Origin of the sequence: Winogradskyella rapida, from assembly GCF_042675845.1 — a bacterium.
Lineage (GTDB): Bacteria > Bacteroidota > Bacteroidia > Flavobacteriales > Flavobacteriaceae > Winogradskyella > Winogradskyella rapida.
On record NZ_JBHTKM010000063.1, the window covers coordinates 989,105 to 1,046,775 of the forward strand.

Here is a 57,671-nt window from a genome sequence, read left to right on the forward strand (position 1 = left end):
GCCTGCATCAATATCTGATTGAGTAATTGTATAGTTGGCTGAATACAACCAAACTTCATCGACATCTAAGATGTTATCATTATTGTCGTCTCCTGAGGCTAAAGTGAGTTCTCCTCCTAACATGGTATCTGTAAGAACAACATCTGTTATCGTGGCTTGCCCTTCGTTGGTCACTGTAAAACTGTAGGTTATGGTTTCTCCTAAGTTTGCATAACCATCACTATTTTCATCATTAAAAACTCCCGTTTTTATCACTGCGATGCCTGATTCTAATGGCAAGATGAGATCGGTAATATCATCTTCTAAAACAGTATCATCATCTGAAAGGTCTTCTAAAGTGGAACCATCTATTGAACTTGTTCCAGTTACTACAGCTTGATTACTTACGATACCTGCATCAATATCTGATTGCGTAATTGTATAGTTGGCTGAGTACAACCAAACTTCATCGACATCTAAGATGTTATCATTATTCTCGTCTCCTGAGGCTAAGGTGAGTTCTCCGCCTAACATGGTATCTGTTAATGTCACATCTGTAATACTCGTAGTTCCTTCGTTGGTGACTGTAAAACTGTAGGTGATTGTTTCGCCTACATTAGCATAACCGTCGTTATTTTCGTCATTAAAATCGGCTATTTTAATCACGGCAACTTCTGCAGACTGCGGCAAGTCTATTACCGTAAAATCATCTTCAAAAACAGAGTCGTCATCCGAAAGGTCACTTTCTTCTGTTCCATCATCGACATTAACGGATGTAATGCTTGCCTGGTTACTAACTGAACCTGTATCGACATCGGCTTGTGTAAGCGTGTAGCTCGCAGAATACAACCAAACTTCATCGACATCCAATTCATTATCACCATCTGTATCACCAGAAACCAAAGTTAATTCGCCACCCAGCATAGTATCCGTTAACACCACATCGGATAAATCTACGCTACCTTCATTTGTTACAGTAAAGTCATAAGTCAAAGTTTCTCCGACTTCAGCAAATCCATCGGCATTTTCATCATTAAATTCTACTGTTTTAATTACAGCAATGTTGGCCGTATCACACAAATTTGAATTTGTTGCATCGATATACCCACCATAGACTTCTATGGAATTTATAACACTAGCAAGTGAGCCTACCGTAATTTGAATTTCATCAAAACTTAAAGTCGTATTAAAAGCCACAACATATAAGCCATCTGTAGTTAATGGCGTTATATTAATTAGACCTAAAGCTTCTAAATTCAATAAATTACTTGCTGTTTTTTGCTCGCGTTGCAGTCCGTTTAAATAGGTGGTTAAGGTTATTGAATTTAACAGATCGACTTCTAATAAATCGTTTGTATCTCTAATAACGAACCCTGCTCTTGTTCCTGCAGGATATTCTAAAAGCACATCTTGTACAGAAAGCGACGCACTTCCGGCAACACCTGCTACAATATTGATTAATGCAAAGTCACTCCCCTCTTGCGTCAATACATTTTGAGAATTATCAACCTCACAAGCTACGCAGGCCAAACCATCGGTTCCTGTTCTGAAAGAATTAATAATTACAGAATCATTGGGATTGGCTAATACATAAGGATCTTCACAATCTATCGTTCCTGCACAGAAAGCTTCTAAAACCACATTATAAATTCGTGTACTTCCTAAATTCACAGACACGAGTTGCGAGAGGCTTATTTGAACCTCATCAAATGGCGCAGACGCTACAAATCCAACTCTTATAGCTTCATTACCGGTCAATAACAAACCTGAATTTACAGGTACAAGCTCGGTGGCACCTGTATGAGATTCTACCAAGGCTCCATTGTTATAGGTTGATATGGTAATGGCATCTAACAACTGAGTATTTAATAAACTTGCATTTTCAATATCGAATCCGGCATATGTCATTGCTGGGTATTCCGTTAATTCGTCTTTTACGGCTAAGGCTGCCGTTGCTGCAACTCCTGCCAACAAATCTATTGTGGCATAATTTCCTGCATTAGAATCGAACAGGTTATCTGTATTATTAACACTGCCAACCCCGAGTAATCCTCCCGTACCGGTATGTTCATCTACAATTCTCATTGGAAAATCTGGTTTGGTTAAGGCCGTTGGCGTATTACATACTAAATCTGGCCCTTCACAAAATCGGTTTGTTACCGCATGATAGACACGCGTAGAGGACAAAACATCTAATAAACTGGCTATTGAAATTTCTATAGCATCATAATCCATAGTGGTATAAAACCCTATATAATATTTATCACTCCCTAATAAAGTACTATTTACAACGGCTAAGGCTGAACTTGTTTTAGATTCTTGCTCTACACCATCTAAATATGTTCTAATAACAATTGCTTCTAGTAAATCTGCTTGAAGAATAGAACTGTTCTCTATGAGTAGCCCTGCATAACCACCAGCGGTAAAAAATTCTCCTGCTGTGGCGTCGGTTACTCTAAGCGTATGGGTTGTACCAAGTCCTACTCCTGTAGTGATTGTGGCATAGGTAGATTCATCTCCATCGATTAAATGGGCGTCATTGTAAACCCCACAACCTAACACGCAAGTCCCTGAAGTATTTGTATTCACTGTGAGATCCGTAAAGCCAGAACTCGTAATTGGCACAGGATTCACGGTATTACAAGGCACCTCATATTGAACCCCATCGGTATTTACAATAAAGGCCTCCGTAGCTTCACAACCTAGCGCATCTGTAACCGTAACCGTGTAGGTTCCTGGTGACAATCCTGAAATGGAATTTGTGGTTTCTCCCCCCGGACTCCATTCAAACGTATAAGGCGGTGTACCTCCTGATACCACTACTGATAAGCTACCGTCTGCAATGCCGAGTGTGGTTTCATTAATTACTGTACCCTCAATCTGAATGGTAGTATCTACATAACTTCCGTAAACTTCAATACTATTAATAACGGCAGCTAAAGCACTTACTGAAAGTTTAATTTCATCATAATCGAAGCTAGTTTCAAAACCTACCAATAAGAAACCATCCGTTGTTACTGGTGTAATATTTATAAGTCCTAATGCTTCTAAAGCAAGTAAGTTACTGGCTGTTTTAGATTCTAATAATGTCCCGTCTAAATAAGTACTTAACGTAAGAGAATTTAATAAATCAACTTGTAATAAATCATTGGTATCTCTAATAATAAATCCAGCCGTACTCCCTGAAGGAAACGTACTTAAGACATTTTCTACTGCTATTGAAGCGGTATTAGCTACACCGGCCACGACATTAATCATGGCAAAATCAGAATTGCTTTCACTAATTACATGATTAGCATTATCAACCTCACACCCTACACAAGCTAATCCTTCTACACCAGTGTTCGTATTATTAATAATTACAGGCTGCGATGGATTACTCAGAACCGTTGCAGAACTACAGGCAAGCTCTCCTTCACAAAAAGACTTTAAAACTAATCCGTAGACCCTTGTGCTACCTAAGTCGACAGAAAGCGTCTGACTTATAGATATTTGTACTTCATCAAAAGGTAAACTGGTTACAAACCCCACCTGAGAACGCTCAGATCCTGTTAGCAAAAGCGCACTATCTACTGCTATTAACTCAGAACTTCCTGTTTGACTTTCTTGTAGTGATCCATTTAAATAGGTTGAAATGGTGACACCATTAAGTAAATCTAAATTAAGAACAGATGTATTTTCAATATCAAAACCTGCATAAGTATGCTCAGGATATGTTGTAAATTCATCTTTAATAGAGAGACTACCCGTTGCTAACACCCCTAAGGTAAAGTCTATACTGGCGTAAGAGTTAGCATTAGAGTCTACGGCTGCTGTAGCATCGATAACACTTCCTACACCTAATACGCCACCGAATCCTGTGTGTTCCTCCACTATTCTAGCCGGAAAATCAGGTTTTGTTAACGTTGTTGGTGTATTACAAACCAAGTCTGGTCCGGCACAAAAGCTATTGGTTACGGCATGATAAATTTTAGTCGAAGAAAGTACCCCTGCTAAACTGGACAATGAAATTTGAATGGCATCAAAATCTTCAGTAGTATAAAAACCAACATAAAACTGATTAGACCCCAACAAGCTCGTATCAATAACCGCTAAGGTATTACTCGATTTTGATTCTTGCTCTACCCCATCTAAAAAGGTCTTGACAACAATATTATCGAGCAAATCTACTTGCAAAACCGTGCTATTTTCTAATAGAAATCCGGCATAATTCCCACTGCTATAAAATTCATCTGTTGTTGTATCTTCAACTTTAATAGTGTGTGTTACCCCTAGACCCACTGCCGTCGTTACTGTGGCATAATTAGCATCATTACTATCTACCAAAGCATTTTCGTTACTTATACCACAACCTAGAATACATAAACCAGAAGTATTACTACTTACTGCTATATCCGTATAATTTGTAGCCGATATAGGTACGGGCTTGTCCGTATTACAGGGGACGCTTACCGAACTAAAGTAAGGTTGGGCCTCTTTATTTAAAGTATGAAACTCTGAATGTTCGGGTTCTGACCTTGTAACAGACAATAAACTTAACATCAAAACGATGAGAAATAACATTGATTTAAAACGTACAATAAAGCTTTTCAGAATGTGGAATTGGAAAGTAGGTCTATCCATAATGATAATTTTAGAAGATTAATATTATCAGATGATATTCTAACAAGCAAGGGGGAGAGAGGAGTTGCTCTTGTGAAACTCAGCAGTAGATGAATACAATTCTCGGTTTTTAGAAAGGCTATTTTACTACTGTAAAATGAGTAATTGTATGGGGTTTACAATTTAATGTTTGGGACATAAATCACAAAATAATCAGGGGCAACCGGTTAAATTATGTTAAAATAACACCATAAAATAAACTTAATGTATTAATAATTAAATTCACTATTGATTTTACATGAAATTAACATAATTTATAGTAATTCAATAAATTCGTAAGTTTTTTCGACAAAATACCGGATTTTTTAACATTTAAGTACCTGATTATAAGCTTTTAGACCTCGTTTCTTTTAAAAGTCGAAAATTTATGTAAATTTTCAGGCTTTTAAGATTTTTTAAAATGCCCCACTCGGTTCTATTTTTATTGTTGTTAATAATAGTATCTTCGCAGTCATTTTTAAGTTTATTATGAGTTTTATAGAAGAGATTAACAGACGCAGAACATTTGGAATTATTTCGCACCCCGATGCGGGAAAAACAACCCTAACAGAAAAGTTACTTTTATTTGGTGGTGCTATCCAAGAAGCAGGAGCCGTAAAAAGTAATAAGATTAAGAAAGGGGCTACGAGTGACTTTATGGAAATTGAACGTCAGCGTGGAATTTCTGTAGCCACTTCTGTTTTAGCTTTTGAATATAATGGTATAAAAATAAATATTTTAGATACCCCTGGTCACAAAGATTTTGCTGAAGATACCTTTAGAACTTTAACAGCCGTTGATAGTGTTATTGTGGTTATTGATGTTGCTAAAGGGGTTGAGGAGCAAACGGAAAAACTCGTTGAAGTTTGTAGAATGCGTAACATCCCAATGATTGTTTTTATCAATAAAATGGATAGAGAGGGAAAAGACGCTTTTGATCTTTTAGATGAAATAGAACAAAAATTAGGCTTAAAAGTGGTCCCATTAAGTTTTCCAATTGGTATGGGTTATGACTTTAAAGGGATTTATAATATTTGGGAAAAGAATGTCAATTTATTTTCTGGAGATAGCCGAAAAGATATTGAGGAAACCATTGAAATTTCAGATTTATCATCTTCTGAATTGGATACCTTAGTGGGCGAAAATGCCGCTAACACCTTAAGAGATGAAATTGAATTGGTAGAAGGCATCTACCCTAGTTTTAACAAAGAAGACTATCTTGATGGAACGCAACAACCGGTATTCTTTGGTTCTGCTTTAAATAATTTTGGGGTCCGTGAGTTATTAGATTGTTTTGTGGATATTGCACCAAAACCGAGACCTAAACATAGTGAAGAACGTTTGGTACAACCTGATGAGAAGGAATTTAGTGGCTTTGTCTTTAAAATTCACGCCAACATGGATCCGAACCACAGAAATAGACTTGCGTTTATTAAAATTGTATCCGGAGAGTTTAAACGAAACACGGCCTACCTTCATGTTAGAAATAAAAAGAAATTAAAATTCTCTAGTCCAAATGCTTTCTTTGCTGAAAAGAAGGAGATTGTAGACATCTCTTACCCTGGAGATATCGTTGGATTACAAGATACAGGAAGTTTTAAAATTGGAGATACTTTAACCGAAGGCGAAGTGCTTCATTATAAAGGTGTACCGAGTTTTTCACCTGAGCATTTTAGATATATTAATAATGCTGATCCTATGAAGTCTAAACAACTTTACAAGGGTATAGATCAATTAATGGATGAAGGGGTAGCACAACTCTTTACACTAGATTTAAACGGCCGAAAAGTTATAGGTACCGTTGGAGCTTTACAATATGAAGTTATCCAATACCGTTTAGAGCATGAATATGGTGCTAAATGTACTTACGAAAACTTAAATGTTCAAAAAGCATGTTGGGTACAAACTGACAATCCTAAAAGTGAAGAATTTCAAGATTTCTTACGTGTAAAACAACGTTTCTTAGCGCGAGATAAACAAAACCAATTGGTATTTTTAGCCGATTCTATGTTTACACTTCAAATGACACAACAGAAGTATCCGAGTATTACTTTTCATATGACTTCTGAATTTGATTAAGCCCTTATCTTGTCTTATAATAATAAGACCTTACTTCAATCAATTCATAAAAAAAACCTTAGAAAATTAATTCTAAGGTTTTTTTTATTCCTTTAAGACCTACTTCACATTAAGATTTAAGTCCCTTAACCTATTTCATTTCGTAAACCGGTCTCATTACGCTTGCCCTGTTGGTCCAAAATTAAGTGGTATAGGTGCTTGCTCATAATCTTTTATTTCGCCATGAGCGTTCTCAAAACGCGTTACATTTTCGCCTAAAGCTTTTAATAAACGCTTGGCATGTTGCGGCGTTAAGATAATACGCGACTTAACTTTACTCTTAGGGGTTCCTGGCATAATGCTCACAAAGTCTACAACAAATTCTGAGACCGAATGATTAATGATTGCCAAGTTAGAATAGGTTCCTTCTGCAACCTTTTCGTCTAGTTCTATATTTATTTGTCCTTTTTTAGGATTTGGATTATTGGTATCGTCTGCCATAATAAAACGTATTTATGATTTCTAGTATTTACTTTATAATTAAAAAAGCCTTCTTGTAAAAATACAAGAAGGCTTTTAATTCAATTGTTATTTTGAAACAAAATTCACGAATTAGTTAAAATTCATTTCTTCTTTTGCTTTCATCATTTCATTAAATTCTTCTCTAGAACCTACGATGATATTATCGTATTCTCTAACACCTGTTCCTGCTGGAATTCTATGTCCAACAATTACATTTTCTTTAAGTCCTTCAAGAGAATCTACTTTACCGTTAACGGCCGCTTCATTAAGTACTTTCGTTGTTTCCTGGAACGATGCCGCAGAGATAAACGATTTAGTTTGTAATGAGGCTCTTGTAATACCTTGTAAGATTGGCGTTGCAGTAGCCGGACTTGCGTCTCTAGCTGTTACAAGGTTCTTATCTTCGCGACGTAAACTAGAGTTTTCGTCTCTTAGATCTCTTACTGTTACAATCTGACCTGATTTTAAATTATCAGAATCACCTGCGTCTTCAACTACTTTCATTCCGAAAATTTTATCATTTTCTTCAATGAAATCAGACTTATGCACCAATTGGTTTTCTAAGAAAATGGTATCACCAGAATCAATAATTCTAACTTTACGCATCATTTGTCGTACAACCACCTCGAAGTGCTTATCATTAATCTTCACCCCTTGTAAACGATATACTTCTTGTACTTCATTTACTAAATACTGTTGTACCGCTGAAGGGCCTTTAATGTTAAGAATATCGTTTGGTGTTATAGAACCATCTGATAAAGGCATACCTGCTTTTACGTAATCATTTTCTTGTACAAGAATCTGATTCGATAATTTTACTAAGTATTTCTTAACTTCACCAAGCTTAGACTCAATAATAATTTCACGGTTACCACGCTTAATCTTACCGAAAGAAACAACACCATCAATCTCACTTACTACAGCTGGATTAGAAGGGTTACGTGCTTCAAACAATTCTGTTACACGAGGAAGACCACCGGTAATATCACCCGCCTTAGCAGATTTACGAGGTATCTTAACCAAAATCTTACCGATATCAATAGCATCACCATCATCAATCATAATGTGGGCTCCTACTGGTAAATTGTAAGAACGAATTGTTTCTCCTTTAGAATCTTCAATTAATAACGTTGGTATTAATTTCTTGTTTCTAGATTCTGAAATAACCTTTTCTTGGAAACCTGTTTGTTCATCAATTTCAACTTGATAAGTTACCCCTTGTTCGATGTTTTCATACTTCACATTACCTGCAAATTCTGAAATAATAACACCGTTATATGGATCCCAAGAACAAACAACATCACCTTTCTTAAGTTTATCACCTGGCTTCACATAAATAAATGAACCATAAGGGATATTACTTGTACTTAATACGATACCTGTTTTAGCATCGATTAATTTTAATTCTGAAGTTCTAGAGATGACAACATCAACATCTTTTCCTTCATTATCTTTAGACTTAACCGTTTTAAGATCTTCGATTTCAGCAATACCGTCAAACTTAACCGTTAACTTGTTATCTTCAGAAATGTTACCTGCAATACCTCCAACGTGGAACGTACGTAAGGTTAACTGTGTTCCTGGCTCACCAATTGATTGTGCCGCAACAACACCAACAGCTTCACCTCTTTGTACTAATTTACCAGTAGCAAGGTTACGTCCGTAACATTTAACACAGATTCCTTTCTTAGCTTCACAAGATAAAGGTGAACGAACTTCAATAGAATCTAAAGGAGAATCTCCAATTTTCTTAGCAATGATATCATCGATATGACCACCAGACTCTACTAATAACTCTTCAGTTAATGGGTGGTAAACATCATTTAATGACGTTCTACCCACAATTCTATTCTCTAAGCTTTCAACAATCTCTTCGTTTTTCTTAAGTGCAGAAACCTCAATACCTCTAAGTGTACCACAGTCTTCTTCATAAACAATAACGTCTTGAGAAACATCAACTAAACGACGTGTTAAGTAACCTGCATCGGCCGTTTTAAGAGCCGTATCCGCAAGACCTTTACGTGCACCGTGCGTAGAGATAAAGTATTCTAAAATTGAAAGACCTTCCTTAAAGTTAGAAAGAATCGGGTTTTCAATAATTTCTCCACCACCAGCGGTTGATTTTTTAGGTTTCGCCATTAATCCACGCATACCTGTTAACTGACGAATCTGTTCTTTAGAACCCCTTGCCCCAGAATCAAGCATCATAAATACCGAGTTGAATCCTTGTTTGTCTTCACGAATACGCTTCATAGACAATTCAGTCAATTCGGCATTCGTAGACGTCCAAATATCAATAACTTGGTTATAACGTTCGTTGTTGGTAATAAGACCCATATTATAGTTCCCCATAATACCATCAACTTGTTTGTTTGCTGAATCAATCATTCCTTGCTTTTCAGCTGGAATAATAATATCACCTAAACTGAATGATAATCCACCTTGGAAGGCAAATTTGTATCCTAACGTTTTAATTTCATCTAAGAAATCAGCTGTTTCAGGTACACTTGTTTTCTTAAGAATACCGTGAATAATTTCTCTTAATGATTTCTTAGTTAAGACTTCATTGATATATCCTGCTGCTGCTGGTACTTTTTCGTTGAAAAGTACACGACCAACAGTCGTTTCAATAATCTGAGTTGTTAATTCTCCCTCTTCATTAAAGTCTTGCGTTCTTACTTTAATACCTGCATTTAAGTCAACACGCTTTTCATTATAAGCAATATTTACTTCTTCTGGAGAGTAGAACGTTAAACCTTGTCCTTTTACAGTATACTCTTCATCCGTTTTTCTAAGCTTAGTCATATAATATAAACCAAGTACCATATCCTGAGAAGGTACAGTTACTGGAGAACCATTTGCAGGGTTCAGAATATTATGTGAGGCTAACATTAAAAGTTGCGCTTCTAAAATCGCTTCAGGTCCTAATGGCAAGTGAACCGCCATCTGATCCCCATCGAAATCGGCGTTAAATGCCGTACACACTAATGGGTGTAATTGAATCGCTTTACCTTCAATAAGCTTAGGTTGGAATGCTTGGATACCTAAACGGTGTAAGGTAGGAGCACGGTTTAATAATACAGGATGTCCTTTAAGAACATTCTCTAAGATATCCCATACTACAGGCTCTTTTCTATCTATAATCTTCTTAGCAGACTTAACTGTTTTTACAATTCCTCTTTCAATTAATTTTCTAATTACAAAAGGTTTGTAAAGCTCAGCAGCCATATCTTTAGGAAGACCACATTCAAATAATTTTAATTCTGGTCCTACAACAATTACCGAACGTGCTGAATAATCCACACGCTTACCAAGTAAGTTTTGACGGAAACGTCCTTGCTTACCTTTAAGGGAATCTGATAATGATTTTAATGGTCTGTTAGAATCTGTTTTTACTGCAGATGATTTACGTGTGTTATCAAATAATGAATCTACTGATTCTTGTAACATACGTTTTTCATTACGTAAAATCACTTCTGGTGCTTTTATCTCAACTAATCTTTTAAGACGGTTGTTACGGATAATTACACGACGGTATAAATCATTTAAATCAGAGGTTGCAAAACGACCACCATCTAAAGGCACTAAAGGTCTTAATTCTGGTGGAATTACAGGTACAGCCTTCATGATCATCCATTCCGGTCTGTTTTCTCTGTTTAAGTTTGAATCTCTAAACGCTTCAACAACTTGTAAACGTTTTAAAGCTTCAGTTTTACGTTGCTTAGATGTTTCATTATTAGCTTTGTGTCTTAAATCGTAAGATAACTGATCTAAGTCAATACGCGCTAATAAATCAATCAGACACTCTGCACCCATCTTAGCGATGAATTTGTTAGGGTCTGAATCATCTAAGTATTGGTTTTCTTGAGGAATAGACTCTAAAATGTTTAGATACTCTTCTTCGGTTAAGAAATCCATTTTTTGTACTGGCTCACCTTCTGCATTCATAGCAATACCTGGTTGAATAACCACGTAACGCTCGTAATAGATAATCATATCTAATTTCTTAGACGGTAATCCAAGAAGGTAACCAATTTTATTAGGTAAAGAACGGAAGTACCAAATATGCGCTACAGGTACCACTAAGTTAATGTGCCCTACACGATCTCTACGGACTTTCTTTTCTGTTACTTCTACACCACAACGGTCACAAACAATTCCTTTGTAACGTATTCTTTTATATTTACCACAAGCACATTCAAAATCCTTTACAGGACCAAAAATACGCTCACAGAACAAACCATCTCTCTCTGGTTTGTGTGTTCGATAATTAATAGTTTCTGGCTTCAATACCTCACCGCGAGACGCTCCTAAAACAGACTCAGGTGATGCTAAACCGATAGAAATTTTGTTAAATTTCTGTACTGTATTCTTATCTTGTTTTCTTGCCATGTTATTTTTGTTGTTTGGTATGGGCAACCCTAAAGTTGCCCGTACACTGTTTTTTTCGATTGTTCTCTAGGCCATAAAACTATTGCCCTTAAGGAAAAATTCTTTTAAAATTATTCCTCCAATCTAATATCTAATCCTAAACCTTTCAATTCGTGCATAAGTACGTTGAATGATTCTGGAAGTCCCGGTTCTGGCATAGGCTCACCCTTAACGATCGCTTCGTAAGTTTTAGCTCTACCAATAACGTCATCTGATTTTACAGTTAAGATCTCACGTAGGGTGCTTGATGCGCCATAAGCCTCAAGTGCCCATACCTCCATCTCACCAAAACGCTGACCACCAAACTGTGCTTTACCACCTAATGGTTGTTGTGTAATTAATGAGTATGGCCCAATAGAACGTGCGTGCATCTTATCATCAATCATGTGTCCTAGTTTAATCATATAGATCACACCAACAGTTGCTGGTTGATCAAAACGATCTCCTGTTCCACCATCATAAAGATAGGTATGACCAAATCTTGGAATACCAGCTTCATCTGTGTATGCGTTAATCTGATCTAATGTTGCACCATCGAAAATTGGCGTTGCATATTTCTTTCCTAAATCTTTACCAGCCCAACCTAATACAGTTTCATAGATTTGACCGATGTTCATACGTGACGGTACCCCTAATGGGTTTAAGACAATATCAACAGGTGTTCCATCTTCTAAGAATGGCATATCTTCTTGACGTACAATACGTGCAACAATACCTTTGTTACCGTGACGTCCTGCCATCTTATCACCTACTTTAAGCTTACGTTTCTTAGCAATGTAAATCTTCGCTAATTTGATAATTCCTGCTGGTAATTCATCTCCTACAGAAATTGTAAACTTCTCACGTCTTAAAGATCCTTGTAAATCATTCTCCTTAATTTTGTAATTATGGATAAGATCTGCAACAAGCTCGTTAGTATGATCGTCAGTAGTCCATTTTCCTGATGTTAAGTGTGTATAATCATCTACAGCATTTAACATTTTTAAGGTATACTTTTTACCTTTTGGAATAATTTCCTCACCTAAATCATTATAGATACCTTGAGCCGTTTTACCGTTAACAATATTGAATAACTTGTCTACAAGTACATTTTTAAGATCATCGAATCTGTTATCATAAACATCTTCTAACTTTTCGATATCTTCTTTATCTTGTGCTCTCTTACGCTTATCTTTTACCGCTCTAGCAAATAATTTCTTAGCGATAACCACCCCATGAAGTGATGGTGAAGCTTTTAATGAAGCATCTTTAACATCTCCTGCTTTATCACCGAAGATGGCTCTTAATAATTTTTCTTCTGGTGTTGGATCTGATTCTCCTTTCGGTGTAATCTTACCAATTAAGATATCTCCTGGTTTGATTTCAGCACCGATGCGAATCATACCATTTTCATCTAAATCTTTAGTGGCTTCTTCAGAAACATTAGGGATATCATTAGTTAACTCTTCGTTACCTAATTTTGTATCTCTTACTTCTAAAGAATATTCATCAATATGAATTGATGTAAAGACATCTTCTCTAACTACTTTTTCAGAAATTACAATCGCATCCTCAAAGTTATACCCTTTCCAAGGCATAAAGGCTACTTTCATATTTCTACCAAGTGCTAATTCACCATTTTCAGTTGCATAACCCTCACAAAGTACTTGTCCTTTTGCTACTTTATCACCTTTTTCTACAATAGGTTTTAAGTTAATAGACGTTCCTTGGTTGGTTTTTCTGAATTTTACTAATGGATAAGTTTTAGTATCACTATCAAAACTAACCATAGCAGCTTCTTCGCTACGCTCGTAACGAATTGTAATTTTTTGAGCATCTACATACTCTACAGTACCATCACCTTCAGCATTAATTAAAACACGAGAATCTGAAGCCACTTGACGTTCTAAACCGGTACCAACAATTGGAGACTCAGGACGTAATAAAGGAACGGCCTGACGCATCATGTTAGATCCCATTAACGCACGGTTGGCATCATCATGTTCTAAGAAAGGAATTAAAGATGCAGAAATTGACGCAATTTGGTTAGGCGCAACATCTGTATAATTCACATTCACAGGATCAATCACTGGGAAATCACCTTCTTGACGTGAAATAATTTTATCTGCTAAAATCTTTCCATCCTCATCGACATTGATAGTTGCTTGCGCAATTAACATATCTTCTTCCTCTTCAGCACTTAGGTATGTTGGTGTATTTTTAATATCTACAACCCCATCTTCTACTTTACGGTATGGTGTTTCAATGAATCCCATTGCATTTACTTTCGCAAATACAGATAAAGAAGAAATTAATCCAATGTTTGGACCTTCAGGAGTTTCAATAGGACATAAACGTCCGTAGTGCGTATAGTGAACATCACGTACCTCGAATCCTGCTCTTTCTCTTGATAAACCACCTGGTCCTAATGCTGAAAGACGACGCTTATGCGTAATCTCTGCAAGAGGATTCGTTTGATCCATAAATTGAGATAACTGGTTGGTTCCGAAGAACGAATTAATTACAGACGATAACGTCTTAGCATTAATTAAATCTATAGGTGTAAAGACTTCGTTATCACGAACGTTCATACGCTCACGGATGGTACGAGCCATACGTGCTAAACCAACACCAAACTGAGATGATAATTGCTCTCCTACAGTACGTACACGACGGTTAGATAAGTGATCAATATCATCAATCTCTGCTTTAGAGTTGATAAGCTCAATTAAATATTTTATGATCGTTATGATATCTTCTTTGGTAAGCACTTGCTTATCCATTCCGATATCTAACTGTAATTTCTTGTTCATTCTGTAACGTCCAACTTCACCTAAAGAGTAACGTTGATCCGAGAAGAATAATTTGTCTATAATACCACGTGCAGTTTCCTCATCTGGCGGCTCAGCATTACGTAATTGACGGTAGATATGCTCAACAGCTTCTTTTTCAGAGTTTGTTGGATCCTTTTGCAAGGTATTATGAATAATAGCGTAATCTCCTTGTTGTGCGCTTTCTTTATGTAAAAGAATTGTTTTTACTTCGGCCTCAAGAATTTCTTCTATATTATCTTTATCGATAATGGTATCACGGTCTAATACAATTTCGTTACGTTCAATAGAAACTACTTCACCAGTATCTTCATCAACGAAATCTTCATGCCATGTGTTAAGTACACGTGCCGCAAGTTTACGACCGATAACTTTCTTTAATCCAGATTTTGACACTTTTACTTCTTCAGCAAGGTCAAAAATCTCTAAAATATCTTTATCACGTTCAAACCCAATAGCACGGAAAAGGGTTGTAACAGGTAATTTTTTCTTTCTATCAATATAAGCATACATTACTTGATTGATATCCGTGGCAAATTCAATCCAAGATCCTTTAAAAGGAATTACTCTTGCTGAATATAATTTTGTTCCATTAGCATGGAAAGACTGGCTAAAGAATACACCAGGTGATCTATGCAATTGAGAAACGACAACACGCTCTGCACCATTAATACAAAATGTCCCACTAGGAGTCATATAAGGGATGGTTCCTAAATAGACATCTTGAACGATTGTTTCGAAATCCTCGTGTTCTGGATCTGTACAATACAATTTCAATCTTGCTTTTAAAGGCACACTATAGGTTAATCCTCTTTCAATACATTCTTCTATTGAGTATCTAGGTGGATCGATAAAGTAATCTAAAAATTCTAGTACGAATTGATTACGAGTATCTGTTATGGGGAAGTTCTCCATGAAGGTATTGTACAAACCTTCAGTACCTCTTTCTTCTGACTTTGTTTCTAATTGGAAAAAATCCTGGAAGGATTTAATTTGAATATCCAAAAAGTCTGGGTAATCTGTCCTATTTACAATAGAAGAGAAATTAATTCTTTCAGCCTTTTTTGCTAACATTGATGAACGAGATTTTTATTAAATAAAAACTAAAAAATGTATATAACGTTTATATACACAAAAGGGTTTAGGTCTTAGAGTTTACCTCTAGACCTAAACCATATATTGTAGATAAGATAAGCTTACTTAAGCTCAACTTCAGCTCCTGCCTCTTCTAATTGAGATTTTAAAGCTTCAGCTTCGTCTTTTGTAATTCCTTCTTTGATAGCGCTTGGTGCATCATCAACTAATCCTTTTGCTTCTTTTAAACCTAAACCAGTTAATTCTTTAACTAATTTTACAACTGCTAATTTAGAAGCACCTGCTGCTTTTAAGATTACATCAAATTCAGTTTGCTCTTCAGCAGCGTCTCCACCACCTGCAGCTGGTCCAGCCATAGCTACTGCTGCTGCAGCAGGCTCAATACCGTACTCATCTTTTAATATAGTTGCTAATTCATTAACTTCTTTTACTGTTAAGTTAACTAATTGTTCTGCGAAATCTTTTAAATCTGCCATTTTTCTATTGTTTAATAATGTGTGTTATATTTTATTTTCTATTGTGTATATACTATACGATTATCCTTCTCTTTCAGATAATGTTTTAACGATACCAGCGATTGTACCACCACTAGATTTAAGTGCTGAAATAACGTTCTTAGCAGGTGATTGTAATAATCCAACAATCTCACCGATAAGCTCTTCTCTAGACTTAATATCAACTAAGGTATCTAATAACTCGTCGCCAATGTAAACCGCTTCTTCAATGAAAGCACCTTTTAATAAAGGCTTTTCAGACTTCTTACGGAATTCTTTAATTACTTTAGCAGGACCGTTTCCAGTTTCAGAATACATTACAGATGTATTACCTTTTAAAGTCGTTGGTAACTCACCGAATTCTCTATCCGATGCTTCCATTGCTTTCTCTAAAAGTGTATTCTTTACTACTGCTAATTTAATATTAGCTTTAAAACAAGCTCTTCTTAAATTTGAAGTTGTTGCTGCATCTAATCCAGAGATATCTGTTAAATAGATATTTGCATTATCTGCTAACTGAGCAGTCAACTCTTCAATTACTTGGGATTTTTCTTCTCTTGTCATAATATTCTAAGTTTAACTACTATCCTATTTTTGTATCAATTGCTACACTTGGACTCATTGTACTAGACATATAAATGCTTTTTACATATGTTCCTTTTGAAGCCGTTGGCTTTAATTTCATGATTGTAGATAATAATTCTTGAGCATTCCCAACAATTTTATCTGTACTGAAAGATGCTTTTCCTATTGGAGCATGTACAATACCAGTTTTATCTACTTTAAAATCAATCTTACCAGCTTTTACTTCAGCAACTGCTTTAGCTACGTCCATAGTAACTGTACCTGTCTTAGGGTTTGGCATAAGACCTCTTGGTCCTAATACTCTACCTAATGGTCCTAACTTACCCATAATGCTTGGCATAGTAACGATAACGTCTACATCTGTCCAACCATCTTTAATTTTTTGTAAGTACTCATCTAATCCAACGTAATCCGCACCAGCTTCTTTAGCTTCTGCTTCTTTATCTGGAGTTACAAGTGCTAAAACCTTCATGTCTTTACCTGTACCATGTGGTAATGAAACTACCCCACGAACCATTTGATTGGCTTTACGTGGATCTACACCTAATCTGATTGCTAAATCGATAGAAGCATCAAACTTTGTGTATGTAATTTCTTTTAGTAAAGCTGAAGCTTCTTCTAAAGAGTAAATTTTGTTATTATCAACCTTTGCTCTTGCTTCTTTTTGCTTCTTTGTTAATCTTGCCATTTCTAAAAATTTAGTTTGGAGCTTCTCCTCCTTTAACAGTGATACCCATTGATCTAGCCGTACCTGCAACCATTTTCATAGCTGATGCAAGTTCAAATGCATTTAGATCTACCATTTTGTCTTCAGCAATTGCTTTAACTTGATCCCAAGTTACTTTTGCTACTTTACGTCGGTTCGGTTCTCCTGATCCTTTTTTTAGTTTGGCCGCTTCTAATAATTGTACTGCTGCTGGTGGCGTCTTAATTACAAAGTCAAATGATTTGTCTTTGTAAACTGAGATTGCCACAGGTAAAACCTTACCTGCTTTATCTTGAGTTCTCGCATTAAACTGCTTACAGAACTCCATGATGTTAACTCCAGCGGCACCTAAAGCGGGTCCTACCGGTGGCGATGGATTCGCAGCACCTCCCCGAACTTGTAGCTTAACTACTTTGTCTATTTCTTTTGCCATTTCTTGATGTTTATACGCCTATCTATATTGGAAGCATAGATATAACGCTCTTTATTGTAACAATTATTAAACTTTCTCTACTTGCATGTAGCTTAACTCTAATGGTGTTTTTCTTCCGAAAATCTTAACCATAACTTCAAGCTTACGTTTTTCTTCGTTAATCTTCTCGATTGTACCATCAAAACCATTGAATGGACCATCGATTACCTTAACAGTTTCTCCCTTTGTAAATGGTATCGCCACACTTGCATCTGCCTCTACGGATAACTCATCTACTTTACCTAACATTCTGTTTACTTCAGATTGTCTCAGTGGCACTGGGTCACCACCTTTAGTTTCTCCTAAAAATCCGATAACGTTAGTTATGGATTTAATAATGTGAGGAACTTCGCCACTTAAGTTGGCTTGTATCATAATGTAACCTGGAAAATAAACCTTTTCTTTGTTGATCTTTTTCCCGTTACGGATTTGTATTACTTTTTCGGTTGGTACTAAAACCTGGTCTACATAATCATCTAAACCTAATCTTGAAATCTCAGTTTCAATATAAGCTTTAATTTTATTTTCTTGACCGCTTACCGCTCTAACAACATACCACTTTTTATCAGACATAATCGCTTCTTGTATATTTGTTAGTGAATCAATTCAAAATAAGCCTTTACCGCTCTACTAAAAGTTGTATCAACTCCCCAAATAGCTAAAGAAAATATAATTGAAAACACAGCAACAATCACAGTTAGTTTCTGAGCTTCTGGCCATGGCGTCCATGACACATTGTTCTTTAACTCTTCAAACGATTCTTTTATATATGTTACTAATCCTGCCATTTGATTATTTACTTTATTTAGGACTTATAAAATCATCCTTTTAATTTAAACGGGGTTGAGAAACACCTTTACGTTAGTTAAGGCTAGGCTTCTCGCCTCTAAATATTATTTGCACGGGTTGAGAGACTCGAACTCACGACACCTGGTTTTGGAGACCAGTGCTCTACCAACTGAGCTAAACCCGTATTCCTGTTTTAAACCTCTTTACCGGAGGAGTAAAACCTGTAAACAATAATCAAGGCGTCCCGAACCATCGAGACACCTTAATTATAATATTTCAACTATATCAGATTAGTCTAAAATTTCAGTTACCTGACCAGCACCAACTGTTCTACCACCTTCACGGATAGCGAAACGTAAACCTACGTTCATTGCAATTGTGTTAATCAACTCAACAGTAATAGTTAAGTTATCACCAGGCATTACCATTTCAACTCCATCAGGAAGCGCAATGTTTCCAGTTACGTCAGTTGTACGTACGTAGAACTGTGGACGGTAGTTATTGTGGAATGGTGTGTGACGACCACCTTCTTCTTTCTTAAGGATATAAACCTCAGCTTTGAACTTAGAGTGTGGAGTTACAGAACCAGGCTTAACGATTACCATACCTCTAGAGATTTGAGACTTCTCAATACCTCTTAATAAGATACCAGCGTTATCACCAGCTTCACCTCTATCTAAGATTTGACGGAACATTTCAATACCAGTAATTGTAGATGTTAATTTCTCAGCACCCATACCGATGATCTCAACAGGATCTCCAGTGTTAGCTACACCAGTTTCAATACGACCAGTTGCAACAGTACCACGACCAGTAATAGAGAATACATCCTCGATAGGCATTAAGAAAGGCTTATCCATATCACGAACAGGCTCCTTAATCCAGTCATCAACAGCTGCCATTAATTCCATAACAGTGTCAACCCATTTTTGTTCTCCGTTTAAAGCACCTAAAGCAGATCCAGCAATTACAGGTCCATTATCACCATCATATTCGTAGAATGATAATAAATCTCTAATTTCCATTTCAACTAATTCAAGTAACTCCTCATCATCAACCATATCCACTTTATTCATGAATACAACGATACTTGGAATACCTACCTGACGTCCTAAAAGGATGTGCTCACGTGTTTGTGGCATTGGACCATCTGTTGCAGCAACAACTAAAATAGCACCATCCATTTGAGCAGCACCTGTAACCATGTTCTTTACGTAATCGGCGTGACCTGGACAGTCAACGTGAGCGTAGTGACGATTAGCAGTTGCATATTCTACGTGTGAAGTATTAATTGTTATACCTCTTTCTTTTTCTTCTGGTGCGTTATCGATTTGATCGAAATCTCTCGCTTCAGATAAACCTGCATCAGCTAATACTTTAGTAATAGCAGCAGTTAAAGTTGTTTTACCGTGATCTACGTGTCCAATAGTACCAATGTTTAAGTGTGGTTTTGAACGATCAAAAGTTGCCTTTGCCATGTTTAATTTATTTTAATCTTAATTATATTATTAGTGTTCAATTGTATATTCTAAATGTAATTAACTTAGAAAAAAGAGCCAATGACGAGAATTGAACTCGTGACCTCTTCCTTACCAAGGAAACGCTCTACCCCTGAGCTACACCGGCTTTTCATTTACGATTACCGATTTGGTTAGATTTACGAAGCGTCAAACAACGCATCTCAACTCGTAAATTAATGAGCGAGAGACCGGGTTCGAACCGGCGACATTCAGCTTGGAAGGCTGACGCTCTACCAACTGAGCTACTCTCGCATTTTTATTAATTAAATCGCTTTAATTAAAGGGCTTCAATATTTCAAATAAAGATCATTATTTTACAAATGACCTTAGGTTGCTGACACAACCTAAAATTAACCATAGAATCACAACGTTAACTTTGCAATTCTAAAACTTAAAATTTTGTGGGGAGAGCAGGATTCGAACCTGCGAAGACGTAGTCAGCAGATTTACAGTCTGCCCTCGTTGGCCGCTTGAGTATCTCCCCAAAACTTTAATTCAATATTTCAATTTAAAAACTTTATTTCTAAGGTTTTTAAAGAGCCGATGGAGGGACTCGAACCCACGACCTGCTGATTACAAATCAGCTGCTCTAGCCAGCTGAGCTACATCGGCTTTTTGCTACTTTTATACACTTTCAAAACAAGCATAAAAAAGTCCGCTATTTCTAACGGAATGCAAATGTAAAACCTTTTTTCAGTTATTCAAAACTTTTTTGAAAAAAATTTTAAACTTTTGCTCTTAATTTCTCTTTTCGCTTTTTTATTTGACGTTCTAAAGAGGCAATGGCTGCATCTGCCCCCTCTTCAAAGGTCTTACATTGCTTTTTTACCACAAACGTATCTCCAGGAACACTCACCTTGGCTTCAAAAATTTTATTCTCTTTATCGCTGGTGTTCTGAACTTTTAAATAGACATCGGACTGAATGATCTTATCATAGAACAAATCTAATTTGTCCATACGCTTTTGAATAAAGTCAATTAATTTAGTATCTGCTGTGAAATTAACGGATTGTGTGTTTACTTTCATGTGATTTGTTTTAGGTTAAAGACTATATAACTTCAACAAGGTTGAACAGGATGCCTATAAAACGACTTAAGATATATTTCTTGGATGTGCTTTGGCATGTACCTTTTTAAGTTCTGCTATACTATTATGAGTATAAACTTGGGTTGCCGCTAAACTTGTATGTCCAAGAAGTTCTTTTATAGCGTTTAAATCTGCACCTTGTTTTAGCAAATGTGTTGCGAACGAATGCCTTAAGACATGAGGGCTACACTTTACCTTTGTTGATGCTTCACTAAAGTACTTATTTATTATTCTGTAAACAAGCTTTTCGTATATTTTAATACCTTTTTGGGTTAAAAATAACATCTGCTCATCTTCTATTATAGGTAAATTCTTGCGATAGTCTAAATACCGTTTTAAGGTTTGCTTTACGGAACTTAAAAGCGGAATAAACCGCTCCTTATTTCTTTTACCGAGTACCTTTATTTGGTTTTGACTATAATCTACATCTGTAATCTTTAAATTAACCAATTCTATACGCCGCATTCCGGTGGCATAAAACAATTCTATGATTAACTGGTTCCTTGCCGTTTCAAAATCAACAACCGCGATGGCTAGTTCTAAAACAGTTTTCAATTCTAATTCTGAAAAAGGAAGTTGCACTTTTTTACCCACCTTTAAAGCCTTATGCTTTTTTAATGGGTTCTCCTCTATCGCTTCTATTTTAAGTAAGAATTTATAATAGGTGTTTAAGGAAGAGATTTTTCGGTTAATGGTTCGGTTTGAAATGTGATTTACTAAGGTAACAATCCATTGTCTTATTTCTGAATAGTTTGCCTCTGCCACAGATTCCGCATCATGCTCTGCATCTAGAAATTTCTGAAAGCTTTCAATATCTTTAGTATAGGCCGTAACCGTATGTGAAGAATATTTCTTTTCTAATAATAGATAATCTGAAAATGCATTAAGACTCATACTGTTAACTTCCCTAATTTTAAATATAACGAATAAGACGTTTAGAATTGCATATATAAGAAAAAATCCCACTCGAAAGCAGGATTTAAAAAAGAGAATCCCTTTTTTACTTTACAGACCAAACGGAATAGCTTCTTGGTGGCGCTTGGAGTTTAACCCAATTCCCAGACTGCGTTGTTGGCTCCCAACTAGAATTCCCTGTATAATCTTTTATAACCGTGTTAGACCAATTGGTTTCTACCCAACGTTCCTGCCAAGCATCTGAATTGTTTATATAAACCACAAGCCCGTTGTTATTATACCCATTACGTTTGGCAATATATTCATCCGTATCAACATGTAAGATTGATGTAGACCCACCTGCAAGATTATTGTGAATCCAAATAAGATTATTCATTTGGGCTTTATTTAACCATTCTTCATAATCCTTATAGAAGATTGCAGGATAACCTTCATGCGTCAATATATAAGCATAAGCCAAAATTTTGTTATTGATAATTTCATCCGTATCGTGGTTGGTTACAAAAGTTACTGCTCTAGATGCATTTTGTTTCCAAAGCATATCATCATTAAGCGCTGTTAAGTCATTCCCCATAAAAGCATCTTTCATTTTATAGTAGCAGGCAAAATCAAATGCACTAGCTTCAGCGGTACTGGTCCAATAATTTAAGGTAGAGACATTACTATCCCAATACTCCCCTACTGAAAATCCTCCGACTTCATTTTTCCATTCTTTAACCACCCAAGGTTCAAATCCTTTCACATAATCAAACCTCCAACCATCAAATCCGATGACATCTCTGTAATATTTAGCTACGCTATTTGGGTTTTTCCAAAGCCAATCTTGAACGTAGGACTGATAATGACATAAATCGGGATACCCCCCAAAGGCACCACTATCATTATTATGTACATTATTAGCATGAAAATCGGTAGCCGAGCGATAAAAATTTCCAGACATAGGATTAAAATCGGTCCAGGTATTCCCACCCGTATACGGATTGGCTTCACTAGCGCCACCACTATTATGATTAATAACGATATCTGCGATAACACTTAAGCCGTTTTCATGTGCCGTATCAATCATGTCAATTAATTCTGAACGCGATCCGAAACGGGTTTCTGTACTTCCCATCTGATTAAATTCACCAAAATCGAAATAATCAAAAGGATCATACCCCATAGAGAACGGACCATTTTGTGCTTTTGAAGCTGGTGGCAGCCATATGGCATCAATACCGGCATTACTCCAATCGGCCACTTTAGAATTTACAACGTTCCACCAAGTTCCTCCCGCAGGGACGTCCCAATAGAAGGCTTGCATCATTACCCCCGACCCTATCGGTTTTAAGCCCGCGCGCTTGGCTATTGGAGCAGTGATTTCGGTTGTTGTAAGATTCTCTGGGGTCTCAACGATATCTTCTTGAGAACAACTGAAGGCACACAGCACCACACAGGTTGTACCCAACCATTTAAAATAATTCATAATATAGAGTGTTTATTTAGTTCCTCTAAAATTACTGTGATATCTATACGAAACAAAACTTAAAACGTCACGAAAACGTTTTCGTGTTGATAAATTCTGATTTTACCCCACCTTAAATTATTTATAAAACAAAAAACTCGCGAATAAATTCACGAGTTTTCATTTTATTAAAGCAAATTGCTTTATATAATCGTACTACAACAATTATGTTGCAGGTTTATAATCTTTATTATCAATAACCATTTTAGCAATGATTTCTTTCAATATTTCTGAAGTACCACCACCTATTGGACCTAAACGACTATCTCTAGACATACGTGCTAACGGATACTCTTCCATAAAGCCATAGCCGCCTAAAAACTGAAGACATTGGTAAATGACATCATCTGCCATTTTTGTAGATTGTAATTTAGACATTGTAGCTTCTTTCACCACATAGTCTCCCATATCTAAACGTTTTGTTACATAGTAGTTAAATTGTTTACATATTTCCATTTGTGTTTGGCAATCTGCAAAAGTATGTCTTAAGGCTTGAAACTTATCAATAGTTCTTCCGAAGGCCGTACGCTCACTCATATATTGCTTAGCGTATTCTAAAGCATATTCTGCTCTAGCATGAGCATTAACGCCCATAATTAAACGCTCTAATGCAAAATGTTGCATGATATAAGGAAAGCCTTGGTTTTCATTCCCCATTAAGTTTGCTGCAGGAATCACTACATTATCAAAAGCAATTTCGGCAGTATCAGAAGCTCTCCACCCTAACTTATCTAGTTTTGTTGCTGAAATACCAGGGGTATCTCTATCCATAACAAAAATACTAATACCTTTATTTCCTAATTCTGGACTGGTTTTAGCGGCAACCACAAGGTAGTCACTATAAACACCATTTGTTATAAAGGTTTTTGAACCATTAATAACATAGGTATCCCCATCTTTCACGGCAGTTGTTCGCATCCCTGCGACATCACTTCCCCCAAAAGGTTCTGTAATACAAAGACAACCTATTTGGTCTCCAGAAATACTATCTGCTAAATATTTTTCTTTAATGGCCTCATCGCCCTCTTTATTAAGATGCGTCATGGCTAAGTAAGCATGTGCCCACATTGCTGCGGCAAACCCACCAGAGTTAATACGTTGTAATTCTTCAAGAAAAATTACGGTATAAAAAAGGTCTAAATCTAATCCGCCATATTGTTCTGGGTAAGCAAGACCAAAGTAGCCCATATCACCAAATTTCTTCCAAATGAATCGTTCTATATGACCGGTTTCTTCCCACTTGTCTATATGCGGAACGACTTCCTTTTGCAGGAATTCCCTTAGGCTTTCTCTGAATAAATTATGTTCTTCTGTAAAATATAAATTGGACATAAATTGTTGTTTGATTAGAGTTGCAAATATAACTTAATTATCTCTATTTTTTCTTTCGGAAAACCTTCAACACGTAATAAATCCTCTAAGGAATTAAAACCATCACGCAATGTTCTTTCCTCTATAATATTAAAGGCCACCTCGTAATCTATGTAAGGGACCGTCACCAATTGATCGCGTCCTGCGGTATTAAGATTTATAACCGTGATAGGGCGTGGTGTTTTTACTGTAAAATGCTGTAGAATCTGTGTAATAACCTCATCGGTTAAACCCCAAACTTCCGAAAGTTCTATATCAGAGACAAAGCCCCCATCATACTTATTACGATACTTCAAAATACGTTCAGAACGTTTCTTGCCCACGCCATATACTTTTTCAAGTTGTTCTTGGGTGGCCATATTTAAGTCTATTTTCTGAGCATAGGTTTTTGGAGTTTTGGATGTAAGATAAGATGGCTTATCCTTTTGAGTTTTAGCCTTGGTAGTATTAACCCAATCGGGGAATTTAAAGTAAGGCGCCATGGTTGCTAATAATGAATCGGAGACTAAAGTGACCTTCTGAAACTCTTGGGCCGAATTCACCCAACGGTCTGTTGCCCTAAATTTATGGAGCCGGTCTATCTCTTCAGTAGCCATTCCTAAAGCATAGCCTTTATAATCGGTAATATAATTAGGGTTGAAAGGGTAGATTTTAGGCTTATTGTTTTCAATTTCCACCTTCCGTAGCGCGTCTATTTCTCGTATAAAGGTTTCTATTTGCTCTGACTGTTCTACTGTCTCACTTTTATGAAAGGGATTCCACCACAACACGGCTTGTAAGCCAACTATAAGGCCTATTAACAACAAAATCCCATTCCGTTGTTGTTTAGAAAACTGGAAATGGGATTTCATTGCAATGAGTTTTGTTTTTTATAGAATCTCGTTTAAATCTTCAGCACCATCTTCAATAGCATCATCTTTAACACTAATAGCTTTATAGTATCTTGATAATTCTTTCTTAATAATTGGAGAAAGAATAATAACACCGATAATATTAGGAACCACCATAGCAAAGATCATCGCATCTGAGAAGTTAATTACTGCACCTAAACTAATAGAAGCACCAACTACGACGAAGAATAAAAATAATATTTTATAAACTAAATCTGTAATTTTTCCTTTTCCAAATAAGAATACCCATCCTTGCATTCCGTAGTAAGACCAAGAAATCATGGTAGAAAAGGCAAATAATATAACGGCAATGGTTAAGACCACAGAGAAGTGAGGAATCACAGTATCAAAAGCAGTGGCTGTAATCTCCACCCCTTCGGTAATCTCTACTCCATATTCCATAAAGCCACCATCGAAATTTGTAATTACAATCACTAAAGCCGTCATTGTACAGATAACAACCGTATCTACGAAAGGCTCTAAAAGTGCCACAATACCTTCTGAAGCCGGATATTTAGTACGAACAGCAGAGTGTGCAATTGCTGCAGACCCTACACCAGCTTCGTTTGAAAAGGCTCCTCTTCGGATTCCCTGAATCATAACTCCTACAAGTCCACCAGCAATTCCTAATCCAGAAAATGCTCCTTCATAGATTAAAGCGAACGCATCATCAATAAGTGAGAAATTTGCACCTAAGATAATTAAAGAAGCTAAAACATAGATTCCAGCCATAAATGGCACTACTTTTTCAGTCACCTTAGCAATACGCTTAATACCACCAATAATAACGATGGCTACTAAAGCTGCCATTACTAATCCGAAATAAAGACCAGCGTTAGAAGCAGGATCTAATTCAAAAAGTTTAACAAACTGTGCAGCGGCTTGATTGGCTTGGAACATGTTTCCACCTCCAAAAGATCCACCGATAACAAAAATGGCAAATAAAACGGCAAGAACTTTACCAAAACCTCCCATTCCTTTAGAACGTAGTCCTTTAGTTAGGTAGTACATTGGTCCACCGTAAACGGTTCCATCTTCACCAACATCTCTATATTTTACACCTAAGGTACATTCAGCAAATTTTGAAGCCATCCCTAATAGACCTGCAACAATCATCCAAAATGTTGCTCCTGGTCCACCAATAGAAAGTGCTACGGCCACACCGGCAATATTTCCAAGTCCTACGGTTGCAGATAAGGCTGCTGTTAAGGCCTGGAAGTGCGACACCTCACCATCGGCCCCTTCATCTTTAATCGTTTCTATAATATCTTCACCTTCATTTGGTGTACTATCACCATATAAAGTATCAGCACCGTGCTTTTCGATATCTTCATATTCACCTTTTACCACTTTAATGGCCATTCTAAATCCTGTAACATTGATGAATTTAAAATAAATGGTAAAAAATAAGGCACCACCGACTAATACGATAAGTACCCAAGGAATTTGATAGGTCTCAGAAAAAGGAATTTCATAAAAAATAGCCTCGACAAACCAACCTGTATAATCTTTGAAAATAACGTCTATTTTCTCTGAAGTTGTCTGTTGTGCAAAGTTTAAAAGCGGTAATATCAACGTAAAAATTGATAGAAGATATTTCTTCATTAGTATATTTATTAGTTAAGTTAAAAGTTTTAAAGTTGACAAGATGCAAAAAAAAATTGAGTCAATAAAGTCTGAACTCATAAAATGAGTGATGGGCCTATGCAATTTTAAACACAGAATTGAGTTTAATGATCTGCTCAGGACGTCCTAAAACGATGATATAGGACCCTGGCACAAGCTTGGTATCCGCCTCAGGATTAACAAGATATTCGCCAGTAATATTTTTAAAACCAATGACAGTACAGCCGGTTTTATTACGCAAATCTAAGTCCTTAATAGTTTTTACATCTTTTGTGTTATAAAGTTGCTCAACTTGAACTTCTGCCATATTTACATTGCGTTCCCCTACAATACTAAGGTTATCTATAAACTCAATAAGATCTGGAGTCACGACTAAAGAGGCCATATGATCGCCTCCAATTCTATCGGGAAGAATAACATTGTTAGCGCCTGCTAATTTTAATTTACTATAAGAGGTTTCTTCGGAAGCACGACTTATAATATTGAGTTTAGCATTGATTTGGCGTGCCGATAAAACCACAAACAAATTATCGGCATCACTAGGTAATGCTGTAATTAAAGTTGCCGCTCTGGAAATTCCGGCTTCAAGAAGAATTTCGTCATCATTGGCGTTTCCTAAAACAAATGGGAGATCTTCATCTTGAAATTTATCGAGAACCTCCTTATCTTGTTCAATAATAACAAACGGCTTGTTATAAGACTGTAATTTCTTGGCCGCCTGCTTCCCATTTCTTCCAAAACCACATATAATAATGTGATTAGACATTTCTTCAATTTTCTTTAGCATCTTCCGTTGTTTTATATCCTCAAGATTATTTCGGTTTAAAATATATTCGGTTATAATAGAAATCGCATACCCTACAATGACAACACTTGTTAAGATTAAAAATATAGTAAAAACTTTAGAGGGCGTATCTAAGGGGTTTACTTCTGCAAAACCTACAGTAGTAACGGTAATCACCGTCATGTAAAATGCATCTAACCAAACATACCCTGCAATAAACCGATAACCTAAAACACCAATACACAGCAAAATGCCTAGGAGGAGTATTGCCGTATAGATTTTAGATCTATAAAGTTTTAAAAGGGGATTCTTCATATTTATAAGTCAAAAACTGAGGAGCGTTTTGTATAAATAATATCTTTAATACGCATCCAAAACGCTAAAAACAGATATAAGGCAAAACCGAATCCTACGGTTACAAACGTGAGATACATAAAGGATGTTCTTACTATTTTTGCCCTAATCCCTAAGCGATCGGCGATACGTTGACACACGTAATAGCCACGTTTTTGGAAATATAATAAAAGTGCGTAGAACCAATTCATGTCGCAATTTACTTATTTTTTTACGATTAGACTATTACCAATAGCACAGTGCAAACATCTATTTTTATCACAGTACTCCTGTTTTAACTGTAATAAGGCTTGAGAACTTAAGGCATTTCTTTCTATTGATTTCAGTTCTAAAAACTTACTGACAATACTGTTGTTTTCTAATTTTAAAGCTTTAATGAGCGTAAACAACTCCTCATCCGTCGCTTTACCTTGAGCTTTCGCATAGCTAAACTTAAGCGGTATTATAGTATTTATAATCAAGAGATCTATAAACGATTTTGTCATTGATTTTTTAGACACTTTAGAGGCCGTACTAAAAGTGTAATGGGTTCTCCAGAATTGCGATACGCCTTTATTAAAAAACTCGTAATAGGCTTCTAAGGTTTTTAAGCTGATAATTTTAGAAACTAAGTGCGGCTCTAAGGTATAGAGATTTGCAAATTGCGACAGCCTAATGGTTGGAAAATTAGGAGGTCTTAACCTGAAAAACTGTGCTGGAACAACATTGCTATTATCAATATTAAATTTTTGTTTGAGATAGCCGTACTTCTCTTGAAGGTCTGTAAAATAAGGTTCTTCGATATCATTACGTTCTAATAAACCGGCTTGACCAAATAATAAGGCTTCTACATTATGAATTTTATCGAGTAATTTTCTAAATACGGCATAGTCAAAGGAACTTGCAATGCTTAAAAAAGAGGGACCATTGACTTTTAACCCAAAATTCTTCAATAGCATTTTGAACAAAACCGCTTCCCAATTATTTTGAGAAACCATCAATAAGCTGTTTATGGTTTCAGATTTTTGTTCTAAGCGTTCTATATAGAGACGCTCTAACCAATTATTAAGAAGAAAATCATCGGTCTCTCCAAACCGCGATTCACAATTAATCCAAGTTTTAGATTTTAAAAGTTTTTTATAATTAGTGCTGTAGCGTTGATCGACGTAATGTTTTAGCTCTAAGGTTGGAATCACGGAGTTATCTTTCCTAAAGATGTCGGCATCGTGCTCCCAAACCACATGAAGAATAACGTTATCATAAGCCTTATCCGTTTCGTGATGGTGCACATACCAATCTGAAGACTTTACATGAATCTCTACATTGCCCGCCCAATGTTGTTCTGCAATAACAAGCTGCGCATTGAAAAAATCAGGACCTGAATTATGATTATGCTGCCCCAAGTTTACAATCCGAATCGCCTCTTTCTGAGTGGTTTTTAGCACCCCCGATTTAAAGGCTTTATGTTTCCATATATAATGAAGGAAATCTTCTTGCATCCTCTAAAGTAAAGATTTGCCTTTAAAAATGTTTTATTTTTTTAGAAAAATGCGGATTGTATTCAGGCTAAATGCCACATCAGGGCGTCTAAAACAAAAAATCCTGAGCGATGCTCAGGATTTTTAAGTCTATTATATGCTTATCCTTTTATAGGACAATATGATTTAATCGATGTAGCCCATGTCTCTCATCCATTCGTCATTGTACATTTTCCCTACATAACGACTTCCATGATCATGAAATAAAACCACAACAACATCATCGGGTTTAAATTGATCTTTTAATTGCAACACGCCTTTAATTGCTGAACCTGCTGAATTCCCTAAGAACATCCCTTCTTCCTTACTTAGACGTTGTGTATATACACAAGCATCTTTATCTGTCACCTTAGTAAATCCATCAATAATATCGAAATCTACATTTTTAGGTAAAATATCTTCACCGATACCTTCAGTCACATAAGGATAGATTTCATTTTCATCAAACTCTCCGGTCTCATGGTATTTTTTAAACACCGATCCATAAGTATCGACACCCCAAACTTTGATATTAGGGTTTTGTTCTTTTAAATATTTTCCAACACCACTAATCGTTCCTCCGGTCCCTACACCTACAACAAAATGTGTAATTTTACCATCGGTTTGTTTCCAAATTTCAGGTCCTGTGCTTAAGTAATGTGCTTTAGTATTACTTGGATTATCATATTGGTTAACATACCAAGAATTAGGAGTTTCTTCTCCTAAACGTTTAGACACTGAATAGTAACTACGAGGGTCTTCTGGTTCTACCGCTGTTGGACAAACCACAACTTCTGCCCCTACAGCTTTAAGAATATCTATCTTTTCTTTAGACTGCTTATCGGCCATAACAAAGATACATTTGTACCCTTTAATAATTGCCGCTAAGGCTAAGCCCATTCCAGTATTTCCTGAGGTCCCTTCAATGATAGTTCCTCCTGGTTTTAATCGCCCGTCTGCCTCAGCATCTTCAATCATTTGTAAAGCCATTCTATCCTTTACAGAGTTTCCGGGGTTAAAAGTCTCATATTTAGCAAGTACTAAACAAGGTAAATCCTCCACTAGTTTATTCATCTTAACTAAAGGGGTATTTCCTATTGTACCTAATATATTTTCTACGTAATCCATAATATTATTTTCGAGGTGCAAAAATAAGTGAAATATTAGAAGTAGAAAGTATAAACTTAGAGTATTACCGCTTCGTCTTTAATAAGAAAAAAAGACCTATAAATACAGCTTATAAAGACACAAATTCTGAATAAAATAACGCAGGCAAATATTCGGTTTAATCGAAACGAATGGCTTTAACGGGAGAAATTTTAGAGATGATTACCGACGGAATTAACAACATTAATAAACAAGCTACGAACGTCCCTAAATTGAGAAGCATAATATAATCCCAACTGATATAAACCGGAGCATTATTCACGTAATAGGTATCGGGATTTAAAGGAAATAACTTAAAATATTTTTGTGCAAATAACAGACCTAAACCAATACTATTACCCCATAACAGACCTAAACCTACAAGGTAAGAAGCGTTATAGAGAAACACTTTTCTTATAGACCAATTAGAACTTCCTAAGGCTTTTAGAATTCCGATCATCTGTGTACGTTCTAGGATTAAAACTAACAAGGCTGTTATCATATTAATCCCCGCTACAATGATCATAATGGCAATAATACCATAGGTATTCTTATCAAAGATTTTAATCCATTCAAATATGGTATAATACTTTCTTGTAATAGAAGTGGCATTCATCATAGACGGCACAGCTTTATAGACCTCTACCGTTTTTTGTTCAATTTTAGAGAAATCGTCTATAAACACTTCAAAATTTCCAATTTGATTGGCTTCCCATTTATTTAGACGTTGAATATGTCTTAAATCTGCAATACAGAATTTCTCATCTAATTCTTGAAATCCTGAATTATAAATTCCCACAATATTAAACCCCATTAATCTAGGCAAACGGTCTATCCGCTCCGTAAATAAGGTTTGCATTTTATCGCCTACTTTAAAATCTAAGCGATTGGCCAAATATTGAGAAATTAAAATCTCTTCATTTCTATTTTTGGTAAAATCGGGTAAACGCCCCTCAATTAAAAACGCTTCAAAATAATCCCATTTATAATCGGCTCCGACACCTTTAACCACAACACCTTCAAAATCGGTTTCAGTTCTAATAACGGCAAATTTTTGAGCCACTCCTTGCACGTGGTTAATCCCCTCAACCTCTGCAAAGTTCGGATAGAATTCTTGATCTATAGAGATGGGTACTTGCGATTCATCTGAAGAATTATTATCATAATTAGTAATTTCTATATGCCCATTAAAAGCAACAACTTTATCTCTAATTTTTTGCTGTAAGCCCAAACCGGTGGCTATCGCAATAAGCATTACAATCATTCCAATAGCAATTGCCGCGATACCAATTTTAATAATTGGTGCCGAAACACTACTTTTATACGTTTTATTGCCAATAATGCGTTTTGCTATAAATAACTCAAAATTCAAACTTATATATGCTTTTAAAGGTTTTCAAAAATACAGTTTTATTCTCTATAATAATATCCATTTCATTGGTAACATTTTCTTGTGGACAGCGCACCGAACAAGCCCGTAATAATGTACTTAAAGATACCTTAGCGTTAAATGATGCTCCGAGTGCAAACAAGACCTTACTTAGCGAAAATAAAAACCTCAACGTAGGAGCGAATAAAACGCAGGACTACCTCCCGCTATTGCAAGGCAAACGTGTGGGTATTGTTGCCAACCAAACCAGTGTTATTTTTAAAACCAAACGCTCTAAAGCTTCTTTATTAAACTATACCCATCTTGTAGATTCTTTAATAGCCATGAATGTTGATGTAAAAAAAGTATTTGCACCAGAACATGGTTTTAGAGGGGTCGCCGATGCTGGAGAAGTTGTTAAAGATGGCCTAGACACTAAAACAGGACTTCCTATCATTTCCCTCTATGGAAAAAATAAAAAGCCCACTGCTGAACAATTAAAAGGTTTAGATCTTGTCGTTTTTGATATACAAGATGTAGGGGCTCGCTTCTACACATACATTTCAAGTTTACATTATGTAATGGAAGCCTGTGCCGAACAAAACATTCCGGTGTTGGTATTAGACCGTCCTAATCCTAATGGACATTATATTGATGGACCTATTTTAGAAAAAGCGCATAAAAGCTTTGTGGGCATGCACCCTATTCCGGTGGTTCACGGGATGACTATTGGCGAATATGCCCAAATGATTAATGGCGAACACTGGCTAACAAACGGAATACAATGCCAACTCACGGTAATTACTGTAGACCATTACAACCACCAACTCCCATATGAGCTTCCTATAAATCCATCGCCAAACCTTCCTAATGCTAAAGCTATAAACCTCTACCCAAGTTTATGTTTTTTTGAAGGCACCCCAATTAGTGTAGGTCGAGGTACTCATAAACAGTTTCAAGTTATCGGCTCGCCAAAATTTAAAAATGAAGGATTTCCTTTTCAATTTACACCAACTGCCAATGCTGGAGCGAAATATCCTAAGCACGACGGTGAAATCTGTTACGGTTATGACCTGTCTGAATTTAAAACTTTAGATGGTTTGCATTTAGAATGGTTAATTGATTTCTACAACAAAAGCCAAACTTTAAATTCTGAAACGTCATTTTTTACGGATTTCTTCACGCTACTTGCCGGTACTCAATCCTTAGAAAAGCAAATTGTGGCAGGATGGTCTGAAAAAGAGATTAGAGCTAGTTGGAAAGCAGGACTCGCTGCCTACAGCAAAACAAGAGCGCAATACCTTTTATACCCTTAATCGTTCTATTGGCTGAGAGTCTCTTTAGATTGAAGTAAATTGATGAGCACATCGGGATAATCTGTTATAATGCCATCCACTTGATAGGCCTGCATTTGGGCCATATCTGCTTTAATGTTCACCGTCCAAGGAATTACCTTATATCCTTGACTTTGATAGGCCGAAACATTTTCCGCTGAAAGCAACTTAAAATATGGGCTTATAATTTCAGGGTGAAATGTGAGCTGTTCTAATTTTGTGTCGATGTCCTCCTTACCATCGACTAAAAGGGCCATAGGCATATGAGGAGACTGAACTTTAACGGCTTCTAAAATAGCAGTATCGAAAGATTGTAAATTTACCCGATTTTCCATTTGATGTGCTTCAATCACCTCTAAAACCAAAGCGACGTAAGCTTTGGGTTGCGGTGTAAACACATCGTAATAACTCGGAGCCGATTTAATTTCAATATTAACCTTAACGCTTGAAGCTTTCGCCTTTATAAGCTCAAAAACTTCTGAAAGTAAAGGTTTATACGTTTTAAACTTTTCTTGATTAGGATAAGTAGGATGCAATTTGGTTCCGCAGTCAAAAGCCTTTATCTGCTTATAATCCATTTCATATAAATTATAATCCGCTTTAGAGTCCTCAGGAAGTTCCATGCCTTCAGGACTTAGACAAATAACAGGATTCATATAAGGCTCATGTGAAACGACCACTTTACGATCTTTAGAAATTACAATATCTAATTCTAAGGTTTCTACCCCAAGATCTATAGCCGTTGTAAAGGCCTCTAAGGTATTTTCGGGCATTAACCCTCTACATCCACGATGTCCTTGAACATCAATATTTTTTTCTGAATTACATCCCATCATAAGACCTATACTTAAAAAACTAATTATGAATTTTTGAAGACAATGTTGATTTTTCATAGCGTTGAAACGGTTGTTTTAGCAAATCTTTGATATTACTATTTTTAACTTCATCGGGAAATACATCCACACCATAAACCAATTTTTCACGATCTAAATAACGATAGGTCCCGAATAGGCGATCCCAAAAACTAAAAATATTACCAAAATTAGAATCGGTATAAGGCAACCTATAATGATGGTGAATTTTATGCATGTCTGGCGAGACAATAACATAACTCAAAATCTTATCCAAGCGCTTAGGCATTTTGATATTAGCATGAGTAAATTGCGTAAAAATCAAGGACAACGCCTGATAGATCATAATTATAGCAATAGGAGTTCCCACTAAAAAAACACCTAATAAAGTAAAGAAGAAACGAATAAAACTTTCTATGGGATGATGCCTGTTGGCTGTGGTGGTATCGACGTTATGATCGGTATGATGCACCAAATGGACCATCCAGAGAGGTTTTACTTTATGTTCTACATAGTGTGCTAAATAGGCTCCGAAAAAATCTAAAAGAACCACACCCAAAAACACATATAAGCCCAAAGGCAATTTTGGTAACCAATTTATAATTCCGAAGTTATGAACCACAACCCAATCTGAAACGCGCAATAATAAAAAGGCCAAGGCAAAATTTATGACAACCGTTGTTAGGGTAAAAAACAAGTTAGGAATAGCATGCTTCCATTTTTTGTACTTAAATTTAAATAAGGGCAAACCGCCTTCTAACAACCAAAAAAAAGTAAGCCCTCCTACCAAAATGAGACTTCGGTGCGAAGAAGGAATGGTGTTAAAGTAAGAGACGATGTTTTCCAAAAAACTTATTTATAGAGGTTAATAAGGACCTGTGCTTTCTTCAAATTTACTGAAGATAGTTTAGATTTCCACGTCATAACCTCTTTTTGATTGCCTAAAATACGATGTGTGGTATAATATAAAAATGCCAAAAAGCCCTGATTACTTGCGTGTTCTTCGTCAATTTCTAAACGGTTTAACAGACGCAAGGCTTTTCTAGGACGGTTTAAAATTATATATTGCTGTATACTTAATAGGGCAACACGTTGCGATAACATCGCCTTATCTTCTGCCGTGACCTCCTCTATAAATTGTGAGGCTTCCTCGAGATAAAGCAATCCTAAATCCACCATATTTTCACGAATGGCTTCTTTTACATACGGTGAAAAATCGAAATATTTTGAGGCCAAGTAATAGGCAGAATAAAAATCTTTTTTCTCTTTGTATTCTTTCAATTCTAGGGCAAAAAACTCGGTATTAATGCCATAATTCTGAATTAACGTTGTGATGTTTTGGTAGCCCTCTGCAGTATGCTTAACATTTAAAATATGGCCATGAACATCCATTATTTTAATACTATCGTCATTAAACTTATCAATATATTCCTGCGATTGCTTCTCCTTAATCTCTAAATACAAACTTTCGTAGGCCAATTCATTTACAATAACGGGCACAAAATACTTCCATATTAAAGGACTTACTTCTTCGTTTTCAAATAAATTTTCAATCAGAATGGTATAACCATTTTCATCATTCACCAAAACATGATAGGGATATTTTGTGGTATCTTCCCAAACCATCAGTACCATTTTATTTTGGGTCAGTGCCAAATCTTGCGCTAAATCTAAATTTGTCATCCACGGTTGAGCGGACGACCATTGAAATGTTAAAACTAAAATTAATACAATTGTAATTTGATATCTCATAGATTTTAAATTTTGTTAATAGTCACAATTATCATTCCTAAGCTATGCTTATTATTTAGGAATTCTCTTTTTCATGGCTTCAACAATATTGTAGGCTGCAGGACAAATCGCTACATTCTTCAAGGTTAAGTTAGAAATCTGCTGAAACTTTTTACGGTCGGTATGCGGAAACTCACTACAGGCTTTAGGACGCACGTCGTAGATAGAGCAGTAATTATCTGCCCCTAAAAATGTACACGGTACGGATTGCAACACATAATCATTTTCTTCATCGAGACGCAGGTAAGTTTCTATAAACTGTTGTTCTTTCATTCTAAAGAACTTGGCGATACGCTGAATATCTTTAGGCGTAAATAAAGGCCCTGTTGTTTTACAACAATTTGCACAGGCTAAACAATCGGTACGTTCAAACTCTTCTTCATGCAGTTCTTGCATAATATAATCTAACTGCTTGGGAGGTTTCTTTTTTAACTTTGTAAAAAAGGTTTTGTTCTCCTTATGTTTATCTTTGGCCCACTTTGGAAGGTTATTAATCTGATCTTGCATAGCACAAATTTAAGTAAAGTTCACGACTCAGTTTCGAGAAAAGCAAAATCGCGCGTTAAGTTTTAGACCGTCTTAATTATGAAAGATATTTTTGGCCAAGCCTTATTAGATTATCAAAATGGAAATTACTCTGAAGATCTTATGACCTCCACGAATATTTCTGATAAGGACGAGTTACCGCTCCCCTATTTATTTAGAAGTTATGCTGAAATGCCAGCCTTAGAGCAAGAAGCCTTAAAGTTAAGTCGGGGGAAAATTTTAGATGTAGGTTGTGGTTCTGGTAGTCACAGCTTATGGTTACAAGACCAAGGCAAAACGGTGAAAGCCATTGACAGTTCTAAAGGCGCTGTTGAAGTTGCACAGCAACGTGGTGTAATTAATGCGGAATTAAAACCGCTTTTAGAGGAAACCGAAAAATTTGATACAATTCTTTTACTTATGAATGGTACTGGGATTTTTCAAGAACTCTCTAAAGTTTCCCAATATTTAGACCATTTAAAAACGCTACTTCAGACGGACGGACAAATTTTAATGGACTCCTCTGACATCTCCTATATGTATGAAGATGAAGATGGCGGTATGTGGCTAGATCTTAATCAGGGTTATCCTGGTGAACTAGACTATTACCTATCTTACAAAGGTATTGAGGAAACGCCGATGAAATGGTTATACCTCGATTTTGAAACCTTAAAAACAGCATGCTTAACCGTAGGCTTACAATGCGAAAAAATTAAGGAAGGCGAACACTATGATTACTTAGCTCGGATTTCTAAATAAAACCGTGGCCTTAAATTTTCTTTTAAGGCCGCCATCTACCATATTTTCAAACCAAAAATTAAGGTCTACTTGATAGTCGTTTAGCATAGTATTAAAATTCAGCCCCCAAAGTTTTAAGATTGCACTTCACCGCCAACGACTGTTTTTAAGACTTTAATATTAGGAATTTCTTGAGCATCCACCGTCATGATATCTTTATCTAGAATAATGAAATCCGCAAATTTCCCTACTTCTAGACTTCCTTTTTCATTTTCTTCAAAATTAGAATAAGCCGCCCAAATGGTCATTCCTCTTAAGGTTTCTTCTCTACTAAGCGCATTTTCTTTTTGAAAGCCCCCTTCCGGATACTGCTCTAAATCTTGCCTCGAAACGGCCGCATAGAAACTTAAAAACGGACTCACTTTTTCCACCGGAAAATCGGTACCAATAGCCACTTTTCCGTAGGCATCTAACAATTGTTTATACGCATAAGCGCCTTTTAGGCGTTCTTCACCTACGCGATCTTCAGCCCAATACATATCGCTAGTTGCATGCGTTGGCTGTACAGAAGGAAAGATATTCTTGTATAATGTAAAATCTTCAGGAGATACAATTTGTGCATGTTCTACACGCCAACGTCTATCGGTTTGACCGGCTAAGGCTTTTTCATAGGTTTGTAATACGGCATGGTTGGCAGAATCGCCAATAGCATGGGTATTCATTTGGAATTCAGAATCCGCAATACGTTTTGCCGCCGCCGTCATGGTTTCTAAGTCGGTAACAAGTAAACCTAAATGTTCGGGTTTGTCTGAATACGGCTCTCTTAACATGGCACCTCTTGATCCTAAAGCTCCATCAGCATAAAACTTAAAGGAACGCACATTGAGATAATCCGTTTTTGTAATCCCTTTGTTAAGATAGTAGTCTAAATTCTCTTCGGTATGCGAGACCATAGCATAGATACGCATTTTAAGTGCTCCAGATTTCTGTAAACTATCGATAACCTCAATAGCTTCTTTGCCTAATCCGGCATCATCTACAGTAGTTAACCCTAAATCAAAACACAATTTTTGAGCTTCCAATAAGGCCGTGGTCATCTCTGATTTTGTAGGCTTTGGCCAATGATCCATAACTAAACGTTCTGCATTATCAATAAGAACACCTGTTAATTCTCCATTTTCAACAACCACTTCTCCTCCTTCAATTTTACTATCTACAGTAACCTTGCCTAGGTCTAAGGCCGCTTGATTGGCTAAAATAGCATGGCCATCAATACGCGTTAAAGCTATTGGCGTGTTAGGGTAGAGTTTATCTAATAAATTCTTGTTCGGGAATTCCTTAATCTCCCAATCGTTTTGGTCCCAACCACGACCTAAAATATAGTCTTTATGATGTGTATTCTGAAAATCTAAAACACGTTTCATCATATCTTCAAAACTTGTTGTTCCGAATAAATTAACGGTTTGCTGATTAAAACCTAAGCCTAGAAAGTGACAATGTGCATCGATAAGTCCAGGAACAACAGTTTGCCCTTCAGCATTAATAGTATCTGCTGCTGTATACTTTGCTTCTATCTCCGAAGCGCTTCCTACAGCAATGATCTTACCGTCTTTAACAGCAAAGGCTTCCGCTTTACTAAAAGCGTCATCAACGGTATAAATATTGGCGTTGGTTACCATTAAATCGACGTTTTCCTTAGCGGGTTCACAAGACACAAACAAAAATACCGCGCAGTACATAAGGGCTTGCAGACTTAATATTAAACCTCTTAAGGCGGAAGGGGAATGCTTAAATTTCATCGTATTGGTTTTGGTAGTATGTAAAAATAAGAAAAGCGCTCCAAATTGGAACGCTTTTGTTGTATAAGCTGTTTAAGAAGGCTTCTATACTAAGCCCCCCTACTTTCATTGTACTTAGAAATCAAACTGATATGTAGCTCCGGCAAGTACTTGAATACCTTGAACCGGATAATTTAACCAACGCTCATAATTCTGACTCGCTAAATTATTCGCTTTTGCAAAAATTGAAAGTTGATCGTTCACTTTATATCCTAGATGTACGTTGGCATCAAAATAACTATCTAAGCTCACCGTTTCTGAAGATAAGATCGAGGCATCAAACTCATCATAAAAGGTCATTTGGTCTTTACGTTCTCCTACAAAAAATAAACTTCCGCCAGCATACCATTGTTCTGAAATTTGGTAATCAAAGAATATAGATGCTGTGAGGTCTGGTAAATTCCAGGCTTCAGCTTCATTATCGGTACTGTATCCATAATAAGCTCCTTTTAAACCTAAAGTAAAGTTTCTATTAAGGTCTACATTCAGTTCTCCTTCTACTGAAAATGTGGTCACGTCATCATAAGCAACAGCAAAAGAATTTCCATATTCGTACTCTGATAACGGCACATTTGGCACTTCATTAGATTTAAATAAAGTCTTATTTTTTTCAGACGTATAATTTCCTTTTAAACTATAACCAATATCACTAGAGAGTTTACCTTTTACCCCTACAAATGTATGATACTGCTGATCGGTAGGTGTTACCAATAAAGTTGGAGACACAAACGGATTTTCATTCACAAAATCATAGTAAGAGTTCTGAATAAGATCCCCTTTAAGTCCACCAAAAGCAATTAAAATCTCATCAACTAAACGGTAAGACGCTTCAATATTTGGATAGATATAGAACTTATTTTCGCTAAACTCGGTATCATTAAGATAGGCTAATTTTACACCTAAATCTAGGGTTAACTCATCTCGCACTAATTGATACGAAGGCGCAAAGGCCAAAGTAATGTTTCCGTAATTAATAGCATCAAGATTGAAATAACCGCTATCAAAACTCCCGCTAATATAATCCACACTTAATTCAGATTTAATCAGTGCATCTCTTAGCACAACATCAAAACCAGTTTTAGCAACCAATCTATTTTCACCCGAATCTTGACTATCTCCAAAATTTCTAAAACGAAGACTAGCATCTTTCACCAAGGCATCTTCAAAATCAATTTTTCCACCAAGATTAAGGTCGGTATAAGCTTGGCCAGGATCAACGCCATCAAGATCTGAAGACTCGTAATATCCTTTTGGCACGCCGTACCAATTATAGGTCTTTAGGTTAAAGCCTCCATCAACTTGCCAAGTAAAATCTCTATCGCTCTTTTTATAGTAGGCATTCAGTTTTGTATCTGAAAAATCATCATCTAACTCTACACCATCAATACCACCTTGTGATGAATGATGACTTAAATAGCCCCCAATAGTTTCACCTCTACTCAGCTCATGATTAAGGTAAACTTCTCCTAAAATAGTGGTATAGGTTCCCACACCTAGAGAAGCATAATTATCGTATAATTTTATGGCTTTTGCTTTATCTACAGTTGCTGCCTTACCTTTAGCCGGTGTAAAAGTTGACGCCACAGGAATTGAAAATATATTGTATTTAATGGCTTTCTTTTCTACAACATCACCGTCATTTAACATAGGACGGTCTTTAACCTTAAAAGCATCTGAAATAGTAGGCGTATACGGTCTAATAACATTTACCGTCTGCTCTCCAAGGGTATCTTTACTACGTTCTTGAGCGAAACTCAAGCTTATACTCAAGGTCAATATTGATAATATTAAATATTTAATTTTCATTATTAAAATATTAGTATTTGAATTTTTACGATTAACTCTTCGAAGCTTTTTAAGGCTCTTCCGTTTCTACAGAAGAATTGGTTTTAGCTTCCTCCGCTTTTATTTTGTTTAACTCCGTTTGTGCTTCTTCCACCACTTCTGTAAAATCTGAGAAATTACTGATTACACTTTCTAAAATATAAGTGGCTTGGAACGCATCATTTAGCGCATAGAAGTTCTTAGCCATAACCACTAAGCCTTTTGCACTAAACAATTTATAACTCCCGTAATCTTGCACTAATTTTTGAAGCGTCGCATTAGAGGTTTCAAAATCGCCTGCTTTATTTTCAAAATAACCTTTGTAATAAAAAGCTTCGGCAGCAACACTTCCGGTAGCAATTTTCTCAACTTCAGCATAGGCTAGTTTAGCTTTTTGCTCATCACCAATTTTAATAGCCGATCTTGCAATAATGAGTTTTGCATCACTTTGCACCTTATTATCTAACTTAGCGTTGCTCAATACTTTTTCGGCATATGCCTCTGCTTTGGCAAAGTCTTCAGTTTGGTAATACGCATTCATTAAGTTAGACTGCGCGTAAATAACATTCTGCGGATAGTCTGCTTCAACCTCTAAGCGTTTGAGTTCAGGGATGGCCTTAGACCATTGCGACTGACTTAGGTAAATTTCACATAATTTTACCGTCGCCTGTTCTGAAAATTCTGATTTAGGTGACTCCACCACCGCTAAATAATGCGGTTGCGCATTCTCTAACAAGTCTTTTTTGTAATACAACTGCGCCAAGTAGAAATGCGCTTTTAAATTGTTGATTCCCTTAGGAAACTCATTTAAATATTTATTGAATTGACGAATAGCCCTATCCGTGTCATTATCTAAATACGGTTTTTCTGCTGCTAAATAGGTGGTATTATCAAGATCAACATCGGTAACCTCAACATAATCTAGAGTTCTTACCCAATTAGCATACGCTTCCACACGTCCTAAATCGATATAAATTAAACGTACGGTGGCCACAGCCTGAACGGCTTCTCCAGAACCTGGAAAATCTGTCGCTACTTTTTTAAATTTTGTTAAAGCTTTTGAGTTATCATTCGCATTGTAATACACCAAACCTTGACGCAATAAGGATTTAGACGTAAAAGCACCTTTTGGATATTCCGAATTTAAACGATTATACATCGCCATGGCTTTATCCGTGGCACTAGCTTTGACGTAAGAATTGGCCAACTCATACATCGCGTCATCGCGTAAGGCCGATTTTTTATAGCTGTTAATAAAGGCATTCAATTCGGCAATTTTTTCAGTACCCTTCCCTAGATAACCTAAACTCATCGCCTTCTGAAAAGCTGCATAATCTGTTTCAATTTCATTAATTTGAATAGCTTTTCCGTAGGCCTCAATCGCTTTATCATACTGACTAGACACAAAATAACCATCAGCCAATCTTAAATACGCATCATTTTGACGTAGTTTATCGTCTGACCTCTTGCTTAGGAATTTTTCAAAATACAGTGAAGCGTTGCTATAGTCTTTCAACTTAAAATAAGTGTAAGCTAAATTATAATTCAGGTTGGCGTTTTCTGATAAACTTTCAATACCCGTAAAACCTGCAAACTGCTTAAAATCGATTAAAGCCTCCTTGTAGTTACTTAAATTGTAGAGTGTTTCACCCTTCCAAAATGTTGCTCTTGCTACAAAATCTGAATCTATAGGTTCTTTTAAAGAGCCTTTAAATAAGTCTAAAGCGTCATTGTACTCATTTTCATTATACAATTCTACAGCTCTAAAAAAGGCCACTTTTTGGTAAGCCGACTTATTCTCAAAACTATTTTTCCCTTTTAAAAGCTCTAGCGCCTCTTTATAATTTTTTGAAGTGATATAAGAATCGATTAACAAGGTTTCTACTTCATCCTTGTAATTAGTATCAGGATACTGCTCTAAATAAGCATTTAAAACCTGAGGTACGGACTGGTAAGGATTACCAATATCATAACTGATCTTAGCATAGTTAAGCCAAGCATCTTCTTGAATTTTTAAATCGAAATCCATTTGAGACGCATTTCTAAATGCATTTAAAGCCTCTTGCTTTTTCTCTAGGTTAATATAACTTTCTCCTAGATGGTAATACGCATTTTGGGCTACGGCATTTTTTCCTCCGATAATTTTATTAAATTCTGAAATGGCACTTTCAAAATCATTCTGCTTGTAATAGGCATAGCCTAATTGGTAGTAATCCGTATTGTTCCATTTACGGTCTTTCCCTTTGTAATCTTTTAGAAACGGAATCGCTTCATCGTACTGTTCTAAGTTAAAATAACTCTCCCCTATAATTTTAGACAATTCCGATCTTTCAGACGCATTACTTTTAGGCAGTTGCTCTGTAGCAAGTGCTATGGCTTTTTCAAACTTCCCTAACTTAAAGTTTAAATCGGCCTGATAATAAGACAACTTTTCTTTGTACTTCTCATTATCACTTACTTGATCAAAATATTCATTAGCCGTATCATAATCATCGCCTTGGTAAGCCATAAACCCAATGTAATATTTGGCTTGCGACCCATATTCTTTAGAACTGATAACACGGTTAAAATATTTAGTGGCTTGCTTTTCATCTTTAGTTGTATAAAGCACATAACCATAATTAAAATTGAAACGCTCCTTTTCTGTTCCTGCAATACTACCCTGATCAACTTTATCGTACCACTTGCGGGCATAAGCGTATTTACCATTATTAAAATAGTAATCCGCGACATCTAAAAAGGCAGTGTTTCTTTTGGTACTAGTAGGATAATCTTCTACAAAAGACGTAATTAAATTATCTGCATTGTTTTGGTTAAGTCTAACCGCACAATTGGCAATATAATACGCACAATCGGATTCAATAGTGGCATCACTAGTGCTGAGTTTAACATCGTCAAACAAAGCTTGAGCTGCCTTAAATTGATTGTTATTATATAAATTTAGTGCTTTTTGGTAATCTTTATAATCATTTGTATAGATGGCAGATTGTTGTGCCATTCCTAGGGATGAAATGATAAGAAAAAGAATGATTAACGGTCTTTTTAAGAACATCATTAGTTATGTGTTTTAGTGATGATTTTATGTCTAGCAAATATAATTGAATACCCTAGCTATAACGACAGAATTTGCTGATAATTATAAACCGGCTTGTAATTTTTTTTAGCTGATTTACGAATTATCACTCCAAATAAAGTGAGCCATACCACTCCCCTCTACCGCTCAATTTTAAGTTTGACGACCGCTAGAATCCTTCTCTGAATTCAGAATTTTAATAAACAAGACCACTCTAAACTAGTGTCATTTGACGAATAAGTTTTATTTTTACATTTCATAATTCGGGGTGCTTTACGAAGCCCTCCAAAGACTCATACGGAAATCTAATAACCTCTGAGACGTTTAAGGCTACGCCACAGATAAAACCGCATCTAATTTTGAATAGAATACAAGAAAAGCTACATACAGATCATAAATTATTATCTATTTATTTTACGGCAGGTTATCCTAATCTTGAGGATACCACCACTATCATTGAACGTTTAGAAGAAAGTGGTGTAGATATGCTAGAAATAGGACTCCCTTTTAGTGATCCTTTGGCCGATGGCCCTACCATACAAGCCAGTTCTACTGAAGCTTTAAAAAACGGCATGACGAGCGAATTGCTATTTGAACAACTGAAAGACATCCGTAAAACGGTTAGTATTCCCTTAATCATTATGGGGTATTTTAATCCTATCTTACAGTATGGTGTTGAAGCCTTTTGTGAAAAATGTAAAGCGGTAGGTATTGATGGACTTATTATACCAGATTTACCTGTTGATGTATATAACGAAACCTATAAAGCTACATTTGAAAAATATGGACTTATCAACGTCTTGTTAATTACACCGCAAACCTCAGACGAGCGTATTCGCTATATTGATTCGGTGTCTAACGGATTTATTTACATGGTGAGTTCAGCAAGTGTTACTGGTGGAAATTCTGGTTTTGGTACTACACAAACTGAATATTTTGAACGTATCGCTAACCTGAATCTCAAGAACCCACAAATTGTAGGGTTTGGAATTTCGGATCAAGAAACTTTTTCTCAGGCTACAAAACATGCTAAAGGAGCTATAATTGGTAGTGCTTTTATAAAGCATTTAAAAACGCATGGTATAACTAAAATTGATGAATTCACCCATAATATAAGACCTGTATCTTAAAGGTTTTTAACGTTTTAAACTTCAACTTTAAGAAATCCTTGTGAGCAAAAACAAAGGCTATTTCTTATCTTCCTGTGAACACAAAAATTAAAATAAATTATGGGAATTATAAAAGACGAAAAAAAGTTTAAACGTAAAACAACACAGAAAAACCCAACCAACTTAACCGCAAACGTCAATCAGACTACGAATACTTTCGACATTGACGAAAAAACGATTAAGAAGCAACAAAATAAAAAATAGTTGTTCAACATAAGTGATTTAAAGTCTATTCATATCTTTGAATAGACTTTTTTATTGTTAACCATGAAACTATTAAACGACTGGAAGCTTATCCTTCTTCTATGTTTTACCCTAGGCCTAGCGCCATTTTTTCCAGAACCACATCTCTTTGGTAAAATCCGATGGATATTAGGTGGTGCTGTAGGCATGGAATTTAAAGATTATTTCGACCTCCTTTTTCACGGCTTTCCCTTTCTATTACTCCTTAGACTCTTGTTTTTTAAAATCGTTAATACAACAACCAAGCCCCCACAACAATAACCAAAACTTAGGCTTAGGCATTAACTTAAAATCCTTATATGAGTGATCATAATTCATATAAAAAAGCCTCAAAAACAGTAGATTCCTACAACTAACACAAACCAACAAAACACTACATAATAGAAAGATACATTAACTATATGAAGAATTTTATTACAAAATAACTGCATATTTAAAGCTAATTTGAAATTAAATTCTATATTTGACGCCATTAACTTAACCCCCTTAAAATTAAAATTATGGAATGGTATTTAAAAGTCGTAAGAGATAATTACGCAAATTTTTCAGGACGTGCTAGACGCCAAGAGTATTGGATGTTTGTTTTGTTTAACCTCATTATTACAATTGCCCTTGCAATCGTTTTTGGAACTCTAGGTGCACTTTTAGATATCCCTGCACTCTTTTCTTTATATGTCATTTATGCGCTTGCTGTAGTAATCCCAAGTTTAGCTGTTGCCGTTAGACGTCTTCACGATGTAGGGAAAAGTGGTTGGTTTTACCTTATTTCTTTAATTCCTTTTATTGGAGGTATCTGGCTTATTATCTTGTTTGCTACAGAAGGAGACCAAGGTGCTAATGCCTATGGACCTGATCCTAAACAAGAAGCACCAAATGCGATCGCTTAACCCATAGAAAGTCTTAAATTTACATTTTTAAAACTTATATTTCATGCCTATTCATATTTTTGAATAGGCATTTTTAATACTTAAACTTTATCCTTTTATGGCCTTAAATATCGTACTCATAGAACCCGAAATACCTAACAACACCGGTAACATTGGACGCTTAGCTTTAGCGAGTGGTTCTAGACTTCACTTGGTAAAACCTTTTGGTTTTGAAATAGATGACAAACGCCTAAAGCGTGCAGGCCTCGATTACTGGCAGCATCTCGATGTTATATATTATGAAAATATTGAAGACTTTTTTTCTAAAAACAACGTCGAAGACATGGTTTTCCTGTCTAGCCATGGCACTACCACACATTGGGATATTAGCTTTAAAGACAATATGTATTTGGTCTTTGGAAAAGAATCTGTTGGCTTACCAAAGTCTTTAATAGAGCAGTATAAGGCGCAACTCTTTAAGATTCCTCTATTCAGTACTAATATTCGAAGTCTTAATTTGGCGAATTCAGTGGGTATTGTGGTTTACGAAGGCTTACGACAACTAAGACCACTTTAAAAATCTTAAATTAAACGTAGAAAACAAGCGATTTCTAAAACGTTTTTGTAACTTTTACACCATTAAACATCAGCAATTTGAGACACTCTAAATCCTATAATTTCTTTTCAGAACTAGGCCAAATATCAGTTGGTATTATATTGGCAAGCGTAGGTTTAAAAGCCTTTTTACTTCCAAATGGTTTTATGGATGGTGGTGTCACCGGAATAGCCTTGTTGGTCAATAGACTGATTGGTTTAGACATTTCTATGCTCTTAGTTATTTTCAGTATTCCTTTCTTAGTTTTAGGGTTCTATACGGTTTCTAAATCCATTGTTGTAAAATCTATCTTAAGCATTATAAGCTTTGCTTTTTTAATTCATTTTGGAGATTACGGAACCATAACCGATGATAAACTGCTAATTTCAATTTTTGGTGGACTCTGTTTAGGCGCTGGAATCGGAATTGCCATAAGAAACGGATCGGTCTTAGATGGCTCCGAAATCTTAGGAATTTATCTCAATGATAAATTTGGATTAAGCATCGGTAAGGTTATCCTTATGTTTAATATTATTCTCTTCAGTATTACCGCTTTGGTGGTCTCTGTAGAAATAGCCCTCTACTCTATATTAACTTATATTGTAACCGCTAAGGTGACCGATTTAACGATTGAAGGTTTTGAAGATTTTATTGGTGTGACTATTGTCTCTAACGACTACGCTAAAATTAAAAAAGCGATTATGATAGAACTCGGTGTAGGTTTAACCACTTATAAAGGTTCTAAAGGCTTTGGAAGCACAGGAGCTCAACAAGATTTCGATATTATTCACACTGTTATTAACCGTATTGATATCAAAAAAATGCATCGTGTTATTGAAGAAATAGACGAAAACGCATTTATCATTGAGTTTGATGTTAATAACGTAAAAGGTGGTGTTTTACGCCATTATCTCGATAAGAAAAAAGGAAAAACTTTAGGGGCTTTATAAGCACTTTTCTTCCGCATTAAAGCTCTTTTATAAAAAGCTTAAACACTAAAATTCAATTAAGAATTTCGCTCTAGATATTTAAGATACATGGCTTCTACTTTGGCTCTTGCCCATGGGGTTCGCCTTAAAAATTTCAAACTAGATTTTACAGAAGGATCATGTGTAAAACAGCGAATATTAATTTGATAACCCATATACTCCCAACCATAGTGAGCTTGCAAATCGTTAATGATCTGCTCTAATTTAATACCATGAAGTGGATTATTGGGTTGTGTAGCCATAATTTAAAGATTCTTGTTTATTTCTGAACACATGATAAAAAACGTAGAAAAAGCCCAAGGTGACAAAAGCCAGCTTTTAGGCTTCAGTTTCTATTAATTCTATAATCTTAGTCGCTTTTTCAAAGTGATCAAGCTGATGGGTTTGTATCCACCAGGTTGCCGCTTCCATTAACAGTTCTGGCTGATCATTTTTATTTTTGAAAAACGCATAAAACGATAAGCCCACATTAGGACCTTTCTGCTGTAATTTCTGATTACAAACCTCTAAAATTTTCGTTTTTAAACCCCGAGTCATGATAAAAAGACCTTAATTCTACTTTACTTTACATGGAGTAATGCCTTACGTCGATTAACTACGGCTATCCGAACGTTTACGACTCTTATTACGGTTGCGGTTGTTTGGTTTATTTTTTTGAGTATTCTTAGCGTTACCACCGCGATTGTTACGTTGGCCTCTATTTCTATTCTGGCCCGGTTTAATCGGTTCTGTAGAAGCGTTAGGATCAGGTTCAAAACCTTCTAAAATTTCAACAGGAATAGATTCTCCTATTAATTTTTCAATTCCTTTTAGGTAGCTTGTTTCATCTGCACTTACTAAAGACATAGCCTGCCCTTCTGCACCAGCTCTACCGGTTCTACCAATTCTATGCACGTAGTCTTCAGCAATATTAGGCAACTCATAATTTACCACGTGTGGTAATAATGGAATATCTAATCCTCTCGCTGCAATATCAGTGGCTACTAAAACTCTAATAGATCCATTTTTAAATCCGGCTAAGGCTTTCGTTCTTGCGCCTTGACTTTTGTTACCATGAATAGCGGCCGCAGTAATCCCGGCACTAATCATTTTTTTACATAAGTTGTTAGCGCCGTGTTTGGTTCTAGTAAACACTAAAACTTGTTTCCAATCACCATCAGAAATTAATTTAATTATTAATCCTGTTTTCTTTCCTTTGGCAACACGGTATACTTTCTGCTCTATAACCTCTACAGCTGTATTTTCTGGTGTAGCTTCAACCTGTACAGGGTTATTAAGAATAGAATAAGCTAATTTTTTAATATCCTTAGAAAAGGTTGCTGAAAACATTAGGTTTTGACGCTTCGCTGGAATCAGTTTCATAACGCGTTCAATATCACGGACAAAGCCCATATCTAACATACGATCAGCCTCATCTAAAACAAATATTTCAACACGTTTTAAGGATAATAACCCTTGACTTTCTAAGTCTAATAAGCGTCCAGGCGTGGCGATTAATACATCTACACCTTGGCTTAACTTATTAACTTGTGGTTTCTGATTTACTCCACCAAAAATCACCGTACTTCTTATATTAAGATGCGTACTATATTCTTTAACATTAGCATGAACTTGAGCCGCTAGTTCGCGTGTTGGCGTTAATACCAAAGCTCTAATTGGACGGTGTCTTTGTTCAGTTCTACTAGACGATAGATTATGAAGCATAGGTAATGTAAAACCTGCTGTTTTACCAGTACCTGTTTGTGCCGAAGCCAAAACATCTTTCCCTTCTAATACAGGAGGAATCGCTTTTGCTTGAATTGGAGATGGAGTTTCGTATCCTTTTTCTTGGATCGCTTTTAGGATAGGCTCAGATAAGCCCAATGATTTAAATGACATAAATAGTGTTTACGAAGCAAACTCTATTAATTTAGGTCACTCCTTTAATTTGGCGCGAAGTTACAGCTATTTTAGGGCTGACTCTACTAAATCGTGTATTATATTATAAATACTACGATTTTCGCCATTGCAAAAACTTTATAAAAGGGTTTGTTTTATGATTTTTAAACCCATGAAGCATGCTACTAAGTAGTAAAAGGACAGCTCCTATATAGGCTACTGTTGTAATGGGATTAGACAAATCGCCATTTGCTTTCCCGATACCAATTAAGGCCCAAGCTCCTACTAAAGCAAACTCTCTCATATTACGCTCCCAAGTAATCAAAAGATTTATCGCTATCGCAATACTGATCATAATTAGCGCCCAATGCACGTCTGCAAGTCCCCAACCCGACCAATTTATTTTTACCAAATAAGTAGAAACATTGGCAATACTAGCTACGGTAACCCAACCCGAATAGATAACAAAAGGCCACCAGAGAAAAGCAATAACAGGAAAAGGCTTGTCGTCTAACTCCATTCTGTTGTTCATAACAATCTTTAATAATGAAAACAGTAATAAGAAAATAAAAATGCAAGACAGCCCCGTAAATTCATAAATCCAAGCAAAGACCCATAAACTATTAAAAGCACAAGAGGCTACGAACCACCATCCGGTTTTTAAGATAAAATCATCATTAGCCGTTTTTACAAACAAACCTCTCCCTTGATAGATTACAAATCCTAAAAGCAATATGTAAATAACTCCCCAAATCGCAAAGGTGTAACCCGCGGGCGTGAATAAGGAGCTATAACTTTTGGAGACTTCTCCTATGGTTGTGTCATTTAATGCCCCGGTATTGGAAAGGTAATTAATAAATATGGTAATAATTAAGGCTATGGTATTGCTAATCTGTAAACTCTTTTTCATGCGTTATCTACTTATTGTTTTCGCTTTGGAAAAAATGTATTATAAAATTCACCCTTTGGTTGTATTCTCATAATGGCTCACCTAAGGTGCTTAAAGGTAAAAATTTATAATTGCTGCCATACCTCATTTACTACTGAATTTTAACTCAAATCCACTTTTAAAAAAAACGTAGAGATTAATAAGACGTAATGATTCTCTTATTTTCATAAGACCAGGGGTTATTAACAAACTTATCGGTATGCTTAAAAAAATTCTGAATACTGAAGCATTCTAAAATCGAAGGTATTAAAATCCGGATTCCGAGCCTTAAGCTGTTTGTACAGCGGCATTCTACTAATGGAGATATTCGCCGCCCCAGATACTGAGGTTAAGGAAACCGTTTTTATAGTCCTAACAGTGTTGGCTTCCCGATGACTTTCTTCTGAAGCTTCAGGTAAATTAAAGCGGTGTACCCGAGGCACATCTGGGGCTACAACTTCTAACTTAAGACCATGAGTTTTTAAGTGTTTTCTAAATAAATATTCAGGACCATTTTTAGAATTTCCTCCTGTAAACAAAATGGTATCTACATTAGGAAACTCCCTAAGGTACCCTATAATATTACGGAGCTTAATGGCCTGCATTCCAAGATCGGAAGCATCTATTTTTTCACGTTTAGCACTTTCTACAATATCACAGATTCCTATACGATGTGTTTTTAAATAGGCTTTACGCTGCTCCACGGCTTCAGCAGAATTGTCAAATCGCAAATTAAGCTTATGTATTTTATTTATAAACAGCCATAAGGAGTTATAATAACTTCCGTAGCAAAAATCAACATCGCTCTCAAACAGCATTCCTGTAGAAAATCGTGGCGGCGGTAGCGTTCCTACAATAAGCTTTTGAGTGTCTTTTCTTATAAAGGGTGGATAAGGATGACGATGTATAAACATAAAGTGCTCTAAGTAATTTTATATAATTTATAAAAATAATTTCAATACCAATACTTAAAAAAACATAAACGAAACAGATCCTAGTTATTCATTAGACCGATTCAGACTACCATACGCATTTTCGATTATACTGTTTGCATCACAGCATTCCTCTTCAAGCTCTAATTTCCTTCAATTCATTTTAGACTAATTTCAATAAAGCCTTATAAGTATGGTTAACGCTTAAAATTAAATTGAAAGTGCCACTTTAAGCTATGATTTTGATAGATCAACGCCTATATCTTTCTCGAAGATTGTTTTTTAACAGACCAATAAATCATGGTTCATTATTAATTTACAGTCAATTAAACTCGTGATCAAAACCTAACACTTCAACTCTATTTAGATTTGTTATAAATAATTTGTTTTATAACCATTTCATAAATACTTTTGCCGCCACTAACTATTTATATTAAGTCTAAATAAAATAAAAGATGAAACACATTTTATCCATTGTAATTCTCTTTGTGAGCTTTCAAATGAGTTTTGCTCAGAGCGCTAGCCTCTCAGGAAAAGTGACCGACAATGACCAAACGCCTCTTATTGGAGTGAACGTTATTATTAAAAACAGTACTAAAGGCATACAAACCTATGAGAATGGTACTTTTAAACTTGACAATCTAGCCACGGGATCTTACACCTTATCTATTTCTTATGTCGGATTTAAAACGAAAGAAATTGATTTTAGCCTTAGTGCTGATCAAGATTTAAGTTTAGAAACGATAACTCTTTATGAAGGAAATGAAATCTTAGAAGAAGTGGTTTTAGACGTGAATAGAAAAAACAAATTTTCTAGAAAAACGAGCGCCTATGTTTCTAAAATGCCTTTAAAGAATATTGAGAACTCTCAGGTTTACAATACCATTACTAACCAACTATTGGTATCTCAGTCCGTAAACACCTTTGAAGATGCTTTAAAAAATGCGGCGGGTATCACTAAATTATGGTCCTCTACAGGACGTAGTGGTGATGGCGCAGGGTATTACTCTAGTCGTGGTTTTGCCGTACAACCTCAACTTGTTAATGGTGTTGCCGGTATTACTAATGGTTTTATTAATCCTTCTAATGTAGAACGTGTAGAAGTTATTAAAGGCCCTTCAGGAACATTATTTGGAAGTTCTGTAACTTCTTACGGTGGACTTATTAACATCATTACTAAAAAACCTCATAGCGGAACTGGTGGAGAAATCACTGTTTCTGGAGGATCTTACGATTTTGCTAAACTTAATGCCGATATAAATGTAAGTCCTAGTGATAAATTATCATTTCGTATCAACACAGGTTTTCAGCAAGAACACAGTTTTCAGGATGCTGGCCTAAAAAAATCAGTGTTTATCGCACCTTCATTATCGTACAAAGTAAATAATGATGTTACGCTTAACTTTTCTTATGAAGCCTCTGACAATGAACAAACCAATGAGACGTTTTTATTCTTAAACCGTTATGCACCTTTAGCGTTTAATTCTATTGATGAGTTGGGTTACAATACCGATCTATCGTTCACTAGTAATGACGTTACAATTAGCAACATTACTCAAAATTACCGTGGTGAAGTAGCTTGGAAAATTTCTGACCAATGGTCTTCACAAACTTTAATTTCGGGTGGTTTAGCCAAATCATTAGGGTATTACACTTATTTATGGAACGGTTCTGATGCCTTATTTAACCTATACGCACAAGACACCGATTCTAGAACAAAGACGCTTAACTTACAACAAAATTTTACCGGTATTTTTAACCTTGGCGATTTAGAAAACAAATTGTTAGTCGGTGCAGATTACTTAGACTATAATATTATTGACAATAGCTCTAACTGGGGGTATTTACATACCATTAATATCGATGGTGACTTAGTCTATGGCGAACCTGCTATTAATGAAGAAAACTTAAGTGCGGCGTTATCTGGTTTAGGTTATTTGAATAGTGATATTAGCCAAAACGTTTTTGGTGCTTATGTTTCTGATGTGATTAATATTTTACCATCACTATCTGTAATGGCGAGTGTTCGTTATGACCAATTTGATTACCAAGGAGACCGTAATACAGCTGGAGATGATGATCAAGAATACACTGAATCTACCTTTTCACCTAAATTCGGAATCGTTTACCAACCTATTCTAGATGAGTTATCATTATTTGCAAACTATCAAAATGGTTTCTCTTACCTTAATCCACAATACATCACCGATTTCAATACAGGTGAAGTAACCTTACAATCTTATGACGTAGAGCAAGCTAACCAATTTGAAGTTGGTGCTAAAGCCAATATGTTTAACGGCAAATTAGAGGCCACATTGAGTTACTATAACATCAACGTTGATAATAAGTATTATTGGGCTACCCAAACACAAGATCTAGAAGTCAACAGTCAAGGTATTGAGTTAGAAGTTAACGCTAATCCAATTTCAAACTTAAATATTCACTCCGGATTTAGTTATAATGATTCTGAAATTACAGATTCGCCTTCAGCAACATTTTTAGAAGGAAACCGTTACGGAGAGTCTGGAGCAGAATTTACTTATAACCTTTGGGCTGATTATAAATTCTTTAAAAACTTTGGTATCGGTGCCGGATTTAACGGACAAAGTAAATACGATACCATGGTAGATTACAAAGCCGTAACTGGTAGTTTTGACATCCCTGCTTACACCATTTTCAATGCCTCTATTTATTATGAAACAGACACCTTTAGAGTGAGTGTAAAAGGAAATAACTTAACTGACGAAACTTATTATTCAGGATGGAGTACCGTAACCCCACAACAGCAACGTGTGTTATTAGGGACCTTCTCTTATAAATTCTAAATTAATCATTTCTAGAGAGCAAACTTTATTTTAAGTTTGCTCTCTTTTTAATTAAATCAGCATAATGGCATTAAAAAAATTCATCTTTCAACTGCATAAGATATTGGGCTTAGCTACCGGTATCGTTGTTTTTATTGTTGCTATTACAGGCTGCTGTTGGGCGTTTAGAGAGGAAATTGAAGGCTTGTATGACGACTATAAATACGTTACACCACAAGACGCTCCGCAATTAACGCCTACACAAGCCAAAACCTTTGCTGAAGCCGTATTCCCTAACAATTCTGTACATGGCACGGTATTTAAAGGTCCAAAAGATGCTATTGAAGTTATTTTTTACGATGCCGAACCTGAATTTTATCAGAGTGTATTCCTCAATCCTTATAGCGGTGAAGTCATTCAAGTAGACAACCACCTTACAGGGTTCTTCGCCTTTATTTTAAAAGGACATATGCGCTTATGGCTTCCAAAAGCTATTGGCGAACAATTGGTGGCCGCATCAATCTTAATCTTTATCTTAATTATTATTTCCGGATTTGTGTTATGGTGGCCTAAAAAGCGAAAAAACCTTAAGCAACGTATTACTTTCGATTGGAAAAAATCTACCCGATGGAAACGTAAAAATTTCGACCTTCATACCGTAGTCGGATTTTACATCTGTGCCTTTGCATTAATTATAGCCTTTACCGGATCTGTAATCTCATACAATTGGTTAAAATACGTGGTCTATAAATCTACTGGAGGCGATAAAGTCCCAGCTTTTATTATTCCTAAAAATGAAAGTGAAGCCTTGAATGATCCTGAAACATTACCTATGGATCACCTTATTGTAAAACTGCAAAAAGAATCACCAAATGCCGTAGCTTACGAGCTTCATTATCCTGAAAATAAAGAGGAAAGTATTTATGTTGAAGTTTCAAACAGCGAAGGCTTATATTACGATGCTGATTTTAGATTCTTTGATCAGAATACCCTAGAAGAATTAGAAACTCCTGGAATTTATGGCAAGTATAAGGATGCTAAATTTGCAGATAAGATACTTCGTATGAATTATGATATTCATATTGGTGCTATAGGAGGTCTAGCCGGAAAAATCCTTGCGTTTTTAATCAGTTTAATCACAGCCACCTTACCCGTTACCGGAGTCTTATTATGGTACGGACGTCACTATAAAAAGAAACGAAAATAAAAGCGTAAATACGATCTATTCGATTACAATGTTGCCAATAACCGCACTACCTCAGCAATTGTACTGCCGTATAATTTGCGATTTGGTTTGGTTAAGCTTTTAGATTCTGAAGTCATGTCTTGAAGTAAGGTTTTAGCCTCGTCTATCTTCTGTTGACTTATGTAAAACTTAGCCAATTCTAAACGTTCTGGATAATTAGAAAACGGACGGTCAATGGTTTTCAATTCCGCTTCAGCCGCTTCAGGTTTTCCCAATTCACTTAAGGCTAAACCATAACAAAACTGTTGTTTAGAGCCTTTAAAATCTGTTTTTGTCTTTAAAAATTCAGCCTGCGCCAAAACCTTTTGAAATTCCCCTATCTGAAAATAACACAAAATAAGTTTCTTTCTGGCATAGCTTTCATCTTGCACAGTATCTTCTAGAGTTTTCTCATAGTGCATAATGGCACTGTTATAATCGCCATTGGCGTAATACGCATCTGCTAAATCAATTCTATTGGCATAAGTATCTATAAACTTTAATTGCGCTTCTAAGGTCTTAATTCGTTTTACCGGATTAATTACCGTAGTCGTTTCTTCTTTTATTTGCCCTTGGGTATTACGCCCATTCACCTGTGTAAGGATGTAAATAAGAGACCCAAATGCTGGAATAAAAAACACTACAAAATACCAATAGAATGGTTTTCGGTTTTTATAAGCATGGTAAAAGCAATACACCTGAAGTGCGATAATTAAAAAATAGTACATGCTAAAAAATTAAAGATTGGAATACTAACTATCGTGTAAAGACGAGTTCATTTTCTGAAGATAAGGCCTCACTAAAACCGTAGTTTTCATAATTAAAAGCTTTGATGTCATCTAGCGTTTTAGCATCGGTATCAATGATATAACGCGTCATTAAACCACGTGCTAATTTTGCATAAAAGGCAACAATCTTATAGGTGTCATTTTTAAATTCCTTAAACACAATATTTACAACAGGAACTTTTAGTGCCTTGGTATCAACCGCTTTAAAATACTCGTTACTTGCTAAGTTGATAAAAAGCTCACCCTCTTCCAATTCGTCATTTAAGGCTTGCGTCACTTTTTTCTGCCAAAATCCATAAAGGTTTTTATGCTCGCCTACTGGCATTTTAGTCCCCATTTCTAAACGGTAAGGCTGCACTAAGTCTAAAGGTTTTAAAACACCATATAACCCTGAAAGTATACGTACGGTATCCTCTACCTTATCTAATTTATCTGTAGCAATTGTGTAAGCGTCAATCCCTTTGTAAACATCGCCACTAAAGGCATAAATAGCCGGCCTCGCATTCTCTTTTGTAAAGGGTAAGGTCCATTCTTGGTTACGCTCGTAATTAAGCTGCCCCAAATTATCTGAAATATGCATCAGTTTTGAAAGTTCCTTTGCCGATTTTTCTTTTAGTACCTCATTCAACTCAGCGG

The 57,671-nt window shown here is 35.9% G+C and carries 47 protein-coding genes and 5 tRNA genes (1 of these 52 cut by a window edge); 11 read left to right on the top strand and 41 right to left on the bottom strand.

The genetic code is table 11. From position 1 onward, the window contains the following. Positions 1-4,542: DUF7507 domain-containing protein (locus tag ACFQ13_RS11665; RefSeq protein WP_449361597.1), on the bottom strand; the 4,542-nt coding region annotated here is incomplete at its 3' end. A 567-nt stretch (positions 4,543-5,109) separates the two neighbouring features. Between ACFQ13_RS11665 and ACFQ13_RS11670 the strand changes: the two genes are divergently transcribed. Continuing rightward, on the top strand, positions 5,110-6,699 hold the full coding sequence (locus ACFQ13_RS11670) for a peptide chain release factor 3 (protein ID WP_386117518.1): 1,590 nt from the start codon (positions 5,110-5,112) through the stop codon (positions 6,697-6,699). Between the two features lie 156 nt (positions 6,700-6,855). Here the strand turns inward: ACFQ13_RS11670 and ACFQ13_RS11675 are convergent, their stop codons facing one another. The 26 genes from ACFQ13_RS11675 to ACFQ13_RS11800 all read right to left on the bottom strand — a co-directional run bounded on the left by ACFQ13_RS11675 (position 6,856) and on the right by ACFQ13_RS11800 (position 32,647). Next, positions 6,856-7,179, bottom strand: coding sequence for a DUF3467 domain-containing protein (locus ACFQ13_RS11675; protein ID WP_386117520.1), 324 nt, complete (start codon positions 7,177-7,179; stop codon positions 6,856-6,858). A gap of 111 nt (positions 7,180-7,290) precedes the next feature. After that, positions 7,291-11,592, bottom strand: coding sequence for a DNA-directed RNA polymerase subunit beta' (gene rpoC, locus ACFQ13_RS11680; protein ID WP_386117522.1), 4,302 nt, complete (start codon positions 11,590-11,592; stop codon positions 7,291-7,293). 110 nt (positions 11,593-11,702) lie between these two features. Further along, on the bottom strand, positions 11,703-15,515 hold the full coding sequence (gene rpoB / locus ACFQ13_RS11685) for a DNA-directed RNA polymerase subunit beta (protein ID WP_386117523.1): 3,813 nt from the start codon (positions 15,513-15,515) through the stop codon (positions 11,703-11,705). Between the two features lie 122 nt (positions 15,516-15,637). Next, a complete protein-coding gene (rplL, locus tag ACFQ13_RS11690) occupies positions 15,638-16,012 on the bottom strand; it encodes a 50S ribosomal protein L7/L12 (RefSeq protein ID WP_114310109.1) in 375 nt (124 codons plus the stop codon). Between the two features lie 60 nt (positions 16,013-16,072). Continuing rightward, complete coding sequence (gene rplJ, locus ACFQ13_RS11695; protein WP_114310110.1) at positions 16,073-16,594, bottom strand: 50S ribosomal protein L10; 522 nt, start codon at positions 16,592-16,594, stop codon at positions 16,073-16,075. A 19-nt stretch (positions 16,595-16,613) separates the two neighbouring features. Beyond that, positions 16,614-17,303, bottom strand: a complete 690-nt coding sequence (gene rplA / locus ACFQ13_RS11700; protein WP_386117526.1) for a 50S ribosomal protein L1 — start codon at positions 17,301-17,303, stop codon at positions 16,614-16,616. A gap of 10 nt (positions 17,304-17,313) precedes the next feature. Beyond that, positions 17,314-17,754: a 50S ribosomal protein L11 gene (rplK, locus tag ACFQ13_RS11705; protein WP_114310112.1), complete on the bottom strand. Its 441-nt coding sequence runs from the start codon at positions 17,752-17,754 to the stop codon at positions 17,314-17,316. Between the two features lie 66 nt (positions 17,755-17,820). Next, on the bottom strand, positions 17,821-18,366 hold the full coding sequence (nusG, locus tag ACFQ13_RS11710) for a transcription termination/antitermination protein NusG (RefSeq protein WP_114310113.1): 546 nt from the start codon (positions 18,364-18,366) through the stop codon (positions 17,821-17,823). A gap of 20 nt (positions 18,367-18,386) precedes the next feature. Continuing rightward, a complete protein-coding gene (gene secE / locus ACFQ13_RS11715; protein WP_114310114.1) occupies positions 18,387-18,581 on the bottom strand; it encodes a preprotein translocase subunit SecE in 195 nt (64 codons plus the stop codon). Between the two features lie 112 nt (positions 18,582-18,693). Continuing rightward, positions 18,694-18,766 (bottom strand) — tRNA-Trp (locus tag ACFQ13_RS11720). Positions 18,767-18,872: 106 nt separating this feature from the next. Further along, positions 18,873-20,060 carry an elongation factor Tu gene (gene tuf, locus ACFQ13_RS11725; RefSeq protein WP_114310115.1) on the bottom strand — a complete coding sequence of 396 codons (1,188 nt, stop codon included), beginning with the start codon at positions 20,058-20,060 and terminating at the stop codon, positions 18,873-18,875. Positions 20,061-20,136: 76 nt separating this feature from the next. After that, positions 20,137-20,208: transfer RNA gene (locus ACFQ13_RS11730), tRNA-Thr, on the bottom strand. Positions 20,209-20,281: 73 nt separating this feature from the next. Further along, positions 20,282-20,354 (bottom strand) — tRNA-Gly (locus tag ACFQ13_RS11735). 150 nt (positions 20,355-20,504) lie between these two features. Continuing rightward, positions 20,505-20,586, bottom strand: a tRNA-Tyr gene (locus ACFQ13_RS11740). Positions 20,587-20,640: 54 nt separating this feature from the next. After that, a tRNA-Thr gene (locus ACFQ13_RS11745) sits at positions 20,641-20,714 on the bottom strand. Positions 20,715-20,826: 112 nt separating this feature from the next. Further along, entirely contained in the window at positions 20,827-21,129 is a 303-nt protein-coding gene (hpf, locus tag ACFQ13_RS11750) for a ribosome hibernation-promoting factor, HPF/YfiA family (protein ID WP_114310116.1), read from the bottom strand. 66 nt (positions 21,130-21,195) lie between these two features. Next, a complete protein-coding gene (locus ACFQ13_RS11755; protein ID WP_386117529.1) occupies positions 21,196-22,083 on the bottom strand; it encodes a tyrosine-type recombinase/integrase in 888 nt (295 codons plus the stop codon). Positions 22,084-22,189: 106 nt separating this feature from the next. Continuing rightward, complete coding sequence (locus tag ACFQ13_RS11760; protein ID WP_386117532.1) at positions 22,190-23,569, bottom strand: alpha-amylase; 1,380 nt, start codon at positions 23,567-23,569, stop codon at positions 22,190-22,192. Positions 23,570-23,773: 204 nt separating this feature from the next. After that, positions 23,774-24,940: an acyl-CoA dehydrogenase family protein gene (locus tag ACFQ13_RS11765; protein ID WP_386117534.1), complete on the bottom strand. Its 1,167-nt coding sequence runs from the start codon at positions 24,938-24,940 to the stop codon at positions 23,774-23,776. A gap of 14 nt (positions 24,941-24,954) precedes the next feature. Then, complete coding sequence (locus ACFQ13_RS11770) at positions 24,955-25,830, bottom strand: ComEA family DNA-binding protein (protein ID WP_386117536.1); 876 nt, start codon at positions 25,828-25,830, stop codon at positions 24,955-24,957. An 18-nt stretch (positions 25,831-25,848) separates the two neighbouring features. Beyond that, entirely contained in the window at positions 25,849-27,474 is a 1,626-nt protein-coding gene (locus ACFQ13_RS11775; protein WP_386117538.1) for an alanine/glycine:cation symporter family protein, read from the bottom strand. A 97-nt stretch (positions 27,475-27,571) separates the two neighbouring features. Continuing rightward, on the bottom strand, positions 27,572-28,594 hold the full coding sequence (locus ACFQ13_RS11780) for a potassium channel family protein (RefSeq protein WP_386117540.1): 1,023 nt from the start codon (positions 28,592-28,594) through the stop codon (positions 27,572-27,574). A gap of 2 nt (positions 28,595-28,596) precedes the next feature. Beyond that, on the bottom strand, positions 28,597-28,824 hold the full coding sequence (locus ACFQ13_RS11785) for a PspC domain-containing protein (RefSeq protein ID WP_114310123.1): 228 nt from the start codon (positions 28,822-28,824) through the stop codon (positions 28,597-28,599). A gap of 12 nt (positions 28,825-28,836) precedes the next feature. After that, positions 28,837-30,111, bottom strand: coding sequence for a DUF2851 family protein (locus tag ACFQ13_RS11790; protein WP_386117543.1), 1,275 nt, complete (start codon positions 30,109-30,111; stop codon positions 28,837-28,839). A gap of 165 nt (positions 30,112-30,276) precedes the next feature. Further along, positions 30,277-31,257 (bottom strand): PLP-dependent cysteine synthase family protein, encoded by a 981-nt coding sequence (locus ACFQ13_RS11795; protein ID WP_114310125.1) that lies wholly within the window; start codon positions 31,255-31,257, stop codon positions 30,277-30,279. Positions 31,258-31,414: 157 nt separating this feature from the next. After that, entirely contained in the window at positions 31,415-32,647 is a 1,233-nt protein-coding gene (locus ACFQ13_RS11800) for an ABC transporter permease (protein ID WP_386117544.1), read from the bottom strand. An 8-nt stretch (positions 32,648-32,655) separates the two neighbouring features. On the opposite strand from ACFQ13_RS11800, the gene ACFQ13_RS11805 reads away from it, so the two are divergent. Further along, positions 32,656-33,960: an exo-beta-N-acetylmuramidase NamZ family protein gene (locus ACFQ13_RS11805; protein ID WP_386117547.1), complete on the top strand. Its 1,305-nt coding sequence runs from the start codon at positions 32,656-32,658 to the stop codon at positions 33,958-33,960. Between the two features lie 5 nt (positions 33,961-33,965). Here the strand turns inward: ACFQ13_RS11805 and ACFQ13_RS11810 are convergent, their stop codons facing one another. Genes ACFQ13_RS11810 through ACFQ13_RS11825 form a run of 4 tightly spaced genes read right to left on the bottom strand, consistent with a single transcriptional unit; the run spans position 33,966 to position 37,127 of the window. Then, a complete protein-coding gene (locus ACFQ13_RS11810; RefSeq protein WP_386117549.1) occupies positions 33,966-34,871 on the bottom strand; it encodes a glycerophosphodiester phosphodiesterase family protein in 906 nt (301 codons plus the stop codon). After that, entirely contained in the window at positions 34,834-35,676 is an 843-nt protein-coding gene (locus ACFQ13_RS11815; RefSeq protein ID WP_386117551.1) for a sterol desaturase family protein, read from the bottom strand. Before ACFQ13_RS11815 ends, ACFQ13_RS11810 begins: the two co-directional genes overlap by 38 nt. Positions 35,677-35,681: 5 nt before the next feature. Next, positions 35,682-36,581: a hypothetical protein gene (locus ACFQ13_RS11820; protein WP_386117553.1), complete on the bottom strand. Its 900-nt coding sequence runs from the start codon at positions 36,579-36,581 to the stop codon at positions 35,682-35,684. 51 nt (positions 36,582-36,632) lie between these two features. Further along, positions 36,633-37,127, bottom strand: coding sequence for a YkgJ family cysteine cluster protein (locus ACFQ13_RS11825; protein ID WP_114310130.1), 495 nt, complete (start codon positions 37,125-37,127; stop codon positions 36,633-36,635). A 78-nt stretch (positions 37,128-37,205) separates the two neighbouring features. Here ACFQ13_RS11825 and ACFQ13_RS11830 point away from each other — a divergent pair, with 78 nt between their 5' ends. Then, positions 37,206-37,904, top strand: a complete 699-nt coding sequence (locus tag ACFQ13_RS11830; protein WP_386117555.1) for a class I SAM-dependent methyltransferase — start codon at positions 37,206-37,208, stop codon at positions 37,902-37,904. Between the two features lie 113 nt (positions 37,905-38,017). Here the strand turns inward: ACFQ13_RS11830 and ACFQ13_RS11835 are convergent, their stop codons facing one another. The 3 genes from ACFQ13_RS11835 to ACFQ13_RS11845 all read right to left on the bottom strand — a co-directional run bounded on the left by ACFQ13_RS11835 (position 38,018) and on the right by ACFQ13_RS11845 (position 44,600). Beyond that, positions 38,018-39,682 carry an amidohydrolase gene (locus ACFQ13_RS11835; RefSeq protein ID WP_386117558.1) on the bottom strand — a complete coding sequence of 555 codons (1,665 nt, stop codon included), beginning with the start codon at positions 39,680-39,682 and terminating at the stop codon, positions 38,018-38,020. Positions 39,683-39,796: 114 nt separating this feature from the next. Further along, positions 39,797-41,527, bottom strand: coding sequence for a TonB-dependent receptor (locus tag ACFQ13_RS11840; protein ID WP_386117560.1), 1,731 nt, complete (start codon positions 41,525-41,527; stop codon positions 39,797-39,799). 49 nt (positions 41,528-41,576) lie between these two features. Next, positions 41,577-44,600 (bottom strand): tetratricopeptide repeat protein, encoded by a 3,024-nt coding sequence (locus tag ACFQ13_RS11845; RefSeq protein WP_386117562.1) that lies wholly within the window; start codon positions 44,598-44,600, stop codon positions 41,577-41,579. Positions 44,601-44,977: 377 nt separating this feature from the next. Here ACFQ13_RS11845 and trpA point away from each other — a divergent pair, with 377 nt between their 5' ends. From trpA to ACFQ13_RS11875, 6 genes are all read left to right on the top strand, one after another. Beyond that, positions 44,978-45,748, top strand: a complete 771-nt coding sequence (trpA, locus tag ACFQ13_RS11850; RefSeq protein ID WP_386117565.1) for a tryptophan synthase subunit alpha — start codon at positions 44,978-44,980, stop codon at positions 45,746-45,748. A gap of 99 nt (positions 45,749-45,847) precedes the next feature. Further along, complete coding sequence (locus ACFQ13_RS11855) at positions 45,848-45,991, top strand: hypothetical protein (RefSeq protein WP_181858400.1); 144 nt, start codon at positions 45,848-45,850, stop codon at positions 45,989-45,991. A gap of 63 nt (positions 45,992-46,054) precedes the next feature. Further along, the gene (locus tag ACFQ13_RS11860; protein WP_386117567.1) at positions 46,055-46,291 is read left to right on the top strand and encodes a hypothetical protein; all 237 of its coding nucleotides are present in this window, start codon (positions 46,055-46,057) and stop codon (positions 46,289-46,291) included. A 239-nt stretch (positions 46,292-46,530) separates the two neighbouring features. Further along, positions 46,531-46,917, top strand: a complete 387-nt coding sequence (locus ACFQ13_RS11865) for a DUF805 domain-containing protein (protein WP_386117570.1) — start codon at positions 46,531-46,533, stop codon at positions 46,915-46,917. 97 nt (positions 46,918-47,014) lie between these two features. Then, entirely contained in the window at positions 47,015-47,473 is a 459-nt protein-coding gene (locus tag ACFQ13_RS11870) for a tRNA (cytidine(34)-2'-O)-methyltransferase (RefSeq protein ID WP_386117572.1), read from the top strand. 77 nt (positions 47,474-47,550) lie between these two features. Then, positions 47,551-48,441 carry a YitT family protein gene (locus ACFQ13_RS11875; RefSeq protein ID WP_386117575.1) on the top strand — a complete coding sequence of 297 codons (891 nt, stop codon included), beginning with the start codon at positions 47,551-47,553 and terminating at the stop codon, positions 48,439-48,441. Between the two features lie 56 nt (positions 48,442-48,497). Here ACFQ13_RS11875 and ACFQ13_RS11880 read toward each other — a convergent pair whose 3' ends face one another. The 5 genes from ACFQ13_RS11880 to ACFQ13_RS11900 all read right to left on the bottom strand — a co-directional run bounded on the left by ACFQ13_RS11880 (position 48,498) and on the right by ACFQ13_RS11900 (position 52,200). Further along, complete coding sequence (locus ACFQ13_RS11880) at positions 48,498-48,722, bottom strand: VF530 family protein (protein WP_386117577.1); 225 nt, start codon at positions 48,720-48,722, stop codon at positions 48,498-48,500. A gap of 76 nt (positions 48,723-48,798) precedes the next feature. Beyond that, positions 48,799-49,017, bottom strand: coding sequence for a DUF6500 family protein (locus ACFQ13_RS11885; RefSeq protein ID WP_386117580.1), 219 nt, complete (start codon positions 49,015-49,017; stop codon positions 48,799-48,801). A gap of 54 nt (positions 49,018-49,071) precedes the next feature. Then, complete coding sequence (locus ACFQ13_RS11890) at positions 49,072-50,358, bottom strand: DEAD/DEAH box helicase (protein WP_386117582.1); 1,287 nt, start codon at positions 50,356-50,358, stop codon at positions 49,072-49,074. Positions 50,359-50,470: 112 nt separating this feature from the next. Continuing rightward, a complete protein-coding gene (locus tag ACFQ13_RS11895) occupies positions 50,471-51,268 on the bottom strand; it encodes a tryptophan-rich sensory protein (RefSeq protein ID WP_386117585.1) in 798 nt (265 codons plus the stop codon). 242 nt (positions 51,269-51,510) lie between these two features. After that, a complete protein-coding gene (locus ACFQ13_RS11900) occupies positions 51,511-52,200 on the bottom strand; it encodes a uracil-DNA glycosylase family protein (protein ID WP_386117588.1) in 690 nt (229 codons plus the stop codon). 473 nt (positions 52,201-52,673) lie between these two features. On the opposite strand from ACFQ13_RS11900, the gene ACFQ13_RS11905 reads away from it, so the two are divergent. Further along, positions 52,674-55,043, top strand: a complete 2,370-nt coding sequence (locus tag ACFQ13_RS11905) for a TonB-dependent receptor domain-containing protein (protein WP_386117591.1) — start codon at positions 52,674-52,676, stop codon at positions 55,041-55,043. 64 nt (positions 55,044-55,107) lie between these two features. Next, complete coding sequence (locus ACFQ13_RS11910; protein WP_386117594.1) at positions 55,108-56,229, top strand: PepSY-associated TM helix domain-containing protein; 1,122 nt, start codon at positions 55,108-55,110, stop codon at positions 56,227-56,229. Between the two features lie 23 nt (positions 56,230-56,252). Here ACFQ13_RS11910 and ACFQ13_RS11915 read toward each other — a convergent pair whose 3' ends face one another. Next, positions 56,253-56,975, bottom strand: a complete 723-nt coding sequence (locus tag ACFQ13_RS11915; protein ID WP_386117597.1) for a hypothetical protein — start codon at positions 56,973-56,975, stop codon at positions 56,253-56,255. 28 nt (positions 56,976-57,003) lie between these two features. Next, a protein-coding gene (yaaA, locus tag ACFQ13_RS11920) for a peroxide stress protein YaaA (protein ID WP_386117599.1) crosses the window boundary here: on the bottom strand, positions 57,004-57,671 show its 3' portion. The gene runs 91 nt beyond the window's last position; 668 of the gene's 759 nt are visible here — the last part of the coding sequence; its start codon lies beyond the right edge, outside the window; the stop codon is at positions 57,004-57,006.

Coding starts and splice junctions, on each gene's coding strand:
- ACFQ13_RS11785 (WP_114310123.1), bottom strand. CDS start 28,824: ATGAATTGGTTCTACGCACTTTTATTATATTTCCAAAAACGTGGCTAT.
- ACFQ13_RS11915 (WP_386117597.1), bottom strand. CDS start 56,975: ATGTACTATTTTTTAATTATCGCACTTCAGGTGTATTGCTTTTACCAT.
- ACFQ13_RS11840 (WP_386117560.1), bottom strand. CDS start 41,527: ATGAAAATTAAATATTTAATATTATCAATATTGACCTTGAGTATAAGC.
- rplA (WP_386117526.1), bottom strand. CDS start 17,303: ATGGCAAGATTAACAAAGAAGCAAAAAGAAGCAAGAGCAAAGGTTGAT.
- hpf (WP_114310116.1), bottom strand. CDS start 21,129: ATGAAAGTAAACACACAATCCGTTAATTTCACAGCAGATACTAAATTA.
- ACFQ13_RS11755 (WP_386117529.1), bottom strand. CDS start 22,083: ATGAGTCTTAATGCATTTTCAGATTATCTATTATTAGAAAAGAAATAT.
- ACFQ13_RS11845 (WP_386117562.1), bottom strand. CDS start 44,600: ATGATGTTCTTAAAAAGACCGTTAATCATTCTTTTTCTTATCATTTCA.
- rplK (WP_114310112.1), bottom strand. CDS start 17,754: ATGGCAAAAGAAATAGACAAAGTAGTTAAGCTACAAGTTCGGGGAGGT.
- rplL (WP_114310109.1), bottom strand. CDS start 16,012: ATGGCAGATTTAAAAGATTTCGCAGAACAATTAGTTAACTTAACAGTA.
- nusG (WP_114310113.1), bottom strand. CDS start 18,366: ATGTCTGATAAAAAGTGGTATGTTGTTAGAGCGGTAAGCGGTCAAGAA.
- ACFQ13_RS11860 (WP_386117567.1), top strand. CDS start 46,055: ATGAAACTATTAAACGACTGGAAGCTTATCCTTCTTCTATGTTTTACC.
- rpoB (WP_386117523.1), bottom strand. CDS start 15,515: ATGTTAGCAAAAAAGGCTGAAAGAATTAATTTCTCTTCTATTGTAAAT.
- ACFQ13_RS11900 (WP_386117588.1), bottom strand. CDS start 52,200: ATGTTTATACATCGTCATCCTTATCCACCCTTTATAAGAAAAGACACT.
- rpoC (WP_386117522.1), bottom strand. CDS start 11,592: ATGGCAAGAAAACAAGATAAGAATACAGTACAGAAATTTAACAAAATT.
- ACFQ13_RS11835 (WP_386117558.1), bottom strand. CDS start 39,682: ATGAAATTTAAGCATTCCCCTTCCGCCTTAAGAGGTTTAATATTAAGT.
- ACFQ13_RS11760 (WP_386117532.1), bottom strand. CDS start 23,569: ATGAATTATTTTAAATGGTTGGGTACAACCTGTGTGGTGCTGTGTGCC.
- rplJ (WP_114310110.1), bottom strand. CDS start 16,594: ATGACAAGAGAAGAAAAATCCCAAGTAATTGAAGAGTTGACTGCTCAG.
- ACFQ13_RS11795 (WP_114310125.1), bottom strand. CDS start 31,257: ATGGATTACGTAGAAAATATATTAGGTACAATAGGAAATACCCCTTTA.
- ACFQ13_RS11895 (WP_386117585.1), bottom strand. CDS start 51,268: ATGAAAAAGAGTTTACAGATTAGCAATACCATAGCCTTAATTATTACC.
- ACFQ13_RS11865 (WP_386117570.1), top strand. CDS start 46,531: ATGGAATGGTATTTAAAAGTCGTAAGAGATAATTACGCAAATTTTTCA.
- secE (WP_114310114.1), bottom strand. CDS start 18,581: ATGGCAGGATTAGTAACATATATAAAAGAATCGTTTGAAGAGTTAAAG.
- ACFQ13_RS11830 (WP_386117555.1), top strand. CDS start 37,206: ATGAAAGATATTTTTGGCCAAGCCTTATTAGATTATCAAAATGGAAAT.
- ACFQ13_RS11805 (WP_386117547.1), top strand. CDS start 32,656: ATGCTTTTAAAGGTTTTCAAAAATACAGTTTTATTCTCTATAATAATA.
- ACFQ13_RS11790 (WP_386117543.1), bottom strand. CDS start 30,111: ATGCAAGAAGATTTCCTTCATTATATATGGAAACATAAAGCCTTTAAA.
- ACFQ13_RS11675 (WP_386117520.1), bottom strand. CDS start 7,179: ATGGCAGACGATACCAATAATCCAAATCCTAAAAAAGGACAAATAAAT.
- ACFQ13_RS11905 (WP_386117591.1), top strand. CDS start 52,674: ATGAAACACATTTTATCCATTGTAATTCTCTTTGTGAGCTTTCAAATG.
- ACFQ13_RS11775 (WP_386117538.1), bottom strand. CDS start 27,474: ATGAAGAAATATCTTCTATCAATTTTTACGTTGATATTACCGCTTTTA.
- ACFQ13_RS11825 (WP_114310130.1), bottom strand. CDS start 37,127: ATGCAAGATCAGATTAATAACCTTCCAAAGTGGGCCAAAGATAAACAT.
- ACFQ13_RS11855 (WP_181858400.1), top strand. CDS start 45,848: ATGGGAATTATAAAAGACGAAAAAAAGTTTAAACGTAAAACAACACAG.
- ACFQ13_RS11780 (WP_386117540.1), bottom strand. CDS start 28,594: ATGAAGAATCCCCTTTTAAAACTTTATAGATCTAAAATCTATACGGCA.
- ACFQ13_RS11890 (WP_386117582.1), bottom strand. CDS start 50,358: ATGTCATTTAAATCATTGGGCTTATCTGAGCCTATCCTAAAAGCGATC.
- ACFQ13_RS11870 (WP_386117572.1), top strand. CDS start 47,015: ATGGCCTTAAATATCGTACTCATAGAACCCGAAATACCTAACAACACC.
- ACFQ13_RS11885 (WP_386117580.1), bottom strand. CDS start 49,017: ATGACTCGGGGTTTAAAAACGAAAATTTTAGAGGTTTGTAATCAGAAA.
- ACFQ13_RS11910 (WP_386117594.1), top strand. CDS start 55,108: ATGGCATTAAAAAAATTCATCTTTCAACTGCATAAGATATTGGGCTTA.
- ACFQ13_RS11670 (WP_386117518.1), top strand. CDS start 5,110: ATGAGTTTTATAGAAGAGATTAACAGACGCAGAACATTTGGAATTATT.
- ACFQ13_RS11765 (WP_386117534.1), bottom strand. CDS start 24,940: ATGTCCAATTTATATTTTACAGAAGAACATAATTTATTCAGAGAAAGC.
- ACFQ13_RS11810 (WP_386117549.1), bottom strand. CDS start 34,871: ATGAAAAATCAACATTGTCTTCAAAAATTCATAATTAGTTTTTTAAGT.
- ACFQ13_RS11770 (WP_386117536.1), bottom strand. CDS start 25,830: ATGAAATCCCATTTCCAGTTTTCTAAACAACAACGGAATGGGATTTTG.
- ACFQ13_RS11880 (WP_386117577.1), bottom strand. CDS start 48,722: ATGGCTACACAACCCAATAATCCACTTCATGGTATTAAATTAGAGCAG.
- ACFQ13_RS11820 (WP_386117553.1), bottom strand. CDS start 36,581: ATGAGATATCAAATTACAATTGTATTAATTTTAGTTTTAACATTTCAA.
- tuf (WP_114310115.1), bottom strand. CDS start 20,060: ATGGCAAAGGCAACTTTTGATCGTTCAAAACCACACTTAAACATTGGT.